At 47.7% G+C, this 57,671-nt stretch carries 53 protein-coding genes and 1 tRNA gene; 20 read left to right on the top strand and 34 right to left on the bottom strand.

Annotated elements, in window-relative coordinates; genetic code table 11:
• Positions 1–357: 357 nt before the first annotated feature.
• From DVO77_RS02365 to DVO77_RS02350, 4 genes are all read right to left on the bottom strand, one after another.
• Positions 358–1,194, bottom strand: coding sequence for a leucine-rich repeat domain-containing protein (locus DVO77_RS02365; protein WP_119977129.1), 837 nt, complete (start codon positions 1,192–1,194; stop codon positions 358–360).
• 604 nt (positions 1,195–1,798) lie between these two features.
• Positions 1,799–1,889: transfer RNA gene (locus DVO77_RS02360), tRNA-Ser, on the bottom strand.
• Between the two features lie 375 nt (positions 1,890–2,264).
• Positions 2,265–2,951: a pyrimidine 5'-nucleotidase gene (yjjG, locus tag DVO77_RS02355; protein WP_119977128.1), complete on the bottom strand. Its 687-nt coding sequence runs from the start codon at positions 2,949–2,951 to the stop codon at positions 2,265–2,267.
• A 108-nt stretch (positions 2,952–3,059) separates the two neighbouring features.
• On the bottom strand, positions 3,060–3,590 hold the full coding sequence (locus DVO77_RS02350; protein ID WP_249038091.1) for a hypothetical protein: 531 nt from the start codon (positions 3,588–3,590) through the stop codon (positions 3,060–3,062).
• 166 nt (positions 3,591–3,756) lie between these two features.
• Here DVO77_RS02350 and ubiD point away from each other — a divergent pair, with 166 nt between their 5' ends.
• The gene (ubiD, locus tag DVO77_RS02345) at positions 3,757–5,238 is read left to right on the top strand and encodes a 4-hydroxy-3-polyprenylbenzoate decarboxylase (protein ID WP_110455668.1); all 1,482 of its coding nucleotides are present in this window, start codon (positions 3,757–3,759) and stop codon (positions 5,236–5,238) included.
• Positions 5,239–5,380: 142 nt separating this feature from the next.
• Positions 5,381–6,079 carry an NAD(P)H-flavin reductase gene (gene fre, locus DVO77_RS02340; RefSeq protein ID WP_119977127.1) on the top strand — a complete coding sequence of 233 codons (699 nt, stop codon included), beginning with the start codon at positions 5,381–5,383 and terminating at the stop codon, positions 6,077–6,079.
• Positions 6,080–6,225: 146 nt separating this feature from the next.
• Here the strand turns inward: fre and DVO77_RS02335 are convergent, their stop codons facing one another.
• The 11 genes from DVO77_RS02335 to DVO77_RS02285 form a co-directional block, all read right to left on the bottom strand.
• Positions 6,226–7,509: a winged helix-turn-helix domain-containing protein gene (locus tag DVO77_RS02335; protein WP_119977126.1), complete on the bottom strand. Its 1,284-nt coding sequence runs from the start codon at positions 7,507–7,509 to the stop codon at positions 6,226–6,228.
• Between the two features lie 237 nt (positions 7,510–7,746).
• A complete protein-coding gene (locus tag DVO77_RS02330; RefSeq protein ID WP_119977125.1) occupies positions 7,747–8,598 on the bottom strand; it encodes an ABC transporter permease in 852 nt (283 codons plus the stop codon).
• The gene (locus DVO77_RS02325; protein WP_119977124.1) at positions 8,599–9,546 is read right to left on the bottom strand and encodes an ABC transporter ATP-binding protein; all 948 of its coding nucleotides are present in this window, start codon (positions 9,544–9,546) and stop codon (positions 8,599–8,601) included.
• On the bottom strand, positions 9,543–10,931 hold the full coding sequence (nosD, locus tag DVO77_RS02320) for a nitrous oxide reductase family maturation protein NosD (protein WP_249038090.1): 1,389 nt from the start codon (positions 10,929–10,931) through the stop codon (positions 9,543–9,545). The genes DVO77_RS02325 and nosD overlap by 4 nt, the downstream gene beginning before the upstream one ends.
• A gap of 15 nt (positions 10,932–10,946) precedes the next feature.
• Positions 10,947–11,441, bottom strand: a complete 495-nt coding sequence (locus DVO77_RS02315; protein ID WP_119977123.1) for a nitrous oxide reductase accessory protein NosL — start codon at positions 11,439–11,441, stop codon at positions 10,947–10,949.
• Positions 11,442–11,519: 78 nt separating this feature from the next.
• Positions 11,520–12,467: an NrfD/PsrC family molybdoenzyme membrane anchor subunit gene (gene nrfD, locus DVO77_RS02310; RefSeq protein ID WP_119977122.1), complete on the bottom strand. Its 948-nt coding sequence runs from the start codon at positions 12,465–12,467 to the stop codon at positions 11,520–11,522.
• A gap of 2 nt (positions 12,468–12,469) precedes the next feature.
• The gene (locus DVO77_RS02305; protein WP_110455661.1) at positions 12,470–13,177 is read right to left on the bottom strand and encodes a 4Fe-4S dicluster domain-containing protein; all 708 of its coding nucleotides are present in this window, start codon (positions 13,175–13,177) and stop codon (positions 12,470–12,472) included.
• 63 nt (positions 13,178–13,240) lie between these two features.
• Positions 13,241–13,939 carry a tetratricopeptide repeat protein gene (locus tag DVO77_RS02300; RefSeq protein WP_119977121.1) on the bottom strand — a complete coding sequence of 233 codons (699 nt, stop codon included), beginning with the start codon at positions 13,937–13,939 and terminating at the stop codon, positions 13,241–13,243.
• A 27-nt stretch (positions 13,940–13,966) separates the two neighbouring features.
• Positions 13,967–14,752: an FKBP-type peptidyl-prolyl cis-trans isomerase gene (locus DVO77_RS02295; RefSeq protein WP_119977120.1), complete on the bottom strand. Its 786-nt coding sequence runs from the start codon at positions 14,750–14,752 to the stop codon at positions 13,967–13,969.
• A 59-nt stretch (positions 14,753–14,811) separates the two neighbouring features.
• Positions 14,812–15,237: a rhodanese-like domain-containing protein gene (locus tag DVO77_RS02290; protein WP_119977119.1), complete on the bottom strand. Its 426-nt coding sequence runs from the start codon at positions 15,235–15,237 to the stop codon at positions 14,812–14,814.
• Between the two features lie 71 nt (positions 15,238–15,308).
• Positions 15,309–17,348, bottom strand: coding sequence for a multiheme c-type cytochrome (locus DVO77_RS02285; protein WP_119977118.1), 2,040 nt, complete (start codon positions 17,346–17,348; stop codon positions 15,309–15,311).
• Between the two features lie 497 nt (positions 17,349–17,845).
• On the opposite strand from DVO77_RS02285, the gene DVO77_RS02280 reads away from it, so the two are divergent.
• From DVO77_RS02280 to DVO77_RS02260, 5 genes are all read left to right on the top strand, one after another.
• Positions 17,846–19,825, top strand: coding sequence for a heme lyase CcmF/NrfE family subunit (locus tag DVO77_RS02280; protein WP_119977117.1), 1,980 nt, complete (start codon positions 17,846–17,848; stop codon positions 19,823–19,825).
• Complete coding sequence (locus DVO77_RS02275) at positions 19,822–20,298, top strand: cytochrome c-type biogenesis protein (RefSeq protein ID WP_249038089.1); 477 nt, start codon at positions 19,822–19,824, stop codon at positions 20,296–20,298. The genes DVO77_RS02280 and DVO77_RS02275 overlap by 4 nt, the downstream gene beginning before the upstream one ends.
• Complete coding sequence (locus DVO77_RS02270; RefSeq protein ID WP_110455654.1) at positions 20,291–20,884, top strand: TlpA family protein disulfide reductase; 594 nt, start codon at positions 20,291–20,293, stop codon at positions 20,882–20,884. Before DVO77_RS02275 ends, DVO77_RS02270 begins: the two co-directional genes overlap by 8 nt.
• Before the next feature lie 170 nt (positions 20,885–21,054).
• Positions 21,055–21,633 carry a nucleoside triphosphate pyrophosphohydrolase family protein gene (locus DVO77_RS02265; protein ID WP_110455653.1) on the top strand — a complete coding sequence of 193 codons (579 nt, stop codon included), beginning with the start codon at positions 21,055–21,057 and terminating at the stop codon, positions 21,631–21,633.
• A gap of 183 nt (positions 21,634–21,816) precedes the next feature.
• Complete coding sequence (locus DVO77_RS02260) at positions 21,817–22,353, top strand: thioredoxin family protein (protein WP_110455652.1); 537 nt, start codon at positions 21,817–21,819, stop codon at positions 22,351–22,353.
• A 167-nt stretch (positions 22,354–22,520) separates the two neighbouring features.
• Here DVO77_RS02260 and DVO77_RS02255 read toward each other — a convergent pair whose 3' ends face one another.
• Both DVO77_RS02255 and rhlB read right to left on the bottom strand, forming a co-directional pair.
• Positions 22,521–23,462, bottom strand: a complete 942-nt coding sequence (locus tag DVO77_RS02255; RefSeq protein ID WP_119977115.1) for a Ppx/GppA phosphatase family protein — start codon at positions 23,460–23,462, stop codon at positions 22,521–22,523.
• Positions 23,463–24,770 (bottom strand): ATP-dependent RNA helicase RhlB, encoded by a 1,308-nt coding sequence (gene rhlB, locus DVO77_RS02250; protein ID WP_110455650.1) that lies wholly within the window; start codon positions 24,768–24,770, stop codon positions 23,463–23,465.
• Positions 24,771–24,942: 172 nt separating this feature from the next.
• Between rhlB and trxA the strand changes: the two genes are divergently transcribed.
• Together trxA and rho are read left to right on the top strand one after the other, a co-directional pair.
• A complete protein-coding gene (gene trxA / locus DVO77_RS02245; protein ID WP_110455649.1) occupies positions 24,943–25,269 on the top strand; it encodes a thioredoxin TrxA in 327 nt (108 codons plus the stop codon).
• 230 nt (positions 25,270–25,499) lie between these two features.
• Positions 25,500–26,765: a transcription termination factor Rho gene (rho, locus tag DVO77_RS02240; protein ID WP_110455648.1), complete on the top strand. Its 1,266-nt coding sequence runs from the start codon at positions 25,500–25,502 to the stop codon at positions 26,763–26,765.
• Between the two features lie 72 nt (positions 26,766–26,837).
• Here the strand turns inward: rho and DVO77_RS02235 are convergent, their stop codons facing one another.
• The 4 genes from DVO77_RS02235 to DVO77_RS02220 all read right to left on the bottom strand — a co-directional run bounded on the left by DVO77_RS02235 (position 26,838) and on the right by DVO77_RS02220 (position 31,152).
• Positions 26,838–27,569: a fumarate reductase iron-sulfur subunit gene (locus DVO77_RS02235; protein WP_110455647.1), complete on the bottom strand. Its 732-nt coding sequence runs from the start codon at positions 27,567–27,569 to the stop codon at positions 26,838–26,840.
• A complete protein-coding gene (locus tag DVO77_RS02230; protein WP_110455646.1) occupies positions 27,566–29,572 on the bottom strand; it encodes a fumarate reductase flavoprotein subunit in 2,007 nt (668 codons plus the stop codon). Before DVO77_RS02230 ends, DVO77_RS02235 begins: the two co-directional genes overlap by 4 nt.
• Positions 29,573–29,604: 32 nt before the next feature.
• Positions 29,605–30,279, bottom strand: a complete 675-nt coding sequence (locus DVO77_RS02225) for a fumarate reductase cytochrome b subunit (protein WP_110455645.1) — start codon at positions 30,277–30,279, stop codon at positions 29,605–29,607.
• Positions 30,280–30,429: 150 nt separating this feature from the next.
• Positions 30,430–31,152, bottom strand: a complete 723-nt coding sequence (locus tag DVO77_RS02220; protein WP_119977114.1) for a fumarate reductase cytochrome b subunit — start codon at positions 31,150–31,152, stop codon at positions 30,430–30,432.
• Between the two features lie 345 nt (positions 31,153–31,497).
• On the opposite strand from DVO77_RS02220, the gene prmA reads away from it, so the two are divergent.
• The 3 genes from prmA (at position 31,498) to fis (ending at position 33,822) form a co-directional block, all read left to right on the top strand.
• A complete protein-coding gene (gene prmA, locus DVO77_RS02215; RefSeq protein WP_110455643.1) occupies positions 31,498–32,379 on the top strand; it encodes a 50S ribosomal protein L11 methyltransferase in 882 nt (293 codons plus the stop codon).
• A 151-nt stretch (positions 32,380–32,530) separates the two neighbouring features.
• Complete coding sequence (gene dusB / locus DVO77_RS02210; RefSeq protein ID WP_110455642.1) at positions 32,531–33,499, top strand: tRNA dihydrouridine synthase DusB; 969 nt, start codon at positions 32,531–32,533, stop codon at positions 33,497–33,499.
• Between the two features lie 17 nt (positions 33,500–33,516).
• A complete protein-coding gene (gene fis / locus DVO77_RS02205) occupies positions 33,517–33,822 on the top strand; it encodes a DNA-binding transcriptional regulator Fis (RefSeq protein WP_011864135.1) in 306 nt (101 codons plus the stop codon).
• 288 nt (positions 33,823–34,110) lie between these two features.
• Here the strand turns inward: fis and DVO77_RS02200 are convergent, their stop codons facing one another.
• The 6 genes from DVO77_RS02200 to DVO77_RS02175 all read right to left on the bottom strand — a co-directional run bounded on the left by DVO77_RS02200 (position 34,111) and on the right by DVO77_RS02175 (position 40,527).
• Positions 34,111–35,337 carry a serine hydrolase domain-containing protein gene (locus DVO77_RS02200; protein ID WP_119977113.1) on the bottom strand — a complete coding sequence of 409 codons (1,227 nt, stop codon included), beginning with the start codon at positions 35,335–35,337 and terminating at the stop codon, positions 34,111–34,113.
• A 314-nt stretch (positions 35,338–35,651) separates the two neighbouring features.
• Positions 35,652–35,912: a hypothetical protein gene (locus tag DVO77_RS02195; protein WP_119977112.1), complete on the bottom strand. Its 261-nt coding sequence runs from the start codon at positions 35,910–35,912 to the stop codon at positions 35,652–35,654.
• Between the two features lie 208 nt (positions 35,913–36,120).
• Entirely contained in the window at positions 36,121–36,645 is a 525-nt protein-coding gene (locus DVO77_RS02190; protein WP_110455637.1) for a protein disulfide oxidoreductase, read from the bottom strand.
• A gap of 22 nt (positions 36,646–36,667) precedes the next feature.
• Entirely contained in the window at positions 36,668–37,543 is an 876-nt protein-coding gene (locus DVO77_RS02185) for a DsbA family protein (protein WP_373317377.1), read from the bottom strand.
• A 95-nt stretch (positions 37,544–37,638) separates the two neighbouring features.
• Positions 37,639–39,786, bottom strand: coding sequence for a protein-disulfide reductase DsbD family protein (locus DVO77_RS02180; protein ID WP_119977111.1), 2,148 nt, complete (start codon positions 39,784–39,786; stop codon positions 37,639–37,641).
• Positions 39,787–40,143: 357 nt separating this feature from the next.
• Positions 40,144–40,527, bottom strand: coding sequence for a hypothetical protein (locus DVO77_RS02175; RefSeq protein WP_119977110.1), 384 nt, complete (start codon positions 40,525–40,527; stop codon positions 40,144–40,146).
• Positions 40,528–41,088: 561 nt separating this feature from the next.
• Here DVO77_RS02175 and DVO77_RS02170 point away from each other — a divergent pair.
• Positions 41,089–42,615 carry a leucyl aminopeptidase gene (locus tag DVO77_RS02170; RefSeq protein WP_119977109.1) on the top strand — a complete coding sequence of 509 codons (1,527 nt, stop codon included), beginning with the start codon at positions 41,089–41,091 and terminating at the stop codon, positions 42,613–42,615.
• 132 nt (positions 42,616–42,747) lie between these two features.
• Here DVO77_RS02170 and DVO77_RS02165 read toward each other — a convergent pair whose 3' ends face one another.
• The 6 genes from DVO77_RS02165 to lptM are packed head-to-tail and all read right to left on the bottom strand — an operon-like array spanning position 42,748 to position 47,297.
• A complete protein-coding gene (locus DVO77_RS02165) occupies positions 42,748–43,467 on the bottom strand; it encodes an HAD-IA family hydrolase (RefSeq protein ID WP_119977108.1) in 720 nt (239 codons plus the stop codon).
• Positions 43,460–44,356 carry a tyrosine recombinase XerC gene (xerC, locus tag DVO77_RS02160; RefSeq protein WP_119977107.1) on the bottom strand — a complete coding sequence of 299 codons (897 nt, stop codon included), beginning with the start codon at positions 44,354–44,356 and terminating at the stop codon, positions 43,460–43,462. Before xerC ends, DVO77_RS02165 begins: the two co-directional genes overlap by 8 nt.
• Positions 44,357–44,360: 4 nt before the next feature.
• Entirely contained in the window at positions 44,361–44,999 is a 639-nt protein-coding gene (locus tag DVO77_RS02155) for a DUF484 family protein (protein WP_162924126.1), read from the bottom strand.
• 2 nt (positions 45,000–45,001) lie between these two features.
• Complete coding sequence (dapF, locus tag DVO77_RS02150; RefSeq protein ID WP_110455631.1) at positions 45,002–45,835, bottom strand: diaminopimelate epimerase; 834 nt, start codon at positions 45,833–45,835, stop codon at positions 45,002–45,004.
• A gap of 44 nt (positions 45,836–45,879) precedes the next feature.
• Positions 45,880–47,124 (bottom strand): diaminopimelate decarboxylase, encoded by a 1,245-nt coding sequence (gene lysA, locus DVO77_RS02145; RefSeq protein WP_119977106.1) that lies wholly within the window; start codon positions 47,122–47,124, stop codon positions 45,880–45,882.
• A gap of 2 nt (positions 47,125–47,126) precedes the next feature.
• Positions 47,127–47,297: an LPS translocon maturation chaperone LptM gene (gene lptM / locus DVO77_RS18970; RefSeq protein ID WP_162924125.1), complete on the bottom strand. Its 171-nt coding sequence runs from the start codon at positions 47,295–47,297 to the stop codon at positions 47,127–47,129.
• A gap of 196 nt (positions 47,298–47,493) precedes the next feature.
• Here lptM and DVO77_RS02140 point away from each other — a divergent pair, with 196 nt between their 5' ends.
• Positions 47,494–47,658, top strand: a complete 165-nt coding sequence (locus DVO77_RS02140) for a hypothetical protein (RefSeq protein WP_162924124.1) — start codon at positions 47,494–47,496, stop codon at positions 47,656–47,658.
• A gap of 87 nt (positions 47,659–47,745) precedes the next feature.
• A complete protein-coding gene (gene cyaY, locus DVO77_RS02135; protein WP_110455628.1) occupies positions 47,746–48,078 on the top strand; it encodes an iron donor protein CyaY in 333 nt (110 codons plus the stop codon).
• A 38-nt stretch (positions 48,079–48,116) separates the two neighbouring features.
• Here the strand turns inward: cyaY and DVO77_RS02130 are convergent, their stop codons facing one another.
• Positions 48,117–50,537 carry a class I adenylate cyclase gene (locus tag DVO77_RS02130; protein ID WP_119977104.1) on the bottom strand — a complete coding sequence of 807 codons (2,421 nt, stop codon included), beginning with the start codon at positions 50,535–50,537 and terminating at the stop codon, positions 48,117–48,119.
• Between the two features lie 211 nt (positions 50,538–50,748).
• Between DVO77_RS02130 and hemC the strand changes: the two genes are divergently transcribed.
• From hemC to DVO77_RS02105, 5 genes are all read left to right on the top strand, one after another.
• Positions 50,749–51,678, top strand: a complete 930-nt coding sequence (gene hemC, locus DVO77_RS02125) for a hydroxymethylbilane synthase (RefSeq protein ID WP_110455626.1) — start codon at positions 50,749–50,751, stop codon at positions 51,676–51,678.
• Between the two features lie 5 nt (positions 51,679–51,683).
• Complete coding sequence (locus DVO77_RS02120) at positions 51,684–52,415, top strand: uroporphyrinogen-III synthase (RefSeq protein WP_119977103.1); 732 nt, start codon at positions 51,684–51,686, stop codon at positions 52,413–52,415.
• A 49-nt stretch (positions 52,416–52,464) separates the two neighbouring features.
• The gene (locus tag DVO77_RS02115) at positions 52,465–53,604 is read left to right on the top strand and encodes a uroporphyrinogen-III C-methyltransferase (RefSeq protein WP_110455624.1); all 1,140 of its coding nucleotides are present in this window, start codon (positions 52,465–52,467) and stop codon (positions 53,602–53,604) included.
• Positions 53,601–54,767: a heme biosynthesis HemY N-terminal domain-containing protein gene (locus tag DVO77_RS02110; protein ID WP_119977102.1), complete on the top strand. Its 1,167-nt coding sequence runs from the start codon at positions 53,601–53,603 to the stop codon at positions 54,765–54,767. The genes DVO77_RS02115 and DVO77_RS02110 overlap by 4 nt, the downstream gene beginning before the upstream one ends.
• A gap of 291 nt (positions 54,768–55,058) precedes the next feature.
• The coding region (locus DVO77_RS02105) for a retention module-containing protein (RefSeq protein WP_119977101.1) at positions 55,059–57,671 on the top strand (2,613 nt) is incomplete at its 3' end.

Genomic DNA, 57,671 nt, shown 5'->3' with positions numbered 1-57,671 from the left:
TTGTTTTTACAGCGAATTGCTGGGTATTTATACAAGGCAGACGCTTTGTGGTGCAGTTGTTCTGCATAAAAAGCTGAGAACGCAGTAGAAATACCTAACAAACGCTGCCCGAAGGGGTCGGCTAAAAACGTTTTACTCTTTGTTAAGTGAATTTTGCTTAGATGACTAGGCTGCAATCCACTCGCCTCGATTAACACGTTTTTGTCTCGAACAACATTCAACCAGCAAAGATCAACAGGCCCTAGCTACCTAATTCAAACCACTGCACAGGAAACAAAATCCAACGTAAATATCAACAGATCAAATGTTCCCCTCTTGATATTTGGCTATATTTTTAGGCTGTTATCGCAAGCATAACTACTCTTGAACCTGCACCCCTTCATCGACTTCATAATCATCTAAAGCAGAATTAGTACGTATATCGAGTTTAACGAGTGGATTCTCAGTTGCCCATAGGGCTCTCAATTTAGGGTTATGGCTAATATCCAACTCAGTCAACTTGTTATCTGTGATATATAGCTTCTTTAAGTTGCTATTTTGACTCAGATCTAATTCAGGTAACTGGTTATACATCAGGCTCAACTTGCTGAGTTGCGTGTTATTACTAATATCAACTTTAACCAACTGGTTATCATTTAAGCCAACTTGAACCAGTTGTGGATTATGACTGAGATCTATCTCTTTTAAGTTGTTTTCTTTGGCCCACAAATATTTTAACTGTTTATTTTCTGATAAATTCAGCGTCTCAATATTGTTAGATACTACGCCTAGATCGGTAAGCTGTGGGTTTCGAGTAAGATCTAAATCGATGATCTGATTAAAACTGACATTGAGTTCAGTAAGTTTTGAGTTGTTATTGAGATCTAAGCCAGTTAGACGTGATTTAGTGATAGACACTGAAGTAAGCTCAGTATTATTACTGAGATCTATGCTAGTTAATTGTGATCCTGATAACCACAGCTCCTGCAAAGCAGGGAAGTATTTAACGTCATGGGCGTTATCTATATTTAGCTGCCGACAAACTAACTTAGTTACCTCTGCAGGATTGGTAATTTTTTGCGCTAAGACACACTGTTTAAAATTGTCATCCTTAAATTGAATATCGTTAACATTAAGCACATCAGCCGAAAACGCATTTAAAGATACTGCTAAGCTACATGTAGCCACTGTAAATAATTTTTTGTCACCGATCATATTATAACTCTTTGTAAAATGAATAAATTTTAATGGTGTTTTCTATACTAAAGGCCAATAAAGCACATCCAGAGAAGGATAAGTTTCATGTAAAGCCTGCGCGGTTTTGCAGCCTCGCCAAGCTAAATAGAAAGCGGAGTAGACAGTCACAAAGAAGCCATCAATGATGGTAAGCATACCGCAGATGAATCACCCTATGCTCCTCCAAACGCTCAGTCTAAACACAACACACCAAAACTATTAAACCCTTACTATACAACAATTTAACCTTGTAAACTAAACTTTTTTGTAAATTCACGTAGGGTAAAGGTGTTACCAATTGACAGACCAACTCAAATGTCGTTCTTAAAACTCAAATAGTAAAAACCCGGTTATCTTTCGATAACCGGGTTTCTTAATGTGGCAAGAGATGGCTGGTTTTAAACGTGAAGAACCCAAGGTGTAAAAACCACTGTAACGACTGCCTCAGCTTGGAACCATAACGAAAAGGGCCACTCTTTCGAGTAGCCCTTTTTCTTAATATGATATAGAGATAGTAAGCTTTAAAAAGACATTAAATTAAACGAAAAAAGGCTTCCATTACTGGAAGCCTTTTTTCTTAATGTGGCGGAGAGATAGGGATTTGAACCCTAGATGGGCTATAAACCCATGCCGGTTTTCAAGACCGGTGCATTCGACCACTCTGCCATCTCTCCGAACGCCGAGAATAATAAGGATACCGCCGAAAAATGTAAAGCCTAAATTGTACTGAATGACTAACAAATAACCCATTAAGGTTATTTTTAATGATAACCGCCTTAAAAACCACCTTTGCGCTGTTAATTTAAACGCTCACCTTTGCCTCTGGCTCCCTGATTTCAGGATAATTAGCACTGCAACGATGCACTATAAGCCGAAGAGGCTGTGACGACACAATGTTCAATAAGGCAACCCACTATTGGCAGACCGCCCCCCACTAACAATGTCCCTTTAACAATAAGCGTTAAGTGACTACTTGCATTCATCGCAATTTAATCAGTCACTATTTAAAATTGAATCCATATTGGCCGATGGCGAGTTAACTCACTCGCTTATCGCGTTGGTTCAGTCTCCAGTAACCGTTGTAGCTCAGACAGTGATCCCACTTGATAATGGGGTGTTATTCCCTCCGGTTGCACTTGATTACTGTGGTTTAACCAGCACGTATCGAATCCCGCATTAAGCCCACCCTGAATGTCTGAGTGGGGATTGTCACCCACCATCAACACATGCTCCCTTGGCGGATGATTCATCTGCGACAGCGCATGATTAAAAATGGCCACATCGGGTTTGGCGACCCCCACCTCTTCAGATATTACCACTGGCGAGAACGCATGTAGCAAGCCAGTACGTTGCAAACGTATGGTCTGCAGCGCGGTGAAGCCGTTGGTGATGATACCCATGTTAACTTTACCATGCAGAGCATCGACCAACTCTTTTGCCCCAGGTAACAAGGTGCAGATGTCAGCCATGGCGGTCAAAAAGGCGCTATTAAGCTGCTCGGCGGTCACTTTTAACTTGTCGGCCCATGCCTGAAAACGGGTGATCTGCAGGTGCGCTGCACTGATCTTACCGTCTTGATAGGCAACCCATAACGGCAAATTGACCGTTTGATACACCTCGAAATCAGTGCGCGTAAAATCCACGCCAAAGCGCGAAAACATCAGCTGTAAGCCACGAAAGGCATCAAAATGAAACAGGGTTTCGTCGGCATCAAACAATATCCATTGGTACTTCATCAAACACTCCAATTACGTCAACTCACCATTTAATGCGGCTACTGTAATGCCAAGCGACCTTAATGCCAACTCTTAAGTCAGCCAATACTTACCTCAATGCCACGCGGGTTATTTCACGACTTGATAGCTATCGCTGGCCCAATCGTAGCGATATAACACCCCTTGCCATTCATACACAGTTGCGCCATTGTGCTGCCTAACACGCGCATTAGCAGGTAGAGTCTTAATCGCAGCGCTGGTCTGCACCCCGGTGGTGATTTGCAGCGGCGGCCGCACTGGTGTCGACTGTGTAGCAGGCTTAACGACATCGCGCCGCTCATAACGGTAAGGATAACGCCACGCCTGTTGCCAGTAAGGGCGGTAATAAGGACGATAAGAGTAAGGGCGCCAATAGGCAGAGCCTGTGCTAAATCCTATATTCCAGCGCCAAGGATCCCTGTAGTCATGCCCCCAGCGATGGCCCCAACTTGAGCTCCAGCTGGGCTCAACCCAAACATTGCTACGCCAACTGAAACGATCATCATCTTGATTACCTGCGGCTACAGGCGTCACGCGCAATAACATCAGTAAACTTAGGCCAATGACAGGCAAAACCTGCCTTTTAATAGGGTATCGATAAGCCGATTTAATCTGTTTCATCTGCTATGCTCCAGAGAAAAACATCACCTCATATTACGCCGATTGATGCAGGCTTCAAACTCAGGCCATTTTGCTGAAAAATGACCCATTAACGAATTTGGGAATAGCCAGCAAAAATGGTATAGTGCGCGCCATATCACATTATTCTTAGCGCGAGTATTTCCACATGAGTTTTAAGGATTTACGCAGTTTCATCGATCACCTCGAGCGTAACGGTGAACTTAAACGTATTAGCTATGCTGTCGATCCACACCTAGAGATGACAGAAATTGCCGACCGCGTCTTACGCGCTAAAGGCCCGGCATTACTGTTTGAAAATCCTGTGGGTAAAACCATGCCGGTACTCGCCAACTTATTTGGCACACCTAAACGAGTGGCCATGGCACTAGGTAAAGAAGACCCATTAGCACTGCGTGATGTGGGTGAATTGCTCGCCTTTTTAAAAGAGCCTGAACCGCCGCGCGGCTTTAAAGATGCGATAGCCAAGATCCCCATGTTCAAGCAGGCACTCAACATGCCGCCTAAAACCGTACGCAACCCACCCTGCCAAGAGGTGGTGTTAACTGGTGATGATGTCGATTTAACTCAACTGCCCATCCAGCACTGCTGGCCTGGCGATGTCGCGCCGCTGGTCACTTGGGGTCTCACCATCACCAAAGGGCCGCGCCAAAAACGGCAAAATTTGGGGATCTATCGCCAACAGTTACTGGGTAAAAATAAGCTTATCATGCGCTGGCTCGACCATCGCGGTGGCGCTCTCGACTTTAAAGACTTTAAGCAGCAGCACCCGGGCGAACGTTACCCGGTTGTGGTGGCGCTTGGCAGCGATCCTGTGACCATTTTAGGGGCGGTAACGCCCGTACCTGACTCCATGAGCGAATACGCCTTTGCTGGGTTATTACGTGGTGAGCGCACCGAAGTCTGTAAGGCCATTAGTTGCGATCTTGAAGTGCCGGCGACCAGCGAAATTATCTTAGAGGGGTACATAGACCCAGACGAGATGGCCGAAGAAGGCCCCTATGGCGATCACACTGGTTATTACAACGAAACCGATGAGTTTCCGGTATTTACCGTCACTCACATCAGCCACAGAAAAGACGCTATCTACCATAGCACCTATACCGGCAGGCCACCCGATGAGCCCGCTATGCTTGGGGTCGCACTGAATGAAGTCTTTGTGCCTATTTTGCGTAAACAATATCCTGAGATCATCGACTTTTACTTGCCACCTGAAGGGTGTTCTTATCGCATGGCAGTGATCTCCATTCGTAAGCAATATCCGGGTCATGCTAAGCGGGTGATGATGGGCGCTTGGTCTTTCTTGCGTCAATTTATGTATACCAAATTTATTGTGGTGGTCGATGACGATGTTAATTGTCGCGATTGGAACGATGTCATATGGGCCATTACCACTCGTATGGATCCTAAACGCGATACTGTGATGATAGATAATACCCCTATCGACTATCTCGACTTTGCCTCTCCGGTGGCGGGCCTAGGCTCGAAAATGGGCATGGATGCAACCAACAAGTGGCCGGGCGAAACCGATCGCGAATGGGGCACCCCCATTGTCATGGATGAAGCGGTCAAACAGAGAGTCGATAAGATTTGGGATGAATTGGGCATCGATGATGCACCGACCCTATAATTGAGCTGTAAAGCGGCCTAGCCTAGGCCGCTTTACAGTGCACAACATTAACTGAAAACTCTAACCCATTGCATAGTTAACTTGGATAGCGACTATTCGAAGGAGATAGAAACCTCCATAGAGAGGTCTAGAAGGAAACAAAATGAACACCATTCGCTGTAAAGTAGAAAACGTCACCGCCTTTAATGATGCCGTCTATCAAGTCACATTGACCCCTGAAACCGAATTTGACTTTAATGCTGGTCAATATCTTTGTGTGGTCATGGGTGAGCAAGATAAACGCCCCTTCTCGATAGCATCAGCCCCTGGCGCGAAAAACATAGAGCTGCACATTGGCGCCGCGGTCAGCGAAAGCTACCCGATGCAAGTGGTCGAAAAACTACAAAACAGCGAATACATCGATATCGAAGCCCCGGGTGGCAACGCTCACCTGCGTAGCGAGAGTACTCGTCCACGCCTTCTGATTGCTGGTGGCACTGGCTTTTCGTATATAAAGAGCATTGTCGAGCAGCAGATCGCCTTGGGGCAAACGGTTGAAACCATGCTCTATTGGGGCTGCCGCGATCAAGACGCCATGTACTTTGAAACCATCGCGCGCCAGTGGCATCAGGCTCACCCTTGGCTGCATTTTGTGCCCGTAGTTGAACGAGCACCAGCCAACTGGCAGGGTAAGCAAGCCAACTTGCTAGAGCAGATCAAACAAGATTTTATCAGCCTCAGCGGCTACGACATCTACATTGCAGGACGGTTTGATATGGTGGGTGCGGCGCGCGAAGTGTTCCGTGACATAGGTGTCGACGAAGATCACCTGTACGGCGATGCATTCGCCTTTATTAAGTGATTAACCCCACTCAATTTTTAATGGCTTATTCATAATATAAAAATGGCGCTATCTGCGGTAAGTGTTGGAGTTACATCCACAGCCATCGGTAGCGCCCTTTTTTGTCGCTGAGCGAGTTATCCATCACCTTTTGCAGCCACACCTCACTACAGCGAAACTTTCTCATATTTGGTCCAGGTGACTAAGTTGCCTAATAGCGGCACCACCCACACGGCTGAACCTTGATCATTATAGATCCGATAATAAAACAGCTCTTCGTCACGAATATTGTGTTTGCGGATCTCGCGGTAAAAATGCATCGCAGAGGGGCTCACCACCTCAGGCTTTATCAAATCTTTTTGCAGCACCTTCACATGAAACACATCCACCTCGAGCTCGCCAATGTGCTGACGATACTGCTCAAACACGCCGCGCACTTGATACTTAATCGGGGTCGTTAAACAATCTTGATCGGTAATGCAGGCGCTGGAGTAAAATTTGCCACTCAACGGCTGGTCATAGACCATAGAGATGCTCATATCCGCGCGCACTAATAACTCATTAGCCACCGGAAAATAGATATCGCCGTGATAATGATGCTCCACCAATTCATCACCATCTGCATCGCCCGAAGGGATTAAGATGCGATTGTAGCGAATACGATTTTCCATCATTTCGCTAAGTTCATTAAACTTAACCATATTGAGGCCGGCAGGCACTTGCCCTGTGGCGGTTAAGTTGATCAGATGGTCACCCATGCAATGGCCCTGTTCATCGGGTGGGCAAATCGCTAAGGAATAGTGGTTGCCGTCGGTCAAAGCAAATCCCTTAAAGTCTTGCATGGCATCGATATGATTAGTCTCTGGCGCGATATGTTTTTGCCACATCGACGGATGCAGCTGGGTTTCGCCATTGGGATAGATCAGAGTTAACGAACTGGTTTTGCCACCAAGATTAATATCGAGGGTTTTGTCGGCGCGCCAATGCCCAGCCTGCTTGACCACTTGATGATAATCGCTGTTGTACCATAGGGTCGCAATGAGGGCTAATAGCACCATAATGCCGCCCACTTTCACCATTAAAGAGACATCGATTAGCGCATGCTTAATGGACTCAGCATCGTTAACCGCCAACATGGTAACGTGGGATTTAGCCGACACATGCAGCTGATAACCGCGTCTGGCCACGGTTTTTAATTGAATTTCAGGAAAGGGTTCGAGTTTCTTACGCAGCGTACTGACGCATTGTGTCAATGAGGTTGCCGCGACCACTCGGTCAGGCCAACCCACCTGCAGCAGCAGATCCTTGTCGCATATCGCATCAGGGACCGACAGTAAATGCGCCAAAATCGCCGACTCAGAAAACGTCAAATGGATCGTGCTCGCCGTGGCACGATCATATAATTGTTGCGCTTCGCCATCGAACTCCAAATATGGAGTAACTTTCACCACCTAGCACCTCTATCATTCCAAATAGCAAAATTAGGAAAATCTTATTATTATCATTGAGATTTTAGTCAAAGCCTGACTGGTTTACTGTGATAAATTGCTCACTTCTTTTAACACAAAATACAAATTTCTGTAAAAATTGGTATCCTAGGCTAATGCCTGCTTATCACACCACCAAGGCTTAGTGTTGCGAGAGTCTGATGGGTTTAAAATTGAATATCAAGTCTTTCGCCCAATAATCTAAATCGCCTTACGCATAAAGGTACGCAGGGTCAGCCAAGCTAATAGCGCTACCCACAACAACATCAGTCCATATAGCCACAACGCGCCCCCCTGAAATTGGCTCAATAAAGGTAAGCTGCCCATAGGAGCATGGGTGGCAAGCTGATTGATAGCACGATAAATATCGGTCGGGTTTAAGGCCATTAACAGCTGCACTAGCCATTGTACTCGATGCCCTAAATCGGCCACCAGCAGCGCCAACAAGAGTAAATCGTAAATTAACACTAGGGCGAACCACAGCGACAATAGTGTGCCAACCGCCTTGGCCTTTTCTGTGGCGCGCAGACTGACCACATAGCTTAGCAAAATAAACGTCAGGGCCAATAACCCGCTGCTGGCAATGAATTGGCCAAACACCCACAAGGTTTGTTGCCACTGATACCCTTGACCAAAACAGAGTAAAATGGTCGCGCTCAGGGTAAAACTGCTCACGATAGCGGCCAGCATAATACCGCTATGGGCCAACAATTTCCCTAAGAAAATATCCATTTTAGTCAGTGGATAGCTGAGCAGTAACAGCATGGTTCCCGACTCCTCTTCACCGACAAACGCATCGTAGCAAAGCAAGATGGCCGCCAAAGGTATGATCGCCACAGCTATGGTAGATAAACTGGCAATGACACTCACCAGCGACGGGAAGGCCAAGGTACCTGACACTGCGCTGCCAGCAAAGGTGACACTGAAGGCCAGCAGAAAAAACAAGCCAAAAATCACCGCCACCCAACGGTTACGCAAGCTGTCTTTGAGCTCTTTTGCGGCGATGATCATCATAGGCTGACGCCAGATCGCCCCACCGATTGTCGACATCATTTATACTCCCATAGGTTGCAATACGGGCTCGGTAACGAAACCTAAACCTTGCTCTGAGCAGTGCTGCATCTGCGCCATGTTGTGATGATAAATCTCGGCGAGCCCAGGCAAATGCAAGGTGAAATCAAAACGCTGGCATTTTGTGGTTAAGTAACGCACTAGCGCTGGCTGCTCAGACTGGGCGCAGTGCAGCGCACCTTGGCGATAAAACGCCTGTAGATAGGGGTGCGTGACCAGTAACGCCGCTAACCCATCAAGCGCTATCTTAACCTGCAATGGGCTTGCCTTTGCTAGCTCGGCAAACGTGCCATAAGCCAAGCATTGACCGCGCCCTAACATCATCGCCACATCCAGCTGCGACTCCACTAAATTAAGCTCATGGGTACAGATGATCACCGCGCAACCTTGACGCTTTAATTGGGCCACTTTTTGGTAGAGAAAGCTCGATGCCTGAGGATCTAAGCCCACCGTCGGCTCATCGAGTAGCAATAACTGCGGTGAGGCTAAAATCGCCTGCGCAAAGCCAAGCCGCTGCTTCATCCCCTTAGAGTAACCTTTAACCAATTTATGCTGGGCATAGCCTAAGCCAAACTCCTCAATCAACTGTGCGACTCGCTGATGACTCTCCCCTTTAAGTGCGGCGAAATAACGTAAGATTTCCGCCCCGGTCAACTTGTCATAAAAATGAATATTTTCAGGTAAATACCCTACGTTGCTAGGTTTCTTCCCTGACGTTAACCTCTGCCCTAACACGTCGACTCGACCAGAGTCAGGAGTCAATAAGCCTAATATCACCTTAATTAAGGTCGACTTACCCGCGCCGTTATGACCCAGTAGCGCCATCGTCATCCCCCTGGGCAAACTGAGATTAATCTGATTAAGGGCGCGCAATTCGGCAAATTGATGCCCAACGCCTTCAAGTTGTACCGCTAAGTTATTGACACTCATAATGCGCCCCTCGTGTGCGCCGCCGCGCTATTTTCCATCAAAGGGTAACGGTCGATAACACCACTGGCGTCGACCGCCTGTATTTGGTTATCGAGCCACTTAAGTAATGTCACTATGGGGCTGGCCATTAAAAAACTCGCCTCGGGGTAGAGCCAAAATAATCGATCGAGACGATCGTTTGGCAGATGCATACTGTCGCCCACGCCATCACCATTAAGATCCCAGCCACGATAGTCGCTCCAATAATTGCCCCGCTGTTGCTCGCTCCACTCGACGCTCTGCTCGCCCACGTAACGCACTTGGGTGCCGTTATCGATAAAGCGATTGAGGGACACTTGATTACTCTCGCCGCCCAGCGCCATCGCAATACCAACATCATTATTGGCAATGTGATTATCCTTAATGTGGTTATCGCGGGCACCATAGATAAAAATGCCCTTACCTTCGGAAAACAGATCGCCTTTGATCGCATCAGGCGCGCTGATATTAGCCATTCGATTAGCCTCAACCAAGGCGCCATTGGTCATATTAAGCAATACGCCAAACTCTTTAGCATGGGTGACTTGATTATGGGCAAGATGAATATCGGTGGAGTTCATTAACGCATAGCCACCATCGACACGACAGGCCTGATTGTCCATGGCGCTATCTTGCTGGGTATACATGTAATGAATGCCATATTGCATGTCACTCATGTGATTGCCATACACTTGGCTGCCCTTACCCGACTCTAAATAGATACCATCTCTGACTTGCTGGATCTGATTGGCGCTGATCAAGGCGCCATCCACTCGCTGCAGATGGACGCCATCGCCGCGATCTAACTTAAAGGTGTGGCTGTCACCCGTGATGCGATTGCCGCAAATGGTCAACCGCTGCAGTTGCTGGGCATAAATGCCAAAACCTTGGCCACTCAATTGGTTATTCAGCAGCTGGACATCATCGCTGCCAGCATGCAGTAAAATGGCGGCATCTTTTTGGTACAGGTCGCCCCCCCATTGCTTAATGGTAAGGCCATTAATGGTGACATGGCTGGCATTAATCGTCAGCGCCGCCCCTTGGTGCTGCGCCTCGATAATGGCACCGGGGCGTCCTGTTATAGACAGGCTTTTATCGATAATAAACTGCCCTAAATAGGTGCCGGATTGCAACACAATATGGCTCCCCGGCGCAGCCTGTGCTAACTGATGCGACAGCTCGGCACTATTACTGACGTCAATCATCGCCCCCAGCGCCGCACTTTGCGGCGTGACCACTGCCATGCACCTTGTGTTAGTGGCCTCTGGCTCATCGGCACTGAGCTTAGTGCTGCTTAGGCTCAACACTAAGCCCATGCTCACTAAAGGCATCAATAGCGTCACAGTGCACTGCTGCCGAGCTCTCATCGTTGCAGACTCAACTTATTCTGCCGTTAACAAGGACAAGGTGATCTGCTCATAACTGAATACCGCACCACCATATTCGCGGGCAAATTGCTCGGCAGCCTCTGCTGTTGAAAAAGGCGCCACGGCGCTGCCCATTACCGCTTTGCGGCTGGTGCCATAGACATACCACGCCTGAGTCGCATCGATAAAGGCGCTATCGTCTGGATGGTCCCAATCGGTTACCGCCATATCATGGACATAGGCGTGACTAATTTGGCGCTGATTTTCTGGCTGTAGGGCAAACATAAACATGTCCCGCGTTGAACAGAAACTCGGATTAATCTCGCCGCCGCTGAGCAGCAACTCTCCCTTGGGGCCGGGGTATTTCTTAATCATCATGCCGCACATATGGCAGCGTTCATGCTCACCGATGGCGTTGGCATGATCATGGGCGGCATTCACTGACGCGGTGTCGCACCCTAAGGTAACCAACGACAGTAATATCACTAACAATGGGGCTCTGATGGCCATATGGACTCCTTAATGACGATGCAAGAATGGCGATTCAATGCCTCACCTCGGCGCGCGAGATGAGGCTTGAACACACAGTTAAATTGCGAAGTTTTGCCCCGCATACAGAATAAACATACGCAAGCACATCATGCCGCTCACCGCACATAAACCCGAGAGGTAAAATGCCTGTGATGAATGGCTAAATTGCTTACCCGTAGCGAAGTTAAGCAGCAGCGGACCACCAAAGCCCACCCCCACAACACCCAGCCAGAAGACCACCGCCCACGTGCCCGATTGAAAGGCTGCAAACGCACTTTGTGCGCCAGCGTTGCCTGTCATCAACGACATGATGATCATGAACAGGAACAGCGCCTCGGCAAACATAATTGGCCACTCTGCACCGTGCAAAATCTGCATATCCTGGCTGTGTCTATCTTCTTTAAACAGGCTCACTGCCAACATCTTGGCCGCCGCGGCACCGGCCGATAATCCCGATGCCACAAACAGCGCCGGTAATACCGAAGTATTAATGATCGGAAAGCGGATCAACGCCGAGATCAAAAAGCCAGTATAAGCACACACGGCTAATGCCAACACCAACACCAATGCCTCACAAGGGCGGCGCCAGGCGCGTAACTTATCGATAATGGGTAACAGTGGACGTAGCAATGGGATCTGCTTAATCTCTTCTTCCAAGGCAAACAGGGCGATCACTGCCACCAGCGGAATATAAGCCGACAGCGCGATCACCCCGACCGACATCACAGAGTTAAGGTTGTAATAAACTAATATCCGCCAGAAAAACAGCGGATTAGTTAAGTCCAGTACCAGACACAGCATCCCCAAGGCGATAGTGGCAAATGACACCAGCGCAGAGGCCTTCAAGAAAGGGGTATTGATGGTTTGTTGTTTATAAAACCGAATAAACAAGGCTACCGATAACGCCCCGCCAGAGATACCTGCAAAAAACAGATAAACGGCAATGGGCCATGGCCAGGCAACGCCTTCAGACAGCCCTATGGTAAATTCAAGTGTTCCGTCCATAGCTATACTCCCAATTTCACTACAGGTATGTATCGTAAACTGGGTTCGGTACCGAAATGTGACTTGATACGAACAGAGTCTTTTACCGCCAATAACCGACTCACATAGGAGTTAGGGTCATTGATATCGCCAAAGATCAATGCGTCATATCGACACTGTTGCACACAAGCAGGTAGCTCACCCTTAGCCAATTTGCTGTTTAAACAAAAATCACAGTTGTCGGCGACATCTGTGGCCTCATTGATGTAACGCGCATTGTAGGGACACGCCGCAATACAGTATTTACAGCCCGCACACTTACTGGCATCCATGGTGACGATACCCGTTGTGGGATCGCGATGCGCAGCGCCCGTAGGGCATACCGAAACACAAGGCGCATTTTTGCATTGCTGGCATGACACGCGCACATATTTACGCTCACAACCACAGTCAGTCTTACCGCAGTGAGGGCACTTTTGCCCCTCAACGTGGCCAGACTGCTGTTCTAGCAGTAAACGAGATTGCCCTTCGGGCAAGTTATTGGCCGTATTACAGGCCACTTTACAATCGCCACACCCCACACATTTATTTTGATCGAACACCATCACGTAATGCGGTTTGTTGCTATTGGCGTTTTCCTCTTTGACAGATGAACACCCTAAGGGCCCCAGTATCAAAGAGCTGGCTCCCAAACATTTAAGGAACCTCCGTCTCTCTATATTTTCACTCACAGCATCCTCCATCGGTCGGCATTGAAGCCCACCTGTTTTAACCTGATTTTTTAGGTGACTCTTTTACTCAGATGCAGTCACGATACGGTTAGCTATTTTCTGCTCAGCTTTCAAAATCGCATTGTTAATTGATGCTCGGTTAATACTTGGGTTGTCGCTATTCAATAACTGTTGCCAATAAACGATCGCTTGCTGAAAGTCCCTATTCAAGTAAGCGTGAGTCGCCATTAGCAGCAGAGACTGAACTTCATTCGGGTCGAGCACGAGCGCTTGAGCTATCACATCTAACACCTCTGCACTCATGTCTCGACCATCACGGTAATAGAGGGCATTGGCTTTCATGCCGAGCACTTCTGCGTCTGTCTCTATTGCCAGTAATTTATCCAGTGTGATAACCGACTCACGGTATAACCCGCCCTCTGTATAGGCGTAGGCTAAGTTGAGTAAGGCAATTTTATTGTTTGGCATCTCACTGGCGGCTTGGGCATTTTTGTTAATGTCGGCGGCAATAAGGTAGTCGATATTTTCATCGATAAAACCCTTATCCCAATCATTAAAACGCCCAATTTGGCTGTAAATTAATAGGGGAACCAGCAGTAGGGTAGCCGTCATAGCACTGGCTATTTTCCTGCCATACCGTGTCAAGGCGGCAGGCTTGATGGCCTTAGTGTCGGCGTTGTTTATGGCTCTGAGATGAAGTATCCATAAAGGAGCGATGAAACTCATTAACGTAACCACTATGGCAATAACCAGGCTATTCATAACCATCCCCACTGCTGGTGTGTAAACTTAGTGACCAGAACCCATCATGCCACCCATGCCCATGCCGCTTAACCCCATGCCTTTACTGTTTTCACCTGGCTCTTCAACCTTGACCAACTCCACATCAAATATCAGGGTTGAACTAGGCGGAATAATGCCCACCACCTCTTTGCCATAAGCAAGTTCTGACGGAATAGTCAGGCGAAAGGTTGAGCCTTCTGGCATGAGGGCTATGCCCTCTTTCCAGCCATCGATAACCGACATTAAGGCAAAACGATTGGGTTCATTACGATCATAAGAGCTATCAAATACGGTGCCGTCGACCAACTGCCCTTTGTAGTGCACTGTGACCACATCTGACTCTAGCGGTTTACGCCCAGAGCCTAGGGTGATGACCTCATATTGCAGACCCGAATCAGTCACAGTAACGCCTGGGTTGGTTTTATTGGTGGCGAGATACGCGCTGCCGGCGGCGATATTTTTAATCGACAGATCTTCGATGCGCTGCTCTCTGATAGTGTTGAGCTGCTCGGCTCGTGCATTTAAATGGGTCAAGATCTCCTCGTCCGACATCTTGCCCTCGCCCTTAAGCGCATCAATCATCCCTTGAATGACAGTGTCGATATGGATCTCGGCGCCGAGCTCAGTCTGATTGTAAATTTTGCCGGAAATATAATGGCCAACCGACGCCCCCATGGCATATGAGGCATCATTCACTTCTTGGCTCACTTCACTGGCCGAGGCCATCAACGAGAAACCGCAAAGTAGGGATAAAGTGGTCATCGATAAAGACTTCTTGGTGATCGTTTTCATATTGATTCTCTCTAAACGTTATTGCTCGAATGAATGTCAAATGGATAAAAATCTTATTGTTATGGTTTTTCAGTGGCTCGACCCGATAGGCGCCAGCCATAGATGCCATCATGCATCTGTCTCACTTGGGTGTACCCTAGCTTCATCACTTCTCGCGCCGCGATTTCGCTAGCATTACAGAGACGATTGGCACAATAGAACACCATGACGGCATCTTTGTCTTTAGGCAGTAACGCCTTCCAGTTATCGACGTTGAAGTACACGGCTCCGGGAATAAACCCTTCGGCCCAAAGCTCTAAGGTGTTTACGTCAAAAAAGTAAACCCCTCCTTGCTTGAGTAAGTGCTCGGCTTCCAGCAGGCTGATGGTGTTGAGCTTGATCTCATGATAGGTCGCCGGTGCCATCTCCCCGCCGCCGCCGGCATAACAAGGGGCGATACCGCTTGCCATCATGGCCGCTAAGATCATTCCAACGCATTGTTTCATATGCTTGCTCCTATTAACCTAGGCACAGAGGGTTATCTGTCTTCCATGCCTAGGTCCGTTAGCAATCCCTTTTAGTGAGCTTTAGCCGAGTAGCCGCTGCCGTCTAAAATGTTTTGCGCTTGTGTTACATAGGTCAGTGCTGCATCGAGACGCTTCTGGCTATAACGGAAGCCATGCACACCCCAAGAGCCGTCGTTCTTAATCAGATCAACTGTCTCTTGTGCTTTCTCTGCGAGCATAAGCACTTGAGTCTTGTCTTCAGTTGACAGCTTAGTGACTTCGAGTAACTGGTCGATGCGAACCAGAGCTTGTTCAACTTGGGTGAACACCTCTTTGATTGGCTTCTGCCACTTCATCACTTCACCGTAGATCTCCATCTGATCTTCATAATGCAGACCCGTTTCAAGTTCTGACTGGAACTGACTGTGACAACCTTTGTTTTCAACCACATCGTGGTCTGAAATTGAGGTACGAGCACAAGTCCACATTAAGTCTAGGTATGAACGACCCTCTTCATTTTTCGCCACTGTCCAACCTTTAGCGCCTTCAGGACCCGCAACACGCGACTGGCCTTCTGGTGGGTTAAGTGTTTTACGGGTTGGGCTGACATCAATTTTCCACATGTGTGACTTACGCACGGCGTCGAAACCAGCTTGGTCTGGGAACTGAATCGCTTTGAAGTTTTCACAACTGCCCATGTTAGGCATGTGACAGCTTTGACACGTTTGTTCACTATGAGTATCGGTATTGCTAGCGATTAAGGTTTGTGCAGCATGACAATCCTTACAATCTTTTTTCAGCTTGGGCTTGGTGATATCCGACTTCCAATCACCATCGGTAACTTCGTGTGGATCATGGCAAGTAATACAACGCATCCCCTTTTCATAGTGAACTGAGTTGTACATTTGCGACCCTTCAGTACCACATGAAGGACAAAGTGACTTCATCTTCACGCCAAAGGCATACTCACGCTTCTCTTGCGCTTGCGGTGTATCGGCTAAGGTTTCGTCATATTGGAAACGTTGGTGACAACGTTCACAATTTGACTCCATACCGCCTGTACCACCATCTAAGTGACCACCTGCGCCATGACACTCTTCACACGCGATACCGCGGCTAATAGTGTGCTCTTGCAGTTTCTTTGGATCGCCAAGGGCATCAAAGAACTCTTGTTTGCTTTGGAAATCAAATTTGAAGGTGTGGCACACTTCACAGTAAGAACTGGCAGGTTGGAACAACAACTCTTTACGGTATTTAGCGCCGTAAGAGCTCATGCCCCATTGATGCGAACCACTGGCACCGAACTCTTCCATTGTGGTGGGGAATTCAGGGATAACGGCATTGATTTTTTGTGCCATTTCAGGGGTGAGCCATTCCGCCCAACCACGTGAGAACTGGTTACCACCGGCAATCATCTTACCGGTACCATCTTTAAGTAAGCCGCCTTCGATATGATAAGTACCGCGGACTAGCCAAGAGTCGATAAAACCATATTTGGTACGTGGTGTACCCACGGTGGCGTAGATAGCATCCGGGGTAATACCATCTGGCAAGATGGAGGTATCCTTAGTCTGATACATGGTTTGTTCGATGTCGTTACCCACTTCTGGGTGCTCACCAGGGAAACGAATCGTTCTGGCATGACGTGAACGCTGCCACTTTTCATATTGGGTTGCATGACATTCGGCACATTTTTCAGGGCCAACAAAGTTATTAGGGTAATCAAGAATCGATTTAGCCCCTAAGCGATACTGCACCGCACGCGGCGCACCGACTCTGGCGCTGTACTTAGGACTAGAGCCTGTATCTAAATACTCTTCACCACGGTCACTGATATGATATTCGCCGACTAAATTACCGGCTTCGTGGTATTTAAACATGGGGTGGTTCTCAAATAAGAAGTCAAATAGCTCCGCCTCTTGAACCACATAATCTTGCAGTGTTTTCACACCATTCTTTTGTTCTGTACCTTGATAGTTAGCAATCGCATTTTGCGCGGTTTTGCCCATTTCTGGTACGCTGTTATATTTACCACCAGCAGCGTTAACATTAGCAATGGCACCGAAACAAAATAGCACGCTTAAGGCTACCTTGTGTTTCCATCGTCTCATCATTCACTCCTAAATATTATTTTATTTTGTATTGCTATAACCAACATTAAATTGCTCATCCATTACACAACCATCTGTTGGATTTAATAAAAACAACCGTTAACCGAACGACTTATACAACTGAGCAAGTTCAGTATTCTTCACATAAAAACCATTAAAAACATGAGCTAGCGCACACCTCCCACGCCATTATCTATCAACAGTTGTCAAACAAATAAAAACCCTTAAAAGACAATCAGGTAGGATTGGCGGTAGGTTTATTTTTTAGTTATAAATGGTGACTTTTTAGATATAAAAACAACTCAAAATATAGATTTATTTTTCAAAAATATTCAGCAAAGAGGACAGGTTGGTTTTACTTGCTTAAGCTCACAGAAACGCTGAAGCCATTAATTTAAGGTGAATTTAATACAGTCTCTATTTATCTACATAAGCAAAGTTAACGCTATCGATTAATAAATGCAGACACGCAAACAATTAATATCATCGGTGGGGCTATGGCGGCAGAAATTGGGTTATTACTACTTATTATTGCAACAGTGATCTGTTTACTAATCGCAGTGTTACCACTATTAAAAAACAGCAGCGAACCATACACAAATGCACTGATTAGCTTATTAATTCATCTCAATACCTTTGCCTTATTAGGGGCGATGGTGATTTTGGGTTACCTATTTATTGCTAATGATTTTTCAGTCGCCTACGTGGCAAACCATTCCAACACCCAATTAGCCAGTGTATATAAGGTCGCTGCGGTGTGGGGGGGGCATGAAGGCTCGATGTTGTTTTGGATAACCGCCACCGCCCTGTGGAGCAGTTTTATCGTCAACCAGCACAAAGCTAACAGCGCCTTCATGCGCAGCCTTTGTGCCATTCTCGCCGCCATCATGTGCGGCTTCTTACTCTTCTTACTGTTTACCTCTAACCCGTTTGCGCGCTTACTGCCCAATATTCCGCTCGAGGGGCGCGATTTAAATCCCATATTGCAAGACATTGGCCTGATATTGCATCCGCCGCTGTTGTTTATCGGCTATGTGGGCCTCACCGTCTGTTTTGCTGCGGCCGTGGCCGCGCTACTCGATACCCAAGCCAATATCCAAGCCCACTGCCGGCGCATCCGCCCATGGGCGATTTTAACTTGGGTAGCACTCACTGGCGGCAACGCCTTTGGCTCATGGTGGGCCTATAACGAGCTAGGTTGGGGAGGATGGTGGTTTTGGGATCCGGTCGAAAACGCCTCGTTTATTCCTTGGTTAGTGGCCACCGCCATGATGCATGCCCTCATATTGAGCAGTAAACGTGATGCTTTTTATGCCTCAACCCTATTCACTTGCCTTTTAGGTTTTGCTATCTGCCTGCTGGGCACCTTTTTAGTGCGTTCGGGAGTGGTGCAATCGGTACACGCCTTTGCCGCCGATCCGAGCCGAGGTGTGTCGATTTTAACCTTACTGCTGCTGTTTTCGGCTGGGGGTTTTACCCTGTTCGCCTACCGCGCGCCGTCACTATTCAAACCGAGCTGCTATAGCGTGTACAGCAAAGAAAGCCTGATGATGCTGGGCAACCTGATTCTTCTCGTCGCCGCGCTCTCCATCTTACTTGGCACCTGTTATCCGCTGCTCTATGAAGTCCTTACAGAGCAAAGTATTTCAGTCGGCGCGCCCTACTTCAACAGTCTGTTTATCCCGCTGCTGGTATTGATCTGCCTGCTGATGGGCGCAGCCCCCTTGGTACGCTGGCAACAGGCGCAGCCCAAGGTATTGATACCATTAGCCCTGTATGCTGGGCTGGCATTGGGGCTAGCGGTGCTACTGAACCTAATAACACTGCCTAAGCTTAGCGGCTACTTTCTTTGCGGCAGTTTTTCGGCCCTATGGCTCTGCATCTGTATTATCGCTGCAGTGCGGCAGCAATATGCGCACCGGGCGCCAAGCGCGAGCCGATCTCAGCGCTTTAATGGCATGTGTCTTGCACATTTGGCCGTGGCAGTGAGTATTTTAGGCGCAACCACTGTGTCTCATTTTGAGCAGGACGAGTTACTGCGAATGGGTCCGGGACAAGGTAAAGTCGTGGCGGGGTACACCTTTGTTTATGAAGCAACCGAGCAGGTTGCATATCCAAGCTACAGTGCGATTCAGGCGAAAATCCAGGTCAGCGACACCAAAGGTCAGGTGTTTGCTTATATTTATCCGCAGCGACAGACCTTTAATACTAACGGCATGCAGCTCTCGGCCGCAGGGATCCATCGCAGCTTGTTTGGCGACATCTACATCTCCATGGGGACACCGCTCAGTGACAGCGAATACCTTGTGCGGATAAGTTATAAACCTTTGGTCAATTGGATTTGGATAGGGGCCTTAATGATGATGGTGGCCGGTATCTGCCTGCTACGCCGTCCAGCCATTGTCGGCGCCGCGCGTCACACTTACAGCGCAGGGCATCGCCTTGGTGCGCCGTCAGTACATAATGGAGGGCTATGATGAAGTCTCAGCTGACACTTTGCCAACGTGTCACATTCAACTGTCTGCTATGGCTAGGATTAAGTGTATTTTCGGCCAACGCTGCAACGCCGTCATCCTTGCCCGCATCGACGTCGGCTCCAGTCTATTCTCAAGCCGAAATAAAAGCCTTGGGATTTGATATCGCTAAGTCGCTACGCTGTCCCATGTCGGCCAATCAAAACCTGTTGGACTCGCAAACCAAGATAGCCAATGAGCTCAAAGCAGAAATTTTTCTGCAGTTAGAACAAGGCAAACGTAAAAGCGAGATCATCGATTTTATGGTGGCCCGCTACGGCCAGCAGATCCGCTATATGCCAACCTTCGCCGCGGGAACTTTCGTGCTGTATCTGTTTCCGCTGGGGTTACTGCTATTGGTGTTCGCATGGGGATTTAAACAACATCAGTCCACTAAAACTCATAAAATCAGCAATATGGATACTCATCATGACTAAACAACTGCTGGCCATTATCGGCTTATTAATGCTACTCACTATGGGGCAATCACAGGCCGCTATGCCAAATGAAAAGGTGTACGCCACCGGTGATAACTTACCTAAACCCATGATCATGTCGCGCTTTATCGAGATGCAACACGCGCGCAAGGTCAGCGAAGTCCCTTTCGAAACCCTTGAGGGGGCTAAGGTTAACCTGAGCGATTATCGTGGCAATCTGGTACTCGTTAACCTGTGGGCTACTTGGTGTGCGCCCTGCATTAAAGAGATCCCTATGATGGACAAGATCCGGCGCGATAATCTCACCAATAAGTTAGTGGTACTGCCACTGTCTATCGATGAGCAATACGATCAAGTGGCCGCGTTTTTAACCCGCCATAACTTAGGTGACTACCCCACTCTTGTCGATCCGCAGCGGCAGATCGACAAGATGCTGCCTGCCGATGTGGTGCCTGCCACCTATGTGTTTGATGGTGACGGCAACCTTATCGGTTTTTTACGCGGCTATTTAGATTGGGGCGATAAAGAGGTGCAGCCCTACCTTGAGCAACTCACCGCTAAGTATGCATCGCCCAGCCGCCCTTAAATGTGTCATAGCTTATCCCCTTTTCATTGCTCCCGCCCGGCACCGCGACCCTTTCGTCGGGCGGTTTTTTTATCTCAGCATCGCTAGGCTCGGCGGTGGCAATGGCTTTCAATTGCCGCACCATTAAATTAGAATTGCGCCATTAATCGTTATATGCCAAGGCCATTTTGATGAAATTAACCGCACTACAGCAACCGCTTTATGATCACCTTTATCGCGATATTCACCAGTTCCGCTCCACCTTTGATCTGCCCATTGAAGATACCAGTAGTCTCGATGATAAAGCCGATACATTACACACCTCTTTAGCGATTGAAGAGCTTACCGAACTGGCCGAAGCCGATTGCCGCATAGAACAGGCCGATGCTATTGTCGACTCTGTTTATGTGTTAATGGGGCGTCTGGTGCATATGGGTGCCAAACAGGTTAACGACTGTATCGCTATTAGTTACCTTATCGATCTGCTGCTGCATGTGGCCAATAATCGTGATATCGATTTTGTGCGCTGCTGGGATGAAGTGCACTCGAGCAACATGAGCAAGGTGTGCCGCAATGAACAAGAGTTAGCAGAAACCGTCGCTCATTATGCTAAACAGGGTGTTGACATTGTCGGTAGTAAGAAAGGCGACTTCATCATAGCTAAATGTGCTAAAGATGTTGATATGGCAGGTAAAGTCGTGCGGCAAGGTAAGGTGCTAAAGTCGGTTTATTATCGCCCTGCCGACCTTAACAGCTTGGTAAAGGCCTAACGTTTCCTCCTCGGGAGCTGACTAACACAATCTGTCTAGGATGAGATGAGACCTAAGTGTCATTAATTTAATCCTAGCCGTGATCCAGTTAACAGCTAGGATAATAAGCGCTACTCGCTAACCGATTTAGATGATTGAATGGGGTTAAATGAATCTAGTGCTTATCGTCCCTGAGGAATTATCATGACCAATAATATTGCAGCCTTACTTGCCACTACGGCGCTATTTTTTAGCACTCAGGTATTGGCTAATGGCGGTTGCGCCTTTGAAGGCAAGCAGGAAGGCTTTATTGCCACTTGCAGTGAGGAGAAACAAGAAGTGATTCTAACCGGTATTGTTCCAGCACAAACCTTAGTGACCGAGCTCAGTGAATTTAGTGAAGGTTACCAAACTTATCAAGTCGATACGGCGGCCATCGAACCATTAAAGGCGATCACAGAGCCGACAGAAATTGTCGTTATTATTGGCACTTGGTGCCCCGATTGTCACCGCGAAACGCCGCGCTTTATTCGTATCATAGAGCAGCTGAACAACCCCAACATTAAGGTGACCTACATTGGGGTGGATCGCAGCAAACAAGATAGCGAAGGCTTAGCGGCGCAGTACGAATTTAGCCGTATTCCGACCTTTATCGTTAAACAGCAAGGTAAAGAGATTGGCCGCATTGTTGAGCGCCCACAAACCTCATTAGAAGTCGATCTGGCCAACATACTTAATTAGGCCGTTCTGCATAATGCATTAACAAAAGCCGCATTAGCGGCTTTTTTGTACGTGTATTTTGCGAGTCAAATGTTAACTTACGGCGTTAAATTAAGTGGGGCTATCACTTAACTCTGGCGCTCAAACTATGGGGGTTAAAACAAACATTTATTGGAGGTAAGAGGTAATCATGACGCAGAGGTGGCTGAAATTCGCTCAGATAATTGCAGTAATACGCCTTCACGTAGCGCCCCGCCCGACAAATTTAACGACTCAATATGCAGTACATTAAATAAGCCTAGCAAAATCGATAATCCTGCCACAAAAGTGGTTGCCCGCTCATGATGCAAGCCTTCAATCTGTTGCATGCTGGCATCGGTTTGAGTGAGCACTTCTTCGCGTAATTGCCGTAAAATCGCCGGGGTGATGGTGGCTGAGATACCACGGGCATTGAGTAATTCAACCACAGATTGCACCGTACCCGATGCCCCAACCACACCATGCCAGCCCAATTTAAGCAGTTGAGCACGATAGTCGCCCAACAGGCTAACGACATGAGCCTGGGCAAGATCAAAGTCTGCTTTTTGATACGGAAATTGATTGAAAAACTGTTGGTTAAACGTGACGCAGCCCATGGCAAGGCTGGTTTTGAGAAGCACTTTGTCACCATCACCAATAATAAACTCAGTGCTGGCACCGCCAATATCGATCACCAATCGGCGACCCTCTGTGGTGGTGGTTGCAACCATGCCTTGGTAGATCAATTCCGCTTCACGCAGCCCCGAAATAATCTCAATCGGTTGACCTAAAATTGGCAACGCCGCTTGGCAAAATGCGCTGGCATTGGTGATGCTACGCAGCGTCGCAGTGGCAATGACGGCAATATGGTCTCGGCTAATGCCCTCTTTATCGAGCATCTGTGAAAACATCTTTAGGCAGTCAAGACCACGGGCAAACACCTCGGGGCTTAACACGCCATCGGCGCCAATACCTTCTGCAAGGCGCACTTTACGCTTATATTTTGCCACCACTTTAGGGCTACCGGCGACAGTTTGCGCCACCAGCATATTAAAACTATTTGATCCTAAGGTGATGGCCGCATATTTCGGCCCTAAGGCAGCGCGCTTCATTTAGCTGTGTCTACGCGTCCTATCATGACGTCTTGGGCGTGCGCCCGGACGAGCACCTTGCGGTTTGCCACTGCCAGGTCGGCTAGCGGTGCGTGTAGTATGCTTACGGTGAATGCGTACAGGCGGCGGCAAATCGGTCAGCAAGGCTTCGCTGTCATAATTGGTGACAGGAATAGAGTGCTGAATGTAGCTCTCGATCGCAGGTAAATTAAGGGCATACTCTTCACAAGCAAAACTGATCGAAATCCCTTTTTGACCAGCGCGACCCGTACGACCAATACGGTGTACATAGTCTTCGCAATCATCGGGAAGATCATAATTATACACATGAGATACGTCAGAAATATGCAAACCACGTGCAGCAACATCGGTGGCAACCAAGATGTCTAGCTTACCTTGGGTAAACTCTTCTAAGATGCGAATACGCTTCTTCTGTGGCACATCACCCGTTAGCAGCCCCACACGATGTCCGTCGCCTTCTAAGTGAGCCCACAACTTTTCGCAGCTATGTTTGGTGTTACAAAAGACGATGGCTTTATCTGGCCAATCTTCTTCAATTAAGGTCAACAACAAACGTAGCTTCTCATCCTGTGAAGGATAGAAAATTTCTTCGGTAATGTTTTTTGAGGTCTTTTCAGTGGGGGCAATTTCGACTTTCTCAGGATCATTCATATGATCATAAGCGAGCTCTTGCACCTTCATCGACAATGTCGCCGAGAACAGCATATTCAGGCGCGATTTGGCGTCAGGCATACGTCTGAAAAGGAAACGAATATCTTTAATAAAGCCTAAGTCAAACATGCGATCGGCTTCATCGAGTACCACGGCCTGAATCGCACTGAGATTGAGTATCCCTTGACGAACGTAATCGATTATACGCCCTGTGGTACCAATTAAGATATCGACGCCTTTATCAAGTACCTTACGCTGCACATCGTAGCTTTCGCCACCAAAAACAATCCCGACTTTTAGTCCGGTGTGCTTAGCCAATAAGTTGGCATCTTTGGCAATTTGAATCGCTAATTCGCGTGTCGGCGCCATCACAATCGCACGAGGCTGATTGATCTCACGTCCTTCAGGAGCTGGAGTGGTCAGTAAGTGGTTAAAGGTGGCGACCAAAAAGGCTAAGGTTTTACCTGTACCTGTCTGTGCTTGACCCGCAAGATCTTTATGCTGGAGTAAAATTGGTAATGATAATGCTTGGATTGGCGTGCAATATTCAAAACCGCTTTCGATTAGTGCCTGTTGTATCTCTGGATGCAGAGTAAAGTCGGCAAACTTTGTATTTGTTAAATGTGTTTCGCTCATAGCGCAAGCATACCAGTTAGGGTTGCAATAAGGAACTTAATCGTTTGAAATAGCGGCTAATGAAAAAACAGCTCTGAAAGCCGCTAAAAAAATCTTGAAAAGCTGATTTCAGACCCAATATACAGCTTAAGCCATTAACAAACCAGTAATGGCACCTCAACTGGAGAACATCATGAGCGATAAAATTATTACCTTAAGCGACGACAGCTTCGAAAACGACGTACTTAAGTCTGACATCCCTGTAGTGGTGGATTTCTGGGCTGAATGGTGTGGTCCTTGTAAAATGATCGCCCCAATCCTAGATGACGTAGCAGAAGAGTACGAAGGCAAGGTAACTATCGCGAAGCTAAACGTTGACCAAAACAATGCTTCACCAGCTAAGTATGGCGTACGTGGTATTCCTACTTTACTTATCTTCAAAAACGGTGAGCTAGCCGACACTAAAGTGGGCGCATTGTCTAAGACTCAACTTAAAGAGTTTATCGACGCTCAGCTGTAATACCTCGATCTCTATGACATTTTGATCATATAAAGTGACTCTCGACACAGCTTACAAAAGTAATTGTGTCGGGATTCGCTAAATTTCTAGACGCCTAGCCTTGTTAGTGCTACTTTAATAACCAGACTCATTCTAACTAACCCACTTCTTGCTATTCGATCGATATTCTTAAATGTTGTACATTCATTGATCAAAGATAGCATTGTCACGTAAGAACAAGACCCACCAAGATGAATTTATCAGAATTAAAAGACACACCGATTTCAGATTTAGTACAACTCGCCCAAGACATGAAGTTAGAAAATATGGCCCGCGCTCGCAAGCAGGACATTATTTTCGCAATCCTTAAAGCCCACGCAAAAAGCGGCGAAGATATTTTCGGTGGTGGTGTTTTAGAGATTCTACAAGATGGTTTTGGCTTCCTGCGTAGCTCTGATGGTTCATATCTCGCTGGCCCAGACGATATCTATGTTTCACCCAGCCAAATTCGTCGTTTCAATATGCGAACGGGTGACACCATCTTTGGTAAGATCCGTCCACCAAAAGAGGGCGAACGTTATTTTGCCTTATTGAAAGTCACCGAAGTTAACTTCGACAAGCCTGAAAACTCTCGTAATAAAATCCTATTTGAAAACCTTACCCCACTGCATGCTGAAGAGCGTATGCGTATGGAACGTGGTAATGGTTCAACTGAAGATATTACCTCGCGAATTTTGGATCTGTGTTCACCGATTGGTAAAGGTCAGCGTGGTTTGATCGTGGCGCCGCCAAAAGCCGGTAAAACACTGCTACTGCAAAACATGGCGCAAAGCATTGCCTACAACAACCCAGAAGTGGTGTTGATGGTACTACTGATTGATGAGCGCCCTGAAGAAGTGACCGAAATGCAACGCATGGTAAAAGGTGAAGTTATCGCTTCTACCTTCGATGAGCCAGCAAGCCGTCACGTACAAGTGGCCGAAATGGTAATCGAAAAAGCCAAGCGTTTAGTTGAACACAAAAAAGACGTAGTGATCTTACTCGATTCGATTACCCGCCTAGCACGTGCTTACAACACAGTGATACCATCATCAGGTAAGGTACTTACCGGTGGTGTTGACGCTAACGCACTGCATCGTCCAAAGCGCTTCTTTGGTGCTGCACGTAACATCGAACACGGTGGCAGCTTAACCATTATCGCTACTGCGTTGGTTGATACTGGTTCGAAGATGGACGAAGTGATCTACGAAGAATTTAAAGGTACAGGTAACCAAGAACTTCACCTGTCGCGTAAAGCTGCAGAAAAACGTGTATTCCCAGCGATTGATTTCAACCGCTCAGGTACTCGTCGTGAAGAGAAACTGACCACACCCGAAGAGCTACAGAAAATGTGGATCTTACGCAAAATCCTTAATCCAATGGATGAAGTGACGGGTATGGAGTTCCTTATCGATAAGCTTGCCATGACGAAAACGAACGAAGAGTTCTTTACCGCCATGAAACGCTCTAAAAGCTAAACGATAGATTATCTATGCTGAATAAAAATGCCGCTAATGAGCGGCATTTTTTATGGCAAGATGGTGCTGTTTCTATACCAAGGCACCGGCCATTTTACGGCGTAAATAGGCAATTTGCTGCATATGCGGTAGATCTTTCGGGCAGTTATCCTGGCAGCCGAGCAAGGTCATGCAACCAAACACCCCATCTTGATTACCAATCACATGGTAAAAGTCTTCCACGCTACGGGCATCACGGCTATCGAGTTCAAAGCGGGCAATTTTCATCATGCCTACGGCACCGACAAAGGTGTCGCGCATCTGCTTAGTGGCGCAGGCTGACACACACACACCGCACTCAACACAGCGGTCGAGCTCATACAGTTTAGCCGCCTCTTCGGGTGCCATCGGCGCCTCGATACGATGGATATCGATTTCATCCTGTCTTGGATGCAACCACAGCTTTAGGCGTTCGGCGAGTTCGCGCATAAACTTACCCGTATTGACCGATAGATCGCCAATTAATTCAAAACCCGGTAGCGGCATCAAGGTGATCTCGCCTTTAGGGTATTTACTGGTTAAGGTGCGGCACGCCAGCGTCGGATACCCATTGATCACCATGGCGCAGCTACCACAAATACCGGCCCGGCAGACAAAATCGAACTGCAATGAAGGGTCTTGCTTCTCTCTCAGCATGTTCAGTGCAATAAACACTGTCATCCCTGGTGCTTCTTCAAGCTGGTATTTAACCATTTTAGGCTTATCACCCGGCTCTTGCGGATCGTAGCGGAAAATATTAAAGGTTAAGGTTCTACCTTGGCTCATTTGGCTTCATCTCCAAGCTGCGCGCGATTGCTCAGCGATTTATCATGTAGACGCTCGTTTTTCTCTTGTAGAGACGGGGGAACTTCGAAGGGCATCAACGCATGCTGCCGCGCATATCGGTCTGCATCATCAGGCAATTGACTTAATATTTCGCTGATCTGCTGCTCACGTTTTTCGGTATCAGGATGTGCTATCGCATTATTGATACCATAGCCACGATAACCTGGCGGCAACTCCATTTTCATCACATCCAGCTGTTCATAATCGAGCACGGGTAACGTAGCATCGGCACTGGGCCAGCTCGATAGCGTGCGGTTGAGCCACTCTTTATCGTTTCGCTGCGGGAAGTCTTCACGAGCGTGGGCACCGCGACTTTCGGTGCGCGCCTCGGCCCCACAAGCGACTGTGAGTGCCACTTTAAGCATGCGCTTAACCCGCAAAGCTTCAACCAACTCAGGGTTGGCATGGCGTTTCTTACAGGTTAAGCCGATATTGCGTGAGCGCAGTAACAAGGCTTGCAACTCATCTACTGCCTTTTGCAGCTCGGGACCGTTACGGAAAATACCCACGTAGTCCATCATGATGCGCTGCATCTCGAGCTTGATATCAAAAGCGGATTCGCTGCCTTGACCTTCGACCAAATCGTCAATTTCGCTGCGCACCTGATTAACAAACTTTTCCACTAGCGCGGTATTAATCTCTAAGGTATTTTGCTGACAAAAATCAGCAACATATTTACCTATTATCATGCCGCCTACTACGGTTTCAGCCAAGGAGTTACCGCCTAAACGGTTAAAGCCGTGCATGTCCCAGCACGCCGCTTCGCCGACGCTAAATAAGCCTTTAAGCTGCGGGCTTTGACCTGTGGCATCGGTGCGAATACCGCCCATCGAATAGTGCTGGGTCGGGCGCACTGGGATCCAATCTTTAGCCGGATCGATACCTAAAAAGTTTTCGCAGATCTCTTTGACTTCACGCAGGTTAGTCTCGACATGTTTACGTCCCAGCAAGGTAATATCGAGCCACAGATGCGGCCCATATGGGCTGTCGACCCCTTGCCCTTTACGAATATGCTCGGTCATGCGCCGCGACACCACATCACGAGATGCCAGCTCCTTTTTCTCTGGCTCATAGTCGGGCATAAAACGATGACCATCTTTATCACGCAGCAAGCCGCCATCACCGCGGCAGCCTTCAGTGGTTAAAATCCCCACTGGCACAATGGCGGTAGGGTGAAACTGCACCGCCTCCATGTTACCCAGCTTAGCCACACCCGTTTCAAGCGCTAATGCTTGGCCAATGCCTTCGCAGATAATGGCATTCGTTGAGACTTCGTAAATTCGTCCATAACCGCCAGTGGCAATCGTGGTCGATTTAGCAATATAGGCACGTAACTCGCCCGTGATCAGGCAGCGAGCCACCACACCGTGGCAGCGCGTGCCATCGTGAATTAAGGCTAAGGCTTCGATACGCTCATGAACGGGGATATCTAATGAAATCGCTTTATTATCGACCGCATAAAGCAATGAGTGACCCGTGCCGTCTGCCGTATAGCAGGTGCGCCACTTCTTGGTGCCACCAAAATCACGGGCATTAATTAACCCGTGGGCAGCTTCTGCCTCTTCAATGGTGACCTTTTGGGCATTCACCACGACCTCACGCGGCCCTTTGGTTACCCGAGTCCAAGGTACGCCCCAGTTTGCGAGTTCGCGCACCGCTTTAGGGGCGCAATGGGCAAACATGCGTGCGACCTCTTGATCGCACCCCCAGTCCGATCCTTTTACTGTATCTTGAAAATGGACATCTTCATCATCGCCCATCCCTTTTACCGTATTACCAAGGCTTGCCTGCATCCCCCCTTGGGCGGCCGCCGAATGGGATCGTTTAGCTGGGATCAATGACAATACAACAGTATCTAACCCTCGCTCTTTTGAGGCTATCGCCACCCTTAGCCCCGCGAGTCCGGCTCCAACGACCAAAGAATCGGTATATATCAGTTTCACACTTGCTCCTTAACAGGCTCTTGAACCACCACTTATTGACTCGCATAGGGGAGAAAGGCGAGCAATGACGCGATGCCAATCACCACAAACACAACACTTACAATGGTTTTTATTTTTTTAATTCGCGCGCGATGATTGAGTGCTTTTTCGGCGCCCCATTTTATGGCGACTCGATAAAGCCCAATGGCGGCATGCAACTCAACACACAAGAGTAATGGCAGATACACCATCCACACCCCTTGGTTCCAAATGCGATCGGCACTACCAATAGGGCCAATAGTTTCGGGGGCGCTGCCAATCAACCACAGGTGTACTGGTAATAATAAAAAGATACCCACGCCCGTGATGGCCTGCCACACCCATAACTTAGTATCACCATGGCTGATCACCGTCATCTGCTTACGCAAAGCTCGCTGCTGCGCCAAGTTGAGTGGCATTTTATGCACAGCCACCAACACGTGGATCAAGGCAAGCACCGCCACCACAACGGCGATAATAGTCACCACCCAAGGGTAACCATGACCATCGGCGCTTAAAAAGCTCAGCTCCATGGTTTTTGCCACTAGGGTCATCGCATCGCCGCCCAGTAAAATCGAGGACACTAACAGCAGGTGAGTCCACAAAAACAGGGTCAATATGACACCGGTGAGGCTCTGGCTCAGATCGAGCCAACCACTTAACTTACTGTTATGACGAGTCAGCGACATATTGTCTCCTCTTGGCGATAGCATCAGGCCGCACAATTTGGGCAACCTCTTAGCCCTAATGTCGCTCACAAACAGCCACTAAACCGTGAGGTAGATCAAAACACTAACCAATACTTCACAAAATGCTAAACTACCTAAGCTAACACACCATCAAGGCACAAAAGGCGTGATAGGTAACGTCAGCTCACGACCAATAATGAGGTAAGACACCAAGCTCAACACACCTATGCTAATAAGATAAATAATCAATATTTTAGCGACCTTACGTAGCCCACGACGATTAGCCGTCAAGCCCCACTTCAATGCCACTCGATACAGACCTATCATGGCGTGGATAACCACAGCCGGCAGCAGCAAGGCGTACAGCAACCACGCATTGGCGTGATACACACGCTCAGCAGAAAGATGCGGGCCAATTTCAGGGTTAGTGATCATGGTGAAAATATGCACAGGCGCTAAGAAAAACAAAATAAAACCTGTCACTAGCTGCCAAAACCAGGCGTGGCTGTCTTTATGCTTGATGCCCTGCATATGGCGTCTTAAGGCGCGCCACTGCCCCAACTGCGCCGGGAAACGCCGCAGCGCTACTGCCGCATGAACTATGACCACCAACATGATAAAAATCGAAAACACCTTGGTGACAATGGGCATACCATGGCCTGACGAGGTAAACAGCCCCCCCTCAAGAAACTGCACCACATGATAAAAAGCCTCTTTACCCAACAAGATACTGGATTCGAAATGCAGGTGAGCCAATAAAAAGCACCCCAGCATGATGCCAGTTGCACTTTGAATTTTGTCCGCCTTAGCAGACCATGGGCTGCCAAGCGAAGCATAATGGATATGATGAGATTGCATACTTTTGGAGTTCATTATCATTCAACGCCTAGTGTCGGGATCTACACCATAACAGCAAGCAAGCAGAGTAAACGCCTGCCATTAGCAAAGCGTGATTTACCTCACCCAGCAAACAGGCAACTTTTGACTTAGTTCACAAACAAACCTCAAAGTACAAAACAAAGGTAAAACCACTTAACCAATATAATCATGGAGTTAAACACCCCATTCAAACAAAACAATCCATTCAAAAATAGCGACATAAGCAGTTGAATCGGCAGTTTTATTCTATAAAGCACAAATATCAATAACAGATCGCTCTGCCTTTAGCCGCCGCATGGTTTACAATAACGCCATTATTGACCTAAGAGAGAAGATCCCATGGCTTGGATCCAGTTAAAGATTGATACCGATAACCAACACGCCGAACAATTAAGCGATATGCTGATGGACTTTGGTGCCCTATCGATCACCTATGAAGATGGCAAAGACAACCCTATTTACGAGCCGAATTTAGGTGAAACTCCCCTATGGAGCCATACCGTACTGACGGCACTGTTTGAAGCCGACTATGATCTGGCCCCTATCGTTGACATGCTCAAGCTACAGCCTTACTTAGGCGCCGACTTTAGCCACAAGATAGAGCAAGTTGAAGATAAAGACTGGGAACGTGAATGGATGGACAACTTCCATCCTATCCAGTTTGGCAAACGTCTGTGGATCTGCCCTAGCTGGCGCGAAGTGCCCGACCCACACGCCGTGAATGTGATGCTCGACCCTGGCCTAGCCTTTGGTACCGGCACTCACCCAACAACCGCCCTGTGTTTAGCGTGGTTAGATGGACTGGCACTTAACGGCAAAGAGGTGATCGACTTTGGCTGTGGCTCTGGCATTTTGGCCGTAGCCGCGCTGAAGCTCGGCGCAGCAAAAGTCACAGGCATCGATATTGACTACCAAGCCATCGATGCCTCTAAAGCCAACGCCGAACGCAACGGTGTCGCCGACAAACTGGCGCTATTCCTACCCGAAGATCAGCCCGCCGACCTAAAAGCAGACGTGCTCGTGGCCAATATCCTCGCCGGCCCACTGAGAGAATTAGCGCCGCTTATCGCCGAAAAAGTTAAGCCAGGCGGCTTATTGGCACTATCGGGTTTGCTTAAAGAGCAAGCCGATGAAATTAGCCAACATTACGCCCAATGGTTTGACATGGACGCGCCTGCTCACAAAGAAGATTGGAGCCGCTTGACAGGCACCCGCAAATAACGGTAAAAGCCAGCGGCCGCAAGGCCGCCAATGACTTCACAGCACACAAAAGTCAAGTAAAAAAGTTGCTCTCAGGTCATTTATTGACCTTTTCACCGGCTTGAAAAAGGCGTACTATAGCGCCCCTTTGAAGCGCAAGGTGTAATGATAAATGCAGATTGGACCCTATCAACTGAAAAATCAGCTGATCGTGGCTCCTATGGCAGGAGTCACCGACCAACCCTTTCGAAATCTCTGCTTACGTTATGGCGCTGCCTTAGCGGTTTCAGAGATGCTTTCGTCCAATCCTGAAGTTTGGGATACCGACAAAAGCCGACAGCGTATGACACATGCTGGTGAGAATGGGATCCGCTCAGTACAAATTGCAGGAGCCGATCCCGATATGATGGCTCACGCCGCCGTTGTCAACGTACAACAAGGGGCACAGATCATCGATATCAATATGGGATGTCCTGCAAAAAAAGTGAATAAGAAGCTGGCTGGATCGGCACTACTACAGCAACCAGAGCAAGTAAAAGCGATTTTGCAAGCTGTCGTTGCCGCAGTGGATGTCCCGGTTACACTGAAAATTCGCACCGGCTGGGCACCAGAACACCGTAACGGTATTCAAATAGCCCAAATAGCAGAAGATTGTGGTATTGCCTCGTTAGCCGTACATGGCCGCACGAGACAATGCATGTACAAAGGCGAAGCCGAGTACGACACCATTGCCGCTATTAAACAGAATGTCTCTATTCCGGTTGTCGCTAACGGAGACATCTGCACCCCAGAGAAAGCACGCTTTGTGCTTGACCATACTGGTGCCGATGCCGTGATGATAGGAAGAGGCGCTCAAGGACGGCCTTGGGTATTCAGAGAGATCCAACATTATCTGGAAACAGGTAATAAGCTAGCGCCAATTGAAGTGGACGAAAAGCGTCGAGTGATGCTGGAACACCTCAAAGACTTATATGCATTGTATGGCGAATACAAAGGGTTACGTATCGCCAGAAAGCATGTTGGATGGTATCTGGACCAAGAAGCGCAGAGACCATTGAGAGCCGAGTTTAATCGGCTGGAAACTGTTGAAGAACAATGTTCCATGTTGGAACGTTATTTTGATGAATTAGTAAAGAATTAATAAAGAGCAGAATACGAATGTTTGATCAGACAACTCAACCAGAAGCTCATCAGCTTACCGTAGGCAAAATCGAAACCGCTAACGGCACTATCAAGCCTCAATTACTACGTGATGCAGTAAAGCGCGCAGTAACTAACTTTTTCGCTCAAATGGACGGCCAAGAAGCTGAAGAAGTTTACGAAATGGTGTTATGTGAAGTTGAAGCACCTCTACTAGATATCATCATGCAGCACACTCGTGGCAACCAGACTCGCGCTGCCAACATGCTAGGTATCAACCGTGGTACGCTACGCAAGAAATTAAAAAAATACGGCATGAACTAAGAATCGACTCTTAATCAGCTGTATTAGAACGGGTTTTTCGGCAACGAAAAGCCCGTTTTGCTATGCGTGCTACACACGGACAATCTTTGCATCGGGAAAATACTACAAAGCAGCAAGCCACAACCTACTAAGTCACAAGGAAGTATCTATTGTTCTAGGGGCTTACCACACAGAATCGCCACTGATTTCCTAGGCACCTTTAAGTTATGAAGGCGCTCGCCTAGGTCAAATATAAAAAACATTACAAACAGACACTTACGTAAAAGAACTTACCGTCTCTAGTCAAGGTTAGTTTGTTGCTGAGTAGAGCTGGTTTATGAGTGCCGCCGCAATAGTCGTAGCAGGATCTCGCCCATCGACACTTGGTGCCATGTTAGTCCAAACCACTAGACTTACCTTATTCTCTGGGTCATGCCCCATGAAAGAGTTATAGCCAGGCAATTCACCTGTATGGCCATAGAGTTGACCAAACTTGGCGATCCCCAAGCCATATGAGGCGGTATTGGGATCACCTGGATTGATGGGCTTAACGCTGGAAAGACGCAGCTTTTGCATCTCATCGTTTAACAACTCTCCGCCAACCAAAGCTTCGACCCAGATAAGTAACTCTCTGGCAGTCGATATGCCTGCACCTGCCGCCCAGCCCCATGAAGGATTCGCTAAGGTTTGATCACCTGGAGTGATCTCACCATTACGGGCCGCTTGTTGCATGGGTTCGGGCAATGCTGAGTCCATGGTTTCAACATTAGTGCCATACATGTAGCCATGCGTATACGGCTGCGGTAATTCATTATCAGTGATCTCTGGAAACAAGGTTTTGGTCATACCTAGGGGGGTAAAGAGTCGACGCTGCATGATCTCAGGTAGATCACTGCCATCAAGGAGTTGTGCGATTAGGCCAAGTAATACCGTGTTGGTATTAGAGTAACCAAAGGCCGTACCTGGTTCAAAATCAAGAGCATTGTCGAAGCTCAATTTGAGCAATTCCTCTTGGAGCCAAGCCTTGGTAGGATCTTCGTCGAGCGTCTGATTGAGAGTTAGTGTAGTCGTATAATTGTAGAGACCACTTTCCATCGCTAATAAATTCTCAATTGTGATCCGTTCACCACCCGGTACATTTTGCCAATATAAGGAAACGGGATCATCGAATTTAAGCTTACCCTCTTGCACCATTTGTAGAATTATTGTGCCAACCCAAGTTTTGGTATTTGAGCCAATTCGCAGGTGCTGGTTGAAATCGGTTGGTTCATTGCCATTATAACTGCTCACTCCATAGGTATATTCAAAATTGCCTTTGGGCGTGTGCAGTATCACTACAGCTCCAGGGACCAGCATATCCTGGGCCAGCTGCGCGACTGTCTGCTGCATTTTAGCCTTGTCAATCGCATTCAGCGAATCATCGTTATCGCTATTACAGCCACTTATTGAGAGACACAACAAGGCGCTCACCAAAGTACTCTTTAATGTTCTCGTCACCCAGGGTTTTACTTGTAGTAACGCACCTTGTTTCAACATAACTTCGCACTTCCTTTGTGATATCAGGTTCCAATTAGCTTTAAAAATGACCAGTTTGCGAAATGCTGAAAATATTCCACTTTCATTTTGCATTCAACGTAATCTCAACACTTACATCTAAAATCGGTAAATAGTACTAGTTGATTCGCCACTAATTCAATTTAGCGATTTAGTCTTGTGACAATTCAATACAACTTGGCGCGATTCCTAATCAATAGGTTTGACATCACTTTATCGAAAGGTCATCGATACTTGATGAATTTTTAAGCTACTTTGCTCGTTCAAAGTCTGCAAACTGAACCTTGTTACTGCAATCAATAATAAATTGGCGCTTGTTTAGCCCCTTGCAAAACTTGTCCAGCAGCAACAGGAGCCGCCCTTTGCTCATTAGATATGCCTTTTCTAATCCGGTCAAAACAGGCTAACCATTGAGGCTTAGTGGTTCTTTCTAACGGATACTTACCTATGTAGGGATGCAGATGCCGCGCGAACTGCAGCCTATGTTTATCTACGTTTTTACGATTATCTGTGGCATATTCCACCAGCCAATATTCAAGCGCCGCTTTAACTGTCACAGCTTCTTTGCGAACGACTTTACCATCACGTCACAAGAGTCGCCCTCGACTCTCTACATAGTGGCGCTATCTACCTGCTTATTTTACGAAGCAGCCGTGCTTACCGCGTTGAAGTGATGCTGTTTGCCGCTAGCACGCTAAGTCGATATCACCTTAATGAAAGACGTACCAATGTCTTGAGCGCTGTGCCAGCGGCAAACCGCTATGGTTAGGCTAAGAGCATGCGCCACCACATACCGGGCAGACTGGTAAAGCCTGTGGTGTAATATTTCAGCTCACCCTCTTTAAATACCATCAGTGTGGGTGTGGCCTGCAACGACCAGGTACGGGCGATGCTATTATCCTTGTCGTTAATGGTGTCGAATCCATATTCTTGATGTTGAAGATATTTTGCTAATTTATCATCTTCACCCGAGTTCATGGCCACCGTGACCACAGGAAAATAAGCCGACATTTGATTAACCGCTGGGCTGACAAAGTTACATACGGGGCACCAGGTGCCCCAGAAGTACACCAGTACCGCTTGATCTTGGCTTAGCGTCGCAATATCTACCGCCTGCCCTGCCAGAGTTATCCCTTTGAGTTGTGGTAAATTATCTCGTGGGATATCTTTACCACGCCATATATCCATGACGCCAGTTAACACCATGGCTAACACTAGCCAGAGTGCAAATGTCTTAACTCCCCCCCATAATCGCTTGAGAAATGGGATGGATGGCTGTTCACTCGTCATATCTGCTCCTTTGACGCTACGCTTAACTGCGCTTGGCTGATTGCTCTTGCGCGGCTATCGCCTCTTGCAACTGCTGTTTTAGCACCTCATAAGACACTAATCCCGGAATGACTTTGTCGGCAAAAATCATACTGGGTGTTCCGCCAATGCCTAAGTCTCGCATTAAGTGCATATTTTGATTAACCATACTGGCGACACGTTTATCGGTATTACCTATCCAGCGCTCGGTGTCGGTTAATTTAGCGACTTTGGCAAGCGCCGCCGCATCAAGCCCACGCGGGCTGGACATTAATAAGTCTTTCACCTTGAGGTACTTTTCTGGCTCGTTTAGCCAAACTGTTTGAGCAAAGTCGACCGCGATTTTTGACCCTTCTCCCTGCAGGGGCACCATTTTGATAACGATCTTGAGCTGTGGAAACTCTTCCACTAGCTTATTGAGTGAAGGCTCGATTTTCTTACAATAGGGGCAATTAAAGTCGGTGAAATAGACCATAGTGATCTCGGGAGTGGCTGAGCCTTTCCAAGGATCGCTTTGGGTTGCATACATGGCTTCATGGTTGGCCTCTAAGCTAGCTTGCCTTGCGGCATCGGCGCCAAGTTGCTCTCTCATTTGCAGTGCAATAATCGCTTCTTTCAGCAGCTCCGGATCATTGACTAACGCGTCTTTAATGATCGCGCGTACCTCTTGTTGTTGCGTCATGGAGAGGCTAGCGGTTTGAGCGTGGGCAGAGGCGCTCACATAGGGTAAAGAGATAGCCAGCATGGCGATGGCAACGCCCGATAATGCCAATACTGGTAACTTACGATTGTTAAGCAGGGTCATAAATTTCGACATGTGATTTTCTCCATCCTTAGCGGTTAGTTGAGTTGCTGTTTGTACTTGTTTCGTTGATTTCATCATGGGTTTCCTTGCGATTAGCTCAGGGGCCTCCTGAGCGTAATGAGCCTTGAATGTCACTCGGTTATTACCGAACCAATGGCTGAGTGATAGCCCTAATCGGCCCCAGCAATGGACGAGCTTTCGGTGACAACCTTGGGCCGAGTCTCTGTCGTAGTGTTGGGAAATACCGATGCCTTATCGATTGCCGCGATCACTAAGTCACTCGTTAGAATCTCTGGTAATTCAATCCCTTGTGGAGCACCTGGACCATATACCATGTTAAATGGCACCCCAAACCGATTATGACGCTGAAGATAACGGGTTATTGGCGCTGACGCCTCCGTCCAATCGCCTTTCATCGGTAGCATATGCGGCTGTTGCAACTTGCTGTAGACAGGGTCTTGTAAGATCACGCCAATCTTATTGGCCTTGCAGGTGATGCACCAATCTGCCGTCACATCGACAAATACTGTCTTGCCTTGAGCGACCTGTTGGTCGATCACCTGTTGATCCAACGGTGTCCATGCTAAATCTGCTGGCAAAGGCTTAGCCCACTGGTTAACGGTCATAAAGGCCAGTAGCGCCGACAACATGATGCCGACACCGAAACAGCTAACAATGGCAATTGCGCCATATTTTTTAGCCATAAACAGCATAAATGTCAGTGTGATAAGACCAGCTAGCGGCCATAGATATAAGGCATCGATAAAGTTAGCTAATAGGCTAATCAGCCATAAACTGGTCAGCAGTAGCATGCCTGAGAACAGAATTTTTACCGTATTCATCCAGCGACCGGGTTTTGGGAGGTAGGTTGCCACTTGCGGCAACGCCGCCACGATCAACCAAGGCAATGCCATGCCCACTGCCAATGCAGTAAAGATGACCAACAAACTCAGCACATCGGCGCCTAAGGCAAAGGCCACTGCGGTTCCTAAGAAAGGCGCACTGCACGGGGTTGCAAGTAAAGTGGCAAACATGCCCTGTAAAAAGTGGCCTCGATTATCATTGCCGCCGGTTGTCGCCAACTTGGTTTGTACACTCGCAGGTAAGGCGATCTCAAATACACCTAACATATTGAACGCAAAGACCGTAGTTACCAACGCCATGAAGCCGATAAACCAAGGGTTTTGGAACTGCACCCCCCAACCAATGGCTTGGCCCGTGTACTTAAGCATTAAGATAAAACCTGCCAATAACCAGAAAGAGACTAAAATGCCCAGCGCTGAGGCGATAAACTGTTGTCGAATTTGTTTGCGTTTCAGTTCAGGTGCCGCAATCACAGAGCTCAACTTCATCCCCAATACAGGCAACACGCAGGGCATGACGTTTAAGATCAATCCCCCGATAAGCGCCAGTAGGATCATGCTAAACAATGAGCGTCCCTCCTGCATTACGACTGCAGGGGTGACCTTGGCAGCATATTCCAGCGCACGCTCACTATCGACAACCGTGACATTAAGCGATTGCCCCAACAGTATTGGCTCACCAAGCCAGCTCGTGCCATTGAACAGCGCAACCAGTTGCTCACCGCCAGCATCACTCTCTGCACGCTTAAGGCTTACCAGCTTAAATGTGGTATCTGGCTCGCCATCGATAATCACCATCGGCTGTTGCCAGTGAACATCGTTCAGTCGTACCTCGAGTAAGCCTTTGGCTGCATCCCATCCCAACGTCATGGCTGCAGGCTGCCCCGCTGGTGTGCTCACTTTTTGCGGCACCAGTGACACGGCTTTGTTATAAGCAAGCATGGCATCCGTGTCTGCCTGTAAGGTATTAGCATTAAAATCTAGGCTAATGTGATAATCCGTCAGCACGCAGATGGTGGTACAAGTCGACAATGTCACTTTACCGCGCAGGGCCGTGGGCTCAGCAAGTTCTGCCAAGGTTAGGGTTAACGGAAACGTCGTATTGCCGCTATAGCCGAAAGTTTGCAGCCCCAATAACGAGAACTGCTCGGGCGCTGGCCATGCCCAATCCACCTGTTGTAAATTGCTCGAATTATCCCACTTGATAGAGGGCGCGATCCCTCCCTCTCCAGGGCTACGCCAGTAGGTTTTCCAATCGCCATCCAGCTGTACTTCTAACACGGCTGGTAGGGTGCGAGTGGCAGGATCCACCTCACCAGTCAGCATCAAACGTACCTTGGCTGGCGGATGATTATCATTAACTAACCATCCGGTTGACGCCGCTAGCAACGCTGGACTCGCTAACAATAAAACGAATATCCAGCAGGTCGTTAATAGGGATTTCAAACTGCTCATTTCGCCCCCTGATTGTGAATAAAATAATAATTATTCAATGACATATAGTTAATCTCTTCGGTCAACATAACGGCTAATCACTCTGATATTCTCGATTCAGCTCATTGAGGTGATACAGGAGTAATGCCTAGCATTAGGTCACTTCTATACACGGGCTTACGCTGCGTGCTATTTGCTACACGCCGATATGACTTAGCATTAAGCGACGCGATAGAAGATCGGTATCAAAAAGTCAGATAGGGAAAAGTGCTAACTAGGTGATGTTGTAATGACTTCCTTTCGCTTAATAAGGTAAAAGGGAGTGACAACTGGCACACTGACACACTGTAATCTATCAATATGATAAATAAGTTTTTTTCATTCTTGAAAGCGACAGAGCGTCAGGTGTATTCGCCGAGGTTTAGCATGGTAAACCTGAAGTAGAGGTAAACGCGTAAACACGCGAGAAGTAAGGGGAAAAAGAGGCAGTAAACACAATAGGATCAATAAGGGTACGAGATCATTGCTATCGACACCGAGACGCATCGATTTTTCCGACAACTCGCAAGGTTTTACCTGAGCGCTGCCAGACGCTACAGCCGATGACGAGCCATCGATATTGCCAAGAGTATGACTTGCTACAGGGTTAACACTTGTCACCGCTGTAGCCGAACTCGCTTGCACACTCATCTCTTTGAGCAGCAAGTTAAGCATTCCACTATTTTGGGTCAAACAGAACAGGGTTAAAATGGTAAAGACCATTACGCCCCATAAATTACCTGTTTGCTTAGTCGCTAACTTAAAAATAGCAATCTCTCTTGGCGTTAATAATGCACATACACCTTTCGTTGTATTTGATAGTGCAGCTAAAACGGGTTCGTTTCAATATAGTGATGAATAAGACCGACGAAGTGTAACAATAGTTCGTCAACATTCAAATTATTTTGCCACTGGCATAATTTACGCCGCAAATATGCTAATGCCCCAAGGTTGCGACGGGCAAGCCAACACACTTTACAATGCAATCACACTTTACGTAACACCAAATAACAAGTGCGGACACTTTACGCACTAAAAACTCAAATAAAAAACAGTGCATTAACGAGATAGTGATGCGTAACTTAAGTTTCGACTCATGTTTATTTTGTAAACTTACCCGCCATGTGGCAACTCATGATGAAAGTTATCCCTAATGTTAAATTACCGCGACACCTTTTCATTACATGCTACTGGCCATAATAAGAAAATTTTCAAGCTAAGCACACGCCAACTCAAGCTAAAAATACAACAACCTATCGGGCTCGATTGGCGCTAGAGGATATTATGTTAACTAAAAAAAACCTGATCACCACCGCACTAACCCTTGGTTTATGGGGCGCCACTGCACAAGCCGAAACGTTCAATTTTGTACAACAACCAGACACTCAAGATACCTTGGTGGTATTTCAAGCTGGTGAGCATGTCTCCAGTGATTTAACCCGACTAGATGAATTATCTCAACAACAGATTTCCAACGCGCTCAAACTCAAACAGTTCAACGGAGAGATGGGGCAAATCGTTGAACTGTTAATGCCGCAAGGACTTGATATTCAACGACTAGTCATTATGGGGATCGGTGATAGCAATAAAATGACCTCAGGTGAGGTAAACAAGCTAGGTGCCAATATTACGGCCTACTTTAGCCAAAACCAAAGCCAAGCGATATCGGTCCTCACCTCGGGGCTTAGCGATCGCAACAGCAATACCAGCTTCGCTGCAGAGCTGGCTCACGGGATTAACTTACGCGCCTATCAATTTGATAAATATCTAACAGAGAAGAAGCCAGCAGAAAAGCACTACCAGATTAGTGCCAGTAACAGCGAAGCCACTCAGGCCCGCTACCAACAACTTGCCGCCATTGAAAAAGGTGTTTTTTTAGCTCGAGATCTCACCTCTGAAGTCCCCAGCGCTATGACGCCGGTCGATTTTGCCAATGCAGCGAAAGAACTCAAAAAACTCGGCGTAAAAATAACTATCTTAACGCCAGAGCAAATTGAAAAACTTGGCATGGGTGCCCTACATGCGGTGGGTCGTGGCTCCAATGAGGGAGCACGTTTAGTTGTGGCTCATTGGCAAGGCAATGATAACGCGCCCATCGCCCTTGTCGGCAAAGGGATCACCTTTGACTCTGGTGGCTATAACATTAAAGCCGTCGGCGACTCTATCTCACGCATGAAGTCTGATATGGCGGGAGCTGCGACCGTATTAGGTACCATTAAGGCCTTAGCATTGCAGCAGGCTGACGTCAATGTGGTGGGCGTCATGGCCATGGCAGCCAATATGGTCTCTGCAACGGCTTTAGCTCCTGGCGATGTATTAATGACCGCCGAAGGCTTAAGCGTGGAAGTATTAAACACAGATGCTGAGGGCAGATTAGTCCTCGCCGATGGCATGTGGTACGCCCGTCACCATTATGAACCACAAGTCATGGTAGATATTGCCACCTTAACAGGCTCAAAAGTACGGGCTCTAGGTAAACGTTATACCGCCATTTTTAGCGATGATGATACCTTAGTCGATGAATTGACCTTCTCTGGTCATGCGGTAGATGAAAAACTCTGGCGACTACCATTGGCCTATGAAGATCTCTTAAAGAGCCCCATTGCCGATTTGAAAAACGCCGGTTATGGCGGCCCAGGTGCATCGACGGCGGCCGTATTTCTAAAACAGTTCAGCGGTGATACCAGTTGGGCTCACCTCGATATCGCAGGCAGTGCCTTGGCAGCCAAAGATGAAGGGATAACGCCTGAAGGCGGCACAGGTCACGGCGTGCGTCTATTAAGCCACTGGATCATGAATCGAGACAAATAACTCAGAACACACCAAGCACGCCCCATGGATATAAGGCGTGCTTTTTTTACCTAAATACCATAACAACCAACAAGACAATGGAATAGTGGAAACCATCACCTTCCACCCATAAACAACGAGTGAATACCAGAGCTAAGCCAGTTGCAGTAGATCGCTCAGGGCGGTTAAGTGCAAATGAGGTAACAGCCCAGAGCCTGCTACTTGAGGATCGCGACCAACAGCCGGGTTTAACCACGCCGCCTGACAACCCGCAAGGCGTGCGCCTTGCACATCGGCTGTATAGCTATCCCCCACATGCAGTAACAACCTAGAGGGTAAAGCTAAACGTGTGGCCGCTTGATAAAACATATCAGCATAAGGTTTCATACGAGTGCCATTACCCGGGTGCAGCACAAATTCAAACACCTCGCCAAGGCCAATTTGCTTGGCATCGACATTGCCATTGGTGATCCCTACCAGAGGATACCGCGCGGCTAATTGCTGTAAAATTGCTAACACCTCGGGTGCCACAGTGAAATCGGCGCGATGATAACGGAAATACTCTAAGCCCTCTCTCGCCCCTACAGCTGCGACTTGTCGATCGTAACCCAGCATGAGCAGACCTTGCTCTAAGGTGACGAGTCTGGCCGCCGTGGTGTCATGGGCTAATAAAGGTGACTCGAATAACAGCTGCTGTTTAAGCTGCTGCCAATCATGCGCTTGCCACTGCAGTGTCTTAGGGTATTGCTGGGCTAAAAAAGCCCATAATTGTTGCTCGGCGTGACGCATAATCGGGCGGTTATCATAGAGAGTGTCGTCTAAGTCAAAACTGATGGCATGGATGGCCCTTGGCCGTATTAACACACTAACCATTACCACCTCGCTTTTTGGCTCTTGGATGAGCCCCGTCGTACACCTTGGCAAGGTGTTGGAAATCGAGACTGGTATACACTTGGGTGGTCGATAAATTAGCATGACCAAGGAGTTCTTGCACCGCCCTTAAGTCGGCGCTCGACTCCAACATGTGGGTAGCAAAAGAGTGACGTAATTTATGCGGGTGAACGTGCATGCTCAACCCTTGCGCTTGCCCCCATTTATTGAGCCGCGCTTGAATACTGCGATGGGCCAAACGATTACCTTTGGCCGTCACAAACAAGGCATCATCAATACATGGCAAGGTGGCGCGTATCGTCAGCCATTGCTCAATCGCCGCCATCGCGATGCGGCCAACCGGTACAATACGCTCTTTACTGCCCTTACCCATCACCTTGACCTGATACTCACCGTATTGAATATCTATGGTGTTGAGTGCAGCCAGTTCGGCGAGTCGCAGGCCAGAGGAGTAAAACAGCTCCATCATCGCTTTATCTCGCAGCGACAAGGGATCGTCCCCCTCGATAGATAACAGATGAGTCACCGAATCTACGTCCATATTTTTTGGCAGCGGCTTACCTTGCTTAGGCGCACTTAGTAGGGCTGTTGGATCGAGATTGATGAGCGACTCTCGCTGTAAATACTGATAAAACTGTTTTAAGGCCGATAAACATAAGGCGATAGATCGTGGCCCCAACCCTTGGCGATGCAGCTTATTGAGCACACCTTGCAGATGCTCGCCATCCACCTGATGCCAGCCAAGCTCCTGAGGTAACAAAGTTTGCACCCGCTGTAACTCAAAACGGTAGTTACGCACGGTATGAGGAGAAAGCTGCCGCTCAGAAGTGAGGTAACTTTCAAACCGCGCCGTCCAGTCTGTTCCGCTCATGACATTACAGTTTTGGCAACAGGTGGTCGAGTAACTGCTTTAGTTGATCTAACAATAGGTTATCCATCTCAGGATGGAAATGTACCGGATCGGCGCTGGCAATAGCAAAGATCACTTGCCCACATTGCTCCGATAAACGTGACAAGGCTACCGAACCGACCTCGCTACCAAATAATCGTTTAGACTCTGTTTGGGTCAATCGTCCAAAATAGTAGCCTTGCTTCAATCTGTTACTCCAAATATGCGACAGTTCACTGTCGATATCGTGCACGGTAATTAAACGCACATGGGTAAATTGAAATTGCTGCTGTAACTCGGCGCAGAGCACCTGCCTAAGCTCACCTAAATCGGTAGCCTGTAACAATTTAAGCGAGAGCGCAGTATTAAACATGTAGATCTGCTCATTACGCGAGGCCATCGTCAGCAGAGAGGTGATCTCCTCTTCTAGCTGAGCCACTCGGGTGCGCAACATCTCTTGCCTGCGCTCCACCAAAGAGACGGCACCGCGTTGCGCGTGAGGAATACGCATTGCCAATAATAACTCTGGGTAGCGGCTAAAAAAATCCGGATTATCGAGTAGGTATTCGCGGATCAAGATCTCATCGAAAGGCAGCGGTGTTTTGTTATTCATCACATCATTCATAATTATATCTGTCCGTCATACACATGCTCTGCTGGGCCAGTCATCCACAGGGGAGCCCCCTCACCTTCCCAGTTGATAGTGAGCGTACCACCGGGTAGATCAACACGCACTCGCTTATCTAGCTTACCTTGCAGCTGACCTACCACCACAGCCGCACAAGCGCCACTACCACAAGCTAAGGTTTCGGCCGCACCGCGCTCATACACTCGTAGCTTGATATGGCCGCGATTGACCACCTGCATAAAGCCGACATTCACCCCCTTGGGGAAGCGTTCATGATGGGTTAGGAGCGCGCCTATACCTGCAACATCGGCACTGCTGATATCGTCAACATCAAGCACGCAATGGGGATTCCCCATAGACACAGCGCCACATAAAAAGGTGCGCATCTCATCGCCACGCTGGGTTTGCAGCAAGTAGGTCTTTTCCGCTTTTTTGGCACTAAAGGGGATCTGACTTGGATCTAAAATCGGCACGCCCATATTCACAGTAACATTACCGTCGTGCTCTAAACGTAAGGTGATTTTGCCCGATGCGGTGCTCACCTTAATTTTATGCTTATTGGTGAGGCCTTTATTACGCACAAAACGGGCAAAACAACGTGCACCGTTACCGCATTGTTCAACTTCACTGCCGTCGGCATTGAAGATGCGATAATGAAAGTCTAATTCAGGATCGTAAGGCGGCTCGACCAACAATAGTTGATCAAAGCCCACGCCAAAATTTCGATCCGCTAATCGCTTTATCTGCTCTGGCGAGAAATAGACATTCTGGGTGACACCATCGACCACCATAAAATCATTGCCTAAACCATGCATCTTGGAGAATTGGATCAAAAGTGTATTCCTTTAAATAGCTTATCTAGCTCATTAACCATAGTTTACGGCAGTAACTGCTCACCTTGCCACAATTGCGACACGGTTTCTCGCGCTCTGACCACATAATGTTTATCGCCGTCGACCATCACCTCTGCCGCTCGAGGGCGAGAGTTGTAGTTAGATGACATGGTAAAGCCATAGGCGCCCGATGAACGCACCGCCAGAAGATCCTTGGCTTGCAGATTGAGCATTCTGTCTTTACCCAAGAAATCCCCAGTTTCGCACACTGGGCCCACGACATCGTAATTACGCTCAACACCTGCACGCGGCACAACGGGAATAATTTTTTGCCACGCACTGTACAATGAAGGACGGATTAAGTCATTCATCGCCCCATCGACAAGCGCGAAATTTTTGTCACTATTTTCTTTTAAATAAAGTACTTGAGTAACAAAGATACCGGCATTAGCGGCAATTGCCCGACCCGGTTCGAAAATCAATTTAAGATCGCGACCCTCGAGTTTATCGAGTAACGCCGCGGCATAATCACTGGGCGCTGGTGGCTGCTCATCATCATAAGTCACTCCAAGGCCACCGCCCACATCAAGGTGAGCAATATTCACCCCTTGCTCGGCAAGGCGATCGATAAGCCCAAGCATTCTATCCATCGCATCGAGAAAAGGCTGGATCTCGGTCAGTTGCGAGCCGATATGACAATCGGCACCTTTGACCTCAAGCCCAGGTAATTGGTGAGCCCGAATAAAGATGCGCTCGGCCTCTTCCATGGCAATACCAAACTTGTTCTCTTTCAGACCCGTGGAAATATAAGGATGCGTGCCCGCATCAACATCTGGATTGACCCGCAATGAGACCGGGGCAACCTTGCCTAAACGCAGCGCCACTTCGTTAAGCAGCTCAAGTTCGGCGGCCGACTCTACATTAAAGCAATAGATACCTAACCCTAATGCCATCTCCATTTCTGCAACGGTTTTACCCACACCAGAAAACACCACCTTGCTAGGATCGCCCCCGGCTTCAATCACCCGTGCAAGCTCACCACCGGAGACAATATCGAAACCGCTACCAAGTCGCGCCAACACATTAAGCACCGCCAAATTAGAATTGGCCTTCACGGCATAACAAATAAGATGAGGATGATTAGCCACGGCGCTATCAAAAGCATGCCAATGACGCTCTAGGGTCGCACGTGAATAGATATAAAGCGGCGTGCCATAGGTGTGCGCTAAATCTACGACGGAGCACTGCTCGGCATGAAGCGTACCCTCTTGATACAGAAAATAATCCATGGTTACTCCTTTACTGCAGATGTTGTCGCGGGCACTTCAGACTTGGGCGTAGTTTGCTCCGTCTGGTTATCTTGCGCCTCAGGGGTCTTGTATAGGGGGCCTTTTTGACCACAGGCCACCATAAATACACTGCCTAACAGCAGTAACGACATCAACTTCATCTTGTTCAACATCAGACATTCCGGGATTTAGAGGGATGGTAAACGACACAGTAACAGCGCCGCAGTTTGCGATTTAGCACGCTTGTATCGCCCTATACTACATGGCTAATCGGCCTAAGCCAGCTATTTAATTTACCCATTGGCATGGGGACTTATTGACCCAAATTACCAGTTCACGCATAAACTGGCGCAACAAGTGAAAACACTCATGTTTTCAACCAGAAAATCTGCCTTTGAATCAAGCTCGTTATCGGGTAAAAAAGCCCAACCACAGGCGTTAGATACATTGCTTGAGATGTTTGCAGAGATAGGTATAAAACGTCAAGCAGATATCCGTCTCTTGGCCGCTATTGTGGGTATTTTTATTGCCTAACTGCCCTGAGCATAAAAATCGATGGAGCCCAATGGATTGCATTGCTACTATATTGGCTCTGAAAATCATTTCATTGAAGGATGCCCCATGGCAATGACTGACTCCGAGTACCACAAACTCGCCGACGAGATGTTTAGCGCACTAGAAGATGCCATAGAATATGCAATCGATGAACAAGATGCCGATATCGATGTCGACGCATCTGGCAACGTATTACAACTGGAATTTCAGGACCACTCTAAGATAGTGATCAACAAACAAGAGCCACTGCATCAAATTTGGGTGGCAACCCAGTTTGGCGGATACCACTTCTCTTTTGTCGATGGTAAGTGGATTGATGAACGCAGCGACGCAGGTGAGTTTATGCCGTTTGTCGTTGAGTCTATTCGTCGCCAAGGTGATGTAACTCTTAAGCTGTAAGCATTAGAACACGATGGCGGTGCGGCGTCCCTGCACCGCTAAAATTCTGTCGAGGACTCATCGATACTGACACCAAACGGTAATGCCCGCAATTCACCATCGATGCGCACCAAGCTAAAAAACTGTGGCAAATTAAAACGTTGGTTGTCATTGTACGATTTATTAAACGCATGGTGATGGCTCACCTGACTGGCCAGTTCATCAATGTTTGTCCCTTGCTGAGTGTAATGATTGAGCTCATTTTGCTCATCGAGCACATACACATCAATTCCCTCTTCATGTTGGCGTAAAAAATACTGAATCGCGCCTAACGCCGCAAACTCCTGGATCACTTGAGGGATTTTACTAAAAGGCTCATTGCCTAAATCTGGTCGAGGCAACTCTAACATCCGCTGTTTAGCCAAGCGCTGATAAAAGGCGGTGGCATGACTCAGGTCTTTATAGTTCATCCCTTTGGAGTTAAAAAATAAACCATATTTGATCCCACCAACCTCTAGTGGATAAACCATGGTCGATGAACTTTGTGCTTGTTTACTTAACCGATTAGCACGCTGCAGCAATAATCGTATTGCCTTCTCAAATTGTGACGCTAGGCGGCTAGAGCAACTCACCACATCGATCTGAACCTCATTAGGCGCCCTTTGTACCCCCGGATTGGTATAAGCCAACGCCTCTAAAATAGCTTCATTGCCATCAAAATGATGACAATGCCACTCGCCCCAACTGTTTTGGCAGATAACATCTAATGATTGCAGCATATTAGTGTGCTGTCGCCCCAACGAAAAGATATTGGCATTCATGTAATCGACCATGATCTCCTGGCCGCGCCAACTCACGGTGGGGTCGCTATTGAAATTGATTAAAAAAATCAATTTACGAAAGTACCAAGGTTGGCAAAGATCGAGTTTTGAGGCCCGCCACCCTGTCTCTTTCAAAATGGCTGGCAAGCGCCGAGCCGCTTTGGTTAACTGCTTGGTTTGATGGTGGTTTCCATTAAACTCATACCAATGAGTTGTGCTAGTTGAGGCACCATTTAAACTTGCCCACGCCAATAGCTTCGCTTTGCTCGGTGAGTGGTATACGGCGCGATTCGCCATAAAGTTTCGCGACTCTGGCGTGCAACGATACAAGTGGTAGTCTTGCGTTTGTTGGCTATAGACTACGGTTAAATCGGTTTCTGCAATCGACTCACTCCACAACCAGTTCAGCCGCGTGATCTGGGTGACATCTTCACTAAAATAGGTGTGTAACTTACGCGTTAATAAACCAAGATCGGATATTTTGAGGCTTTCACTCAGCTTGTTCACCGAGGCGAAGTGCAATAAGGTTTGGTAACTTCCCAGCATCAATTCATTTAGTTGCTCGTTAAACCATTGCAGCTGTCCACAATGCCAGTGAGCACACTCATCTAAAGTTCTGAGCAGGTTAGTTGACCAGCCCCAACGCTCAACTAAATGCTGCAACTTATGATAACGCCAATCTTTGGGATGATCGGCAACGGTCAACCTAATACCACACTTGAGGTAAAAACAACGTCTAACAATTTCCAGACGACGTTGATCATTTTTACTCTCTAAATAATGCTCTATCGATTGATACAACAGAAAATAGGCGTCATTAAAAGCCGAAAAATCCCCCGCCAAGGTGCGCTGCCATACTTGGGCGCTCACTAACTGGCTCTCGGGGTAATCACTGGCGTAGGCTTCTAACAACATCACCTTGAGCAGCGCCTTATGGGGCTTATCTAAGCCTTTATATAGCTGCCATAGCGAAGCTCCAAAATATTCACTCGCGGGTAAGTTGCTTACATCGCCTAAAAAAAGGTGTGTCTTGGGGGTCGATGATTGCGGCCACCAAGCAATGGGTTTACCAGCCAAGCAGATATGGCTGCGGTAAAATTCTTCGAGTAACAACCAATGCTGCGAACTTCCGCTGTGTTCACAGCCGATTGTCGATGCAATGGCATCATCTTGGCTCACTGAGAGCAGAAACTGCTTTGGGTGCACCAAATAGATATTGACCTCAAAATCATACTGGGCAAACCAAGCGGTCAATAGGGTTGCTTTATGCTGTAAGGATAAACACTGCTCATGAGAAAGATTAGGGTCATATACCACCCACACATCGATATCACTTTTAGGGTTTTGACCAAATGTAGCTGTGCTCCCCATGGAATACACCCCATAGATTGCCCTCGACTCATCTGACGTGTTATCTGGTGGAGTTATCGCAAAAATGCTACATGCCTCTAACACTTTTTCATCGGGTGTGTAGTACTCAATACCAAACGGCGTCACCAGACCATTATAACCGGGGCTGTCACTGCGGTGGCTATGAAAAAACAAAGGAATCAAATAGAAAAGGTGTCGCTGCAAGGGAGTGAGTATCGCCAAAGCTCGTGCAAAACGAACTCGGTTTAAGCGTTCAGCCGTTTCGATATCATGCGCTTGGTTACTCAATGTTTGGCGACCCTGTTACAAATTAATTCCACTTATGCATGCTAACAGTTAATACAAAAACAGCAAGCATATGTGAGCTTGATCACACTTAATGGGTAAGCTTGACTCAGCTGAGAGGGGCACACTTCAAAGAATCAGCAGTCGATTCTTACATAAGTTTGAAACCAATGTTAGCATTAGCGCAATTATGGCCTCTGATGGAATATCGAGCATGTCTGAAAACGTCATTCGTATCGCGACACGTAAAAGCCCACTTGCAATGTGGCAAGCTGAATTTGTAAAAGCCGAATTAGAAAAAGCGCATCCAACGTTGGTAGTAGAGTTACAGCCAATGAGCACCAAAGGTGATGTCATGCTAGACACACCATTGGCAAAGGTGGGCGGTAAAGGGCTGTTTGTAAAAGAACTTGAAGTGGCTATGCTCGAAGGCTTAGCCGACATTGCCGTGCATTCAATGAAAGACGTTCCGGTTGATTTTCCTGAAGGGTTAGGACTGGAAGTGATCTGTGAGCGCGAAGATCCCCGTGATGCTTTTGTATCAAATACCTATAAAACCATTGATGAACTTCCACACGGCGCTGTGGTAGGTACCTCAAGCTTACGTCGTCAATGCCAGATCCGTGCTGCGCGCCCAGATCTTGAGATTCGCGATCTGCGTGGTAACGTCGGCACTCGTCTTGCCAAATTAGATGCTGGTACTTACGATGCCATTATCCTTGCAGCAGCCGGACTCATTCGTCTCAAACTGGAAGATCGCATTGCCAGCTTTATCTCGGCTGAAGATTCACTACCGGCCAATGGCCAAGGTGCAGTAGGCATCGAATGCCGTACTAATGATGAGCGCGTTAAAGCCTTATTAGCGCCACTTGAGCACACTGAAACACGCCACCGCGTAATAGCCGAACGCGCTATGAACACCCGTTTAGAAGGTGGTTGTCAGGTGCCGATTGGCGCCTTTGCCGAAATATCGGGCGACACCCTCACCCTTCGCGGTTTAGTAGGTAACCCTGATGGTAGCCAAATTATCGAAGGGACGACGGTCGGCTCAAGACACGATGCCGAGGCCTTGGGTATTGCACTAGCAGAAGACTTACTTGCTAAAGGTGCTAAAACCATCTTAGATGCTGTTTACGCTAAGTAATCAACATGAAAGTACTGCTGACGCGCCCTGAAGGGCGCAATCAGTCAATGATAGAGGCACTGAGTCAACGACAGGTGCCTTTTGTCGTTACCCCCTTACTCGAAGTCATCGCAACTGATGATATCTACAATGAAGCTGACATTGCCGCTTTTCATCACGCCGATATCGTCATCTTCATCAGCACCAATGCGGTGACATATGCCGCTCGTGCGCTCAATAATCACTTCCCCGATAACATCGACTATTATGCCGTCGGCCAAGCCACCTTACTGTCACTACAGGCCTTGGGAGTTAATGCCATTGAGGCGCCAACAGACTGCCAACAGACAGAGGGACTTTTAACACTGCCCTCACTGCAAGCCTTAGATGGCCAAAACATTACCATAGTCCGTGGTGTTGGTGGTCGCGAAGCCTTGGCAGAGCAATTAGCCCAAAGGGGTGCTATTGTCAGTTATTGGCAGGTTTACCAACGTGAATGTCCGCCGCTTAACCACAGGGTTGCTTACGATTGGCAACAGCAAAATATCGACACTATTGTCATTACCAGCGGACAAATTCTCAGCCATCTAATGCAACTTGTGCCCAAAGAACTGTTTGCTTGGTTACACGCATGTCATATTATAGTGCCGAGTTCTCGGGTTTATGAGCAAGCCATAAATGCCGGGTTTACACACGTTACTAATGCTAGAGCAGCCAACAGCGATGCAGTACTAATAGCTTTAGGTTTAACAGCTTAAACCTTTTAGCCGCCTGCTATACTGGCTTTCGTCTTCAAGGATCTGTTGAATGGACAATAAAACGCAACAAAGCAACACCGTCGCCACACCTGAACCCGATGACAGCACAGAGGCGACATTTGCTGAGACGACGCCAACGTCACCATCGACAGAACCAACGAGTGAACCTAACGCGTCGCCTGGGGTTTCTTGGGGATTTTTATTTAACCTGATATTTATCTTATTACTACTGTTCGCCACCTTAGCGGGCGGCTTCTACCTATATCAAGAATTAACTATTCAAAAGCAAAAGGCGCTCGATTTGTCGGCTCAGATCCAGCAACGCCTCAATGATCCCGTCGCTCGCCTCACTCATTTAGAGCAGCAACAACGAGTGATAGAGCGTGAGGTGACCAATAAGCTTGACCGCATAACTCACTCGCAACAGCTTCTGCAGGAGCAAGTGAATAAACTCGCTCAACAAAACCCTAACCATTGGATGGCAGAAGAAGCCAAGTATTTAGTTAGAATGGCAGGGAGTAAACTCTGGCTCGAAAAAGATCCTCAAACCGCGTTGAGCTTACTCGAAGCCGCTGATGACCGCATTAAAACCATGAAAGATCCCTCGCTCACCCCGCTGCGCAAAGCATTAGCGCAAGATATGAGCAATGTGGCCGCCATTAAAACCACCGACATTGCCGGCACAGTGCTGACCTTAGACAGCATGATAGACAAGCTACCAAAATTAAAGTTAAATCGCACCCAATCAATATTAAGCAGTAAAGACGACTCATCGGCAATGACAGAGTCACTGGATGATTGGCAAGACAATCTGGCAAAATCATGGCAGGCGCTCATCGAAGAGTTTGTGGTGATACGTAAACGCACCACAGATCAGGCTCCCTTATTAGCGCCCGATCAGCAGTGGTATTTAGTCGAAAATATTCGCAACAAATTACTACAAGCCCAGCTTGCGTTATTACGTCAAGATCAGGTCAACTATCGTCAATCTATCCGCTTGGCTAGAAAGTGGATTTTTCAATATTTTGATTTAGCCGATAGCAAAACCGAGCAAACCTTAGCCGCTTTAGATGCCTTGGTCACTTTAGAGGTTCAAGCACCGACCATTAGCCAGTTTGCATCAACCCCGCTGCTACAACAACTTGTGACTCGAGGGAGCTTGATAAGCGAGCAGGAGAGTCCATTATGATTAAGGCGCTTGTCTACCTTGTTATCATCTTAATTGGGTTAGTCATCAGCCCTTATTTATCAGGTATTAATGGCTACCTGTATATGGCCATTGGCGACTATGAACTTGAGACCAGCCTGCTCTTTGCCCTGTTTATGGCCATTTTGTTTTATGCCACCTTGGTATTGATTGAATGGGCAGTGGTGTGGACCCTAAATATCATATTGAGCAGTCGTTTTTTACCCGAAAAATGGCGCAAAAAAGCAGCTAGAAAACATACTCTTAAGGGCGCATTGGCCCTTGCCGAAGAGGATTGGAGTGCTGCAGAGCAGGCCATGGCTAAAGGTGCTAGCAAGGGTGAAATCCCTGCACTGAACCTATTGGCAGCAGCCAGAGCGGCGCATCATCAACACAATATTGAGGCTCGCGATCACTATTTACTCGAGGCCGAAAAAGATCTTCAGGCCAGTAAAGCCGTGCAAACGACACGAGTACGTTATCTAATGCAGCAAGGCGAACTTGAACAAGCCAGAACCGTTTTAGATAAGCTCAATCCGACCAGTAAAAGTAAAGCCCCGCTGCTCCGCTTGGCATTAGAGCTATATCAAGCTCAACAAGATTGGCAAGCACTCAAATTGTTACTTCCTATCATTAATAAGCGCGGCATACTTAGTGCAGAGGAGTTTCAGACACTCAATAGCAAAACCAACAAGGCATTATTACAAGCTGCAGCAGAGCAAAATGAGCAGGAGCTTGAAAAAGCTTGGCACTGGCTAAGCCGCACCGAGCGCAAGCAACCTCGCTTTATCGCCCAATATGCCGTTGGGTTGGCCCGCTATGAGCGAAAAGAGGAGGCATTAAAATTGTTATTTAAGCAATTGAAGCACAGCGCTGATCAGGATATTTTTGCCGCATTGACAGCCATTGTGACGCCTGCCGATCTCGATGCAAGGAAGCAGCTATTTGATCTGCAAAGTAAATATGCTGAAAATCCAGATTATCAAGCCTGTATTGCCACCCTTTACGATCAAAGCAAAGAGTTTACTGAATCGCTCAAATGGTGGCGAAAAGTCTGTTTTCAAGCGCCAACTAAAAGCCGCTGGTTGGCTCTCGCGACGGCTCAGGAACATATTGGTGAACTACACGCCGCGTTACAAAGTTATCGTAATGCCTTCAGTGACTGAAGATTGATTATATTTTTTTAAACTAAAAAACCACCTTTAAAGGTGGTTTTTTACTTAAAGAACTACATCAAAAGTTTAACAATTAAAGTAATCCTCATTAAAACAATTGATTACTTTTTTTGGCGACTAACGTCAAATTTGGTCGTCTATTGCCTCCCGTTCCCATCAGTTGACAGTAATTCAAAGCTCACCACACTTAAGTAAGTAGAAGCTAGCTCAGAAACACGCATAACTAGAGCAATACCTCTGTATTAGCTCAACATTTTATGCCTAGTAAAGCGAGAAATTATTATGGGTACATCAATCACGACACAAGACGCTGTAGTCACTAATCTTGTCGGTCAACTTACCGTAAAGGATGAGCAGGGAAATATCAGAGTAATTAACGTTGGCGATACCATCAAAGCGGGTGAGCAGCTGATTTTTTCTGACACTGCGACATTTGACTTAATCTATGACGATGGTACCTCAAAAAATCAAGCTCAAATAGCCCAGCCGCCTGTAGAGCAGCCAACCGACAACGATGGCGAAGTAGATAATGCCAATCAAGTTGCTGATACGCCCGTGGCTATCGACCCAGAAATCGCTGCGCTTCAAGCACAAATACTCGCAGGTGAAGATCCTACCGAAGGATTACCTGAAACCGCTGCTGGTGATGAGACACTAGGCAATGAGGGGTCTAATTTTGTCTCGCTCACACGTAATGGGGACGAAACGCTCGCCAACGCAGGATGGGATACGGCCGGGTTCACTCTAGCTGCCGCAACCACAGACGAAGCTTTAGCGATCCCAGATATCGTACTTGCTGCGCCTACCGTTTCTTCAGCAACTTTCTCCATTTTTGAAGCTAATATGCCTGAAGGGAGCGACCCGTCGGCGCTACTCAATAGACTAGCATCCAATATTAAAGCTAACGCTGAAGCGGGAATTGATACCCTAAAAATCAACGGCATTACTATTATTGATGACGGCCAATTTGTCGGCCCGTTAGTCATTAATACCGCCAGTGGTGTACTGACGATCACAAGCTTTAACAGCGCCACGGGCCAATTTGACTATGACTACAACCTTAATTCTAGTGTCGACCATAACGTCAGCGATCAGACCCAATTACTCTTTAATATTGAATTAGTCGACGGGGCAGGCAATGTTGCCAACGGCATCATTACGATAAACATTATCGACGATCAACCCAGTAGTCTTGCTGATATCAATAGCGTCACAGAAGATCAAGGCGGGCAAGTCCTAGGTAATCTACTTTCAAATGATACATTAGGCGCCGATTCGGCCGAAGTCACCGCGATCACCAACAGCCAAGGCGAGACGATAGCGATAACTGGAGCCACCTCTATCCAAGGGGCATTTGGTGTACTAATCGTATTTGCCGACGGTAGCTACACCTACCAATTAGATAATTCATTAGTGGCGATTCAGTCATTAGCAGCAGGTGAGCAACTCACCGATATCTTTACTTATCAGCTGACTGATGGGGATGGTGATATCGCGAACTCACCACTAACTATCACTATTACAGGTACTAATGACGCCCCTGAAACCGATGTGCTACAAACCGCTGGCGATGAGGACACCTTGATCACGGTGCCGGCCTTAAGCGGTAGTGACCTTGATGGTCAGGTGGTGAGCTTTGTGATTGACAGCCTGCCTGCCAACGGCACCTTGATGCTCAATGGCGGGGCCGTGAGTATTGGCATGACGGTGCCCATCGCCGATGCCGCTAACCTCACCTTTATGCCCGATGAGAACTGGAACGGCCAGACCACCTTTGACTATCATTCAGTCGATAATGATGGCTTGGCCGATACCACGCCAGCCACTGTCACCATTACCGTTGATGCCGTTAACGATGCGCCTGAGACCGATAACTTAGCCACCTCAGGTAACGAGGACACCTTAATTACGGTGCCAGCCTTAAGCGGTAGTGACCTTGATGGTCAGGTGGTGAGCTTTGTGATTGACAGCCTGCCTGCCAACGGCACCTTGATGCTCAATGGCAGGGCCGTGAGTATTGGCATGACGGTGCCCATCGCCGATGCCGCCAACCTCACCTTTATGCCCGATGAGAACTGGAACGGCCAGACCACCTTTGACTATCACTCAGTCGATAATGATGGCTTGGCCGATACCACGCCAGCCACTGTCACCATTACCGTTGATGCCGTTAACGATGCGCCTGAGACCGATAACTTAGCCACTTCAGGTAACGAGGACACCTTGATCACTGTGCCGGCCTTAAGCGGTAGTGACCTTGATGGTCAGGTGGTGAGCTTTGTGATTGACAGCCTGCCTGCCAACGGCACCTTGATGCTCAATGGCGAGGCCGTGAGTATTGGCATGACGGTGCCCATCGCCGATGCCGCTAACCTCACCTTTATGCCCGATGAGAACTGGAACGGCCAGACCACCTTTGACTATTATTCGGTCGATAATGATGGCTTGGCCGATACCACGCCGGCCACTGTCACTATCACCATTGATGCCGTCAACGATGCGCCTGAGACCGACGATTTAGCCACTTCAGGTAACGAGGACACCTTAATTACGGTGCCGGCCTTAAGCGGTAGTGACCTTGATGGTCAGGTGGTGAGCTTTGTGATTGACAGCCTGCCTGCCAACGGCACCTTGATGCTCAATGGCGAGGCCGTGAGTATTGGCATGACGGTGCCCATTGCCGATGCCGCCAACCTCACCTTTATGCCCGATGAGAACTGGAACGGCCAGACCACCTTTGACTATCATTCAGTCGATAATGATGGCTTGGCCGATGCCACGCCGGCCACTGTCACTATCACCATTGATGCCGTCAACGATGCGCCTGAGACCGACGATTTAGCCACTTCAGGTAACGAGGACACCTTAATTACGGTGCCGGCCTTAAGCGGTAGT

This window comes from Shewanella algidipiscicola (assembly GCF_003605125.1).
Taxonomy (GTDB): domain Bacteria; phylum Pseudomonadota; class Gammaproteobacteria; order Enterobacterales; family Shewanellaceae; genus Shewanella; species Shewanella algidipiscicola.
This window is presented reverse-complemented; position numbering and strand designations above follow the sequence as displayed.

What these genes read in the sequence shown, in the direction of transcription:
- yjjG (WP_119977128.1), bottom strand. Translation starts at nt 2,951, where the DNA reads ATGAAGTACCAATGGATATTGTTTGATGCCGACGAAACCCTGTTTCAT.
- lysA (WP_119977106.1), bottom strand. Translation starts at nt 47,124, where the DNA reads ATGGATTATTTTCTGTATCAAGAGGGTACGCTTCATGCCGAGCAGTGC.
- DVO77_RS02290 (WP_119977119.1), bottom strand. Translation starts at nt 15,237, where the DNA reads ATGAAACAATGCGTTGGAATGATCTTAGCGGCCATGATGGCAAGCGGT.
- xerC (WP_119977107.1), bottom strand. Translation starts at nt 44,356, where the DNA reads ATGAGCGGAACAGACTGGACGGCGCGGTTTGAAAGTTACCTCACTTCT.
- DVO77_RS02275 (WP_249038089.1), top strand. Translation starts at nt 19,822, where the DNA reads ATGATGAAGTCTCAGCTGACACTTTGCCAACGTGTCACATTCAACTGT.
- DVO77_RS02170 (WP_119977109.1), top strand. Translation starts at nt 41,089, where the DNA reads ATGTTAACTAAAAAAAACCTGATCACCACCGCACTAACCCTTGGTTTA.
- cyaY (WP_110455628.1), top strand. Translation starts at nt 47,746, where the DNA reads ATGGCAATGACTGACTCCGAGTACCACAAACTCGCCGACGAGATGTTT.
- DVO77_RS02140 (WP_162924124.1), top strand. Translation starts at nt 47,494, where the DNA reads ATGTTTTCAACCAGAAAATCTGCCTTTGAATCAAGCTCGTTATCGGGT.
- DVO77_RS02285 (WP_119977118.1), bottom strand. Translation starts at nt 17,348, where the DNA reads ATGAGACGATGGAAACACAAGGTAGCCTTAAGCGTGCTATTTTGTTTC.
- DVO77_RS02295 (WP_119977120.1), bottom strand. Translation starts at nt 14,752, where the DNA reads ATGAAAACGATCACCAAGAAGTCTTTATCGATGACCACTTTATCCCTA.
- DVO77_RS02120 (WP_119977103.1), top strand. Translation starts at nt 51,684, where the DNA reads ATGAAAGTACTGCTGACGCGCCCTGAAGGGCGCAATCAGTCAATGATA.
- DVO77_RS02265 (WP_110455653.1), top strand. Translation starts at nt 21,055, where the DNA reads ATGAAATTAACCGCACTACAGCAACCGCTTTATGATCACCTTTATCGC.
- DVO77_RS02260 (WP_110455652.1), top strand. Translation starts at nt 21,817, where the DNA reads ATGACCAATAATATTGCAGCCTTACTTGCCACTACGGCGCTATTTTTT.
- DVO77_RS02220 (WP_119977114.1), bottom strand. Translation starts at nt 31,152, where the DNA reads ATGAACTCCAAAAGTATGCAATCTCATCATATCCATTATGCTTCGCTT.
- DVO77_RS02330 (WP_119977125.1), bottom strand. Translation starts at nt 8,598, where the DNA reads ATGATGTCGACAATCGGTGGGGCGATCTGGCGTCAGCCTATGATGATC.
- lptM (WP_162924125.1), bottom strand. Translation starts at nt 47,297, where the DNA reads ATGTTGAACAAGATGAAGTTGATGTCGTTACTGCTGTTAGGCAGTGTA.
- DVO77_RS02235 (WP_110455647.1), bottom strand. Translation starts at nt 27,569, where the DNA reads ATGAGCCAAGGTAGAACCTTAACCTTTAATATTTTCCGCTACGATCCG.
- hemC (WP_110455626.1), top strand. Translation starts at nt 50,749, where the DNA reads ATGTCTGAAAACGTCATTCGTATCGCGACACGTAAAAGCCCACTTGCA.
- DVO77_RS02175 (WP_119977110.1), bottom strand. Translation starts at nt 40,527, where the DNA reads ATGGTCTTTACCATTTTAACCCTGTTCTGTTTGACCCAAAATAGTGGA.
- DVO77_RS02115 (WP_110455624.1), top strand. Translation starts at nt 52,465, where the DNA reads ATGGACAATAAAACGCAACAAAGCAACACCGTCGCCACACCTGAACCC.
- DVO77_RS02350 (WP_249038091.1), bottom strand. Translation starts at nt 3,590, where the DNA reads ATGAAACAGATTAAATCGGCTTATCGATACCCTATTAAAAGGCAGGTT.
- DVO77_RS02155 (WP_162924126.1), bottom strand. Translation starts at nt 44,999, where the DNA reads ATGAATGATGTGATGAATAACAAAACACCGCTGCCTTTCGATGAGATC.
- rhlB (WP_110455650.1), bottom strand. Translation starts at nt 24,770, where the DNA reads ATGAGCGAAACACATTTAACAAATACAAAGTTTGCCGACTTTACTCTG.
- ubiD (WP_110455668.1), top strand. Translation starts at nt 3,757, where the DNA reads ATGAGTTTTAAGGATTTACGCAGTTTCATCGATCACCTCGAGCGTAAC.
- DVO77_RS02190 (WP_110455637.1), bottom strand. Translation starts at nt 36,645, where the DNA reads ATGACGAGTGAACAGCCATCCATCCCATTTCTCAAGCGATTATGGGGG.
- DVO77_RS02270 (WP_110455654.1), top strand. Translation starts at nt 20,291, where the DNA reads ATGACTAAACAACTGCTGGCCATTATCGGCTTATTAATGCTACTCACT.
- nrfD (WP_119977122.1), bottom strand. Translation starts at nt 12,467, where the DNA reads ATGGACGGAACACTTGAATTTACCATAGGGCTGTCTGAAGGCGTTGCC.
- DVO77_RS02110 (WP_119977102.1), top strand. Translation starts at nt 53,601, where the DNA reads ATGATTAAGGCGCTTGTCTACCTTGTTATCATCTTAATTGGGTTAGTC.
- DVO77_RS02325 (WP_119977124.1), bottom strand. Translation starts at nt 9,546, where the DNA reads ATGAGTGTCAATAACTTAGCGGTACAACTTGAAGGCGTTGGGCATCAA.
- DVO77_RS02315 (WP_119977123.1), bottom strand. Translation starts at nt 11,441, where the DNA reads ATGGCCATCAGAGCCCCATTGTTAGTGATATTACTGTCGTTGGTTACC.
- prmA (WP_110455643.1), top strand. Translation starts at nt 31,498, where the DNA reads ATGGCTTGGATCCAGTTAAAGATTGATACCGATAACCAACACGCCGAA.
- DVO77_RS02225 (WP_110455645.1), bottom strand. Translation starts at nt 30,279, where the DNA reads ATGTCGCTGACTCGTCATAACAGTAAGTTAAGTGGTTGGCTCGATCTG.
- trxA (WP_110455649.1), top strand. Translation starts at nt 24,943, where the DNA reads ATGAGCGATAAAATTATTACCTTAAGCGACGACAGCTTCGAAAACGAC.
- DVO77_RS02200 (WP_119977113.1), bottom strand. Translation starts at nt 35,337, where the DNA reads ATGTTGAAACAAGGTGCGTTACTACAAGTAAAACCCTGGGTGACGAGA.
- rho (WP_110455648.1), top strand. Translation starts at nt 25,500, where the DNA reads ATGAATTTATCAGAATTAAAAGACACACCGATTTCAGATTTAGTACAA.
- fre (WP_119977127.1), top strand. Translation starts at nt 5,381, where the DNA reads ATGAACACCATTCGCTGTAAAGTAGAAAACGTCACCGCCTTTAATGAT.
- DVO77_RS02280 (WP_119977117.1), top strand. Translation starts at nt 17,846, where the DNA reads ATGGCGGCAGAAATTGGGTTATTACTACTTATTATTGCAACAGTGATC.
- DVO77_RS02365 (WP_119977129.1), bottom strand. Translation starts at nt 1,194, where the DNA reads ATGATCGGTGACAAAAAATTATTTACAGTGGCTACATGTAGCTTAGCA.
- fis (WP_011864135.1), top strand. Translation starts at nt 33,517, where the DNA reads ATGTTTGATCAGACAACTCAACCAGAAGCTCATCAGCTTACCGTAGGC.
- DVO77_RS02180 (WP_119977111.1), bottom strand. Translation starts at nt 39,786, where the DNA reads ATGAGCAGTTTGAAATCCCTATTAACGACCTGCTGGATATTCGTTTTA.
- DVO77_RS02165 (WP_119977108.1), bottom strand. Translation starts at nt 43,467, where the DNA reads ATGGTTAGTGTGTTAATACGGCCAAGGGCCATCCATGCCATCAGTTTT.
- DVO77_RS02255 (WP_119977115.1), bottom strand. Translation starts at nt 23,462, where the DNA reads ATGAAGCGCGCTGCCTTAGGGCCGAAATATGCGGCCATCACCTTAGGA.
- dusB (WP_110455642.1), top strand. Translation starts at nt 32,531, where the DNA reads ATGCAGATTGGACCCTATCAACTGAAAAATCAGCTGATCGTGGCTCCT.
- nosD (WP_249038090.1), bottom strand. Translation starts at nt 10,931, where the DNA reads ATGAGAGCTCGGCAGCAGTGCACTGTGACGCTATTGATGCCTTTAGTG.
- DVO77_RS02300 (WP_119977121.1), bottom strand. Translation starts at nt 13,939, where the DNA reads ATGAATAGCCTGGTTATTGCCATAGTGGTTACGTTAATGAGTTTCATC.
- DVO77_RS02185 (WP_373317377.1), bottom strand. Translation starts at nt 37,543, where the DNA reads ATGAAATCAACGAAACAAGTACAAACAGCAACTCAACTAACCGCTAAG.